Raw genomic sequence first — 41,573 nt, forward strand, 5'->3', positions numbered from 1 at the left:
TGCGCCGCGTATTTTTTATAGTAAAATTGAAAAATAGACGTGTCTACAATGCTGTCCAAATAAAAAGAGCTTGATCATAATTGCGTAATGAAAATATTTTTTCATATAAAGGCTTTTCAGTTTTTTAAAAGGATGAATTTGTGTGGGGGGGCAGTATATGAGTGAAGCCGTTTATAGGGAGGAATGAATATGAGAAGTTATATTCGGAGGAGGAATCTTTATTTATGGTCATATAGATTCTCAGTATTTTGAAGAATAAATTGCTGTATGAGAGAAGTATTTTTAGATGTTTGGTTTAATTAAATAAAGTTGATGTTTGATATCATGCTGTTTAAAAGATAAAAGAGCAAAATCACAATTATGTTGTGTGAAAAGGGTACAAGAATACAAAAGGAAGCGGTAAAATGGGGAAAAAAGAATGTTGAAAAGAATTTGTATTTTATTAAGTACAGTAGGCTTTTTAAATGGAGCTATAGCGTCAGCATTTAGTGCTTCATCTAAAGATATATTGGTGATGGCATGGAATATTGATTCAATTAGTGGTTTTGATCCAGCGCAAACCGTTGAGGTTGTGACAAGTGAGTTGTTGACGAATATTTGCAGTGCGCTTGTGCAGTATGATGAGCAAGACCCTACAAAAATTCGTCCTGCTATGGCAAAGTCTTGGGACATTTTAGATAATGGCAAAAGAATAGTTTTTCATCTTCGTGATGATTTAAAGTTTGATGATGGAAGAGCTGCGACAGCGCAAGATCTGGTATGGTCGATGCGACGGATTATTAAATTAGGCTTGAGCTATGCTCAATCTTTAATGGATTATGGATTTAACAAAGAGAATATCGAAACAAATATTCAGGCTCTTGATGATAAGACTTTACAATTAAAATTAGACAAACCTTATCCTATTCAGCTGATATTGACTGTTATTGGACAATCTTATGCTTCTGCTTTGCTTGATCGCAAAACAATTGAAGCGCATAGTATTAATGGTGATATGGGAAATAAGTATTTAGCGACACATTCGGCTTGTGTTGGACCTTATAAATTGGCAAGCTGGTCGCCAGGGGATAAAGTTGTGTTAGAGGCTACACAGCATTATTGGGGGAATGTGCCTAAAATTAAGCAGATTGTTGTGCAGCACGTAGCAGATTCAGCAAGTCAAAGACTTCTTTTGGAAAAAGGGGATGTGGATATAGCCCGTGATCTTTCTTCAGAAGATATTTTAGATATTGAAAAAAAAGGTGGTCCGGTCAAAATTAGTCGTGTTTTGCGCCCGCAAATTATTTATCTATCGCTCAACAATAAAAATAAAATTTTTGCGAACGAAAAAGTCAGATTGGCACTTCGTTATTTGGTTGATTATGAAGGTCTTGGAAAAACTGTTTTGAAGGGGATTGCTATTCCTCGGGCAACTTATATGTCTTTGGGTGTTCCAGGTGCGTTGGATGAAAAAGAAGGCTTGCCTTTTAAGTTAGATTTGAAAAAAGCAAAACAGTTGATTACACAGGCTGGTTATCCTAATGGTTTTAAGGCTAATCTTTTAGTTGGAAGCCTTAGTTATATGTCCTCTGTTGCGCAGTCTATTCAAGCCAATGCGCGCAAAATTGGTGTTGAGCTAACACTTGAAAAAATGGCCCAAAATCAATTATTGAGCCGTGTTCGCGGTGGAAATTATGATACTGCTCTTATGGGATGGGGGAGTGCTGACCCTGATGGACATCCTGCTTCATTAAATCACGTGTTTAATCCTGATCCAACCTTTACAAAAAAGCACAATATGTACTTGGCTTGGCGCGCTGGATATTATGATGAAAATATTAATAAAATGGTGATGGATGCTTTGTTTGAGCAAGATCCTAAGAAGCGTATTATGCAATATCGTACTTTACAGCATTATGTGCTAGAGCATGGTCCTATGGTTTATTTATTTCAGACATATTATACCGTTGGTATGGGACCTGATGTTAAAAAATGGGTTTGGAACACTTACAGACTTTACTACAATGAAGCAGAAAAATAAAAAAGAAGCATGTTAGATTTTAGAACATGCTTAATAAGAGGTTGTTTCATTATATAAAAAGAGGTATTTGCTTTATGTTTTATCGCTACAGAGGGGATTTTTATAATGGTTTTGCCACTTTCAGAGACTGAAAGAGCTGTATCAGAAAAGCAGAAAAGATTATTTGTATGGGATTTTTTGTTCAAAGGATTAAAGCTGCTTATTTCAGTTTTTATTACATTGCTTGGGCTGGTGACGATTACTTTTTTTCTCGGTCATCTGCTTCCTCTCGATCCTGTTCTGTCTATTCTTGGTGATAATATTAGTCAGGAAGCTTATGATGCCATGTATTATAAGCTGGGTCTTGATAAGCCGTTGATTGTCCAATATTGGAAGTATCTTCATAATGTATTTTTATTTGATTTTGGAGATGCTTTAACGTCTGGGCGTCCTGTTTTAGCTGATATTATGCGCGTATTTCCTGCAACATTAGAGCTTGCAACTGTTGCTATTGTTATTGGTACCACTCTTGGAATTCCCTTTGGTGTTTTTGCTGCAATGTATCGCGATTCATTTATTGATTATGTTGTCCGTGTTTTTACACTTTTGAGTTATTCTACGCCGACATTTTGGCTTGGGCTCATGGCGTTGTTAATATTTTACGCCAAGCTTAGTTGGGTTGGTGGTCCAGGGCGACTTGATTTTCTTTATGAATATTCTTTTGAACCCAAAACAGGATTTTTTCTTTGGGATACCGCAACCCAAGGACAGTGGGAGGCTTTTGGCAATGCCTTTAGTCACATTATTATGCCTGCTTTGATCTTAGCTTTCGGTGCTATGGCTTATATTAGTCGGATGACTCGTGGGTTTATGATTGAGCAGCTTAATCAGGAATATATCATTACTGCACGTGTAAAGGGATTATCGTGGGCGCGAACGGTTTGGGGGCATGCCTTTCGCAATGCTGCTGTTCAAGTTATTACCGTTGTTGCACTTTCTTATGCTTTTTTATTAGAAGGGGCTGTTTTGACAGAGACGGTTTTTGCTTGGCCTGGTTTTGGACATTATTTGACAAATGCTCTTCTCGCTGGAGATATGAATGCCGTTGTCGGATGTACTTTACTTGTAGGCTTTATCTTTGTTGCCATTAATTTATTTTCTGATTTGCTTTATCGCATTTTTGATCCAAGGACACGTTGAATATGACAGCTCGTAATCATCATAAATCGCAATCATCATCTTCTTTGGGTTCTTGGTTAAACGACCCTGTTCCGCGGTCCATAATTCAAGCGAACCTACAAAGAATTTATCACGCACTGGTTAAATTTTTTCATAACTTTTCGGCTGTATTTGGTCTGCTTATTATTTGTATTATTATCATATGTGCACTTTTTGCGCCCTGGATTGCTACGCATGATTTTCTGAGCAATGATCTGGGACATCGGTTGCAGCCCCCCTCTATGGCGCATTATTTTGGGACCGATGAATTAGGGCGAGATATTTTTAGCCGTCTTGTTTTTGGTTCTCGTATTACGCTTTATGTTGTTTTTCTCACAACAGTTATTGTCGGTCCAATCGGGCTTATTGTTGGGACTGTCTCTGGTTATATGGGGGGATGGGTTGATACTGTGCTCATGCGCATTGTCGATATTTTTCTTGCTTTTCCAGGTTTGATTTTAGCGCTTGCCTTTTCAGCTGCATTGGGCCCTGGGATTGAAAATGCTGCTATTGCAATTTCAATTGCAGCATGGCCACCAATCGCACGTTTAGCGCGCGCTGAGACTTTGACAATCCGTTCTTCTGATTATGTTTCTGTGGTTCGCTTGCAAGGAGCTTCTGCTTGGCGAATTATTTTGTTTCATGTTGCTCCCATGTGTATTCCTTCAGTGATTGTACGATTAACTTTAGATATGTCCGGAATTATTTTAACAGCTGCTGGCCTTGGATTTTTGGGGTTGGGAGCACAACTTCCAAGTCCTGAATGGGGGGCAATGCTTTCCTCAGGGCGGGAATTTATGATGACAAATTGGTGGTTGGCGGCAATACCAGGCTGTGCAATATTATTTGCAAGCCTTGCTTTCAATCTTTTAGGTGATGGTCTTCGTGATGTATTGGATCCACGCAATGGGTAATAAATTATTAGAAGTAGAAGATTTACGTATTTCTTTTCCTACAACACGCGGACTTTCAGAAGTTGTGCGCGGTGTTAGCTTTTCTGTTGGAAAAGAAAAAATTGGAATTGTTGGTGAATCCGGATCTGGAAAATCGATGACTGGGCGCGCAATACTAAGGCTGAGTCCAAAATCAGCCATTGTTAAGGCTAAAAAAATGCGCTTTGAAGATGTCGATTTATTGCGTGCCAGTGAACCTCAGATGCGAAAAATCCGAGGAAAACGGATTTCAATGATTTTACAGGACCCCAAATATTCACTTAATCCACTCATCCGGATTGGGGAGCAGATTATGGAGGCTTACCGTATTCATTACCATGTTTCAAAAGCTGAAGCATGGGAGAGAACCATCTCTATGTTAGAATCTGTTCATATTCGTAATCCTGAGCGTGTGATGCGTCTCTTTCCGCATGAAATATCTGGGGGAATGGGGCAGCGTGTGATGATTGCAATGATGCTTATTCCAAAACCGGATTTAATCATTGCTGATGAGCCAACATCTGCACTTGATATTACGGTGAGACGACAAGTTTTATCTGTATTAGATGAACTTGTAACAAAGTCTGGAACCGGACTTATTTTCATTAGTCATGATTTGAATATGATTGCTGATTTTTGTGATCGTATCTTGGTGATGTATGCGGGCCGTGTGTTAGAAGAGTTGCCTGCTTCTGATTTGTCTCATGCTCGTCATCCTTATACGAAGGCTTTGCTGGCAAGTTTGCCACGGCTTGATAATCCTGTTGATGTTTTGGCTGTTCCTGAGCGTGATCCTGAGTGGTTATATAATCCTACGATTGTTAATGGTGTTGAGGAGGTTTCTCCATGACAAGCTGTGAGAATATTATTGATGTTTCTAACTTATCTGTAACTTTTGGGCATAGGCACAAGGCTGTAACTGTTGTTAAAAATGTTAATTTTCATATTAAGCGTGGTGAAGCTTATGGTTTGATTGGTGAGTCTGGATGTGGAAAATCAACTATTTTGAATACATTGGTAGGGCTTATTCCAGATTATAGTGGAACGTTTCTTTTTGATGGAAAAGAAGTCGAAAAAAAAAGAAGTAAGGATTTTTTACGCTGTGTTCAAATGGTTTTTCAAGATCCTTATGCTTCGCTTCATCCCAGAAAAATGGTTCATACGGTTCTTTCTGAATCGCTCAAAATCCATGGTATGGATAATCAAAAAGAAAAAGTGGAGGATGCTTTAGATGCCGTTGGCTTGGATTCTTCATTTCTTTATCGTTATCCTCATGAGTTGTCTGGAGGGCAGCGTCAACGTATTGCTCTTGCACGGGCTTTAATTATTGAGCCAGAGGTTTTGTTGCTTGATGAGCCAACATCTGCATTGGATGTATCAGTCCAGGCTGAAATTTTAAACTTATTAAAATCACTGCGCGAGAGAAAAAAGCTTACTTATTTGATGGTATCCCATGATCTTGCTGTTGTTGCACATATTTGTGAACGTGTTGGAATTATGCATAAAGGGATTATTCTTGAAGAACTTAGCAATGATGAATTGCGTAATCTACATGCGCAACATGATTATACAAAGGCATTTTTTGAAGCCAGTATTGAGCCTATCGCTCATCGAGAAGAAAGAGTGTGATCGATTTTACAGAAGAAAAAATGCAACTTTTTCTGTTTTAAAGTTTCTGGGGATGTTTGGCGGAATTGTTAAAAGGGAAGGCAGATAATAGGATTTTTTTCTTCATAAATTTGCTGGGCAGTATTTGGGTTATAATATTTAAAATCCTATTATGACCTCTTAAAACGACGGTTATGAAATATACGAGTGACTTATAACATCTATCCTTTGTCTGATTGTATTATCCTGTTTTTGGCTGATAATTTTATGTTCAGAAGTTTTATTTTGAAATTTTAAGCATTAAATTTTTGAGAAATAACAAAAGATAATAATGCTGTATGTTCCAGAAAAATTTCTCATCATTTTACAATAGTGTTTTGTTTTGTGTTGGTCTCTTTTTTACAGTTTTAGGCATTATTCATTGGAAAATGCTAAGCTTTATGCTTTATAAAAGAGAAGTTCTTGTAAAAATTTCCAATGATTAATGACAGTCTTCAAATATTTTGCTGTTTTCTATTTTTTTAAGTGTTTTAAAAAACAAATCATCATAAACTAAAAAAGGCAGCATATTATGCTGCCTTTTTTGTTTGATGAAGTGTATAGAATAACAATACACCTGTTGTTAAAGTTTTGCTTCAAAACTGATAGCGTATTCCGCCTGAAAAACTTGTTCCAGAGATACCCGTTTTTTGCAGCTTTTGTTGATAATTCACATCACCATGAAGGGAGAGGTTCGTGGACAATTGCGCGTTGATGCCAAGCCCTCCTTCAAGGGAAGTTCCTACAGGATCACGTTTATAATCCTTGTCAACATGGATTGCTTGATCATCCCCAAAAGTTTTAGTCAAGTTGACTTTTCCATAGAAAGACATAGGACGGTTGTTTTCAGTGGTAATGTTTTTGGTCAAACGCCCGCCAACACGGATTATCCATTGATGAGGATTTTGCATGTCAACGGTAAAATTATCAGCATCTGCAATGGTATCAAATGCCAAATGTTGATAAGCAACTTGTGCCTGCGGTTCGAATGTTACACCCTGAATTCCTGTTGCAAATTGTTTGCCAACGGTTGTGGAGATGTTCAACATTTTGGCATTCTTCAACTTTGCGGTTGTCCCAATGAGAGCATTGGTGATCTCTCCTTTTAGGAAGCCATAGGATAACAGCGTATCAAGATAAAAGCCATTGTCGTATTGTATGGTTCCATAGGCTGTGAGGGACCATTTATCAATGGTGTTTTTCCCAGCATCTCGCATATCTTTTGGCGTAAAGGAAAGCTGTCCATAGGTTCCCAAAAGACCCAAATGTGTTGTCGTGTTTTGTCCTTCTAATGTTGCAAAATTAACACCACCTTGTAAAGCAGCATAGCGAAGACTAGCACCGCTATAATCATATTGATATGGAGCATTTTGCGAGGATAATGTTCCTGTGCTGCCATAAGTGTATAAGAAGAAAGCGTTTTGTTTTTCTTGTTGTTTGCTTAAGATAGATGTTCTCATACTGGCTAACAGTGCATTTTGCTTAGCCATATCAGTTAATTCAGCGTAGAAAATCGCATTGGGCATGATCAAATAACTTGGCACTTGTGGAAGAACTGCTTTTATTCTTAAATGAGGATCTAGAAATTCGTTTTGTAAACGAAAGTCCCAAAAATCATCATTGCTTCCTAACAAGTTTTGGTTAGCATTTGCTTTGCCATAGTTTGCATCACTTCCATAAGCTTTAAGAATATATTTATAAGGCAAACCTTTTATTGCCATATAGTCATGCTCTAGTTTGAAGGCATTTTTATTCGCTTTTCCAGAAACTTGAACCAGCGAAATGCCAAGGGTATTTAAGGGGGCAGAATCGTCTGCTTGTATACTTCCTTTTTCTAAAGGATTTTGGAAATAAATGGTTGTGATACCTGATACGTCGCCTTGAATGAGAAGACGATCGGTTTTTTGTTTGCCTATTGCTGCGCCATCGCTCCATTCAGTATTGAAATAAATTTTCGCGCTTCCTGTTGCGTTGTAGACGGCAGAACTATCTTGTTTATCAGACCCTATATGAAGCGTTTGATATTGTGTTTCTGTTGGGGCATCAAAAGTGATAGAGCTATTATCAAGATTAAGCACAACAACATCAGAGTGTGATCTTTTGGTAATATCAAGTAGATTGCCATCAGCATCTTTTTCTTTTGTGCTGGTCTTTAAAAGCCATTTTGAGCCGTTGATGAGACTCAAAGATGCTTGATCGACTTTATCAGAGTCATTGGCTAAAACTCTTGCACCACCTTCTAAAATAGAGTTATCTGCAGTTACGTAAGATACTCCAGGTTTTTTTGTATCAACGGCGGCAACTAATAAAAGATCAGCAAAAACTTTTGAATTCTTTAGCATTATCTTTGATTGATTACCTTGCGTTTTCAGCGCATTTTCTTCAGTCTTTACGACAACATTTGCAAGATCAATCTGTCCACCGGCTTTTGTGTGTACCGCAGACTGTGTCCCCGTTGTAGTCAATGTTCCTCTTGTCATTGTGACTTTTGCGTCTTGTTCTTCTGCCAGAAGCCCATTTCCTTGAGCATTTATAGCAACATCTGTAAGGTCAATCTGTCCACCAGCTTTAGCATAGGCTGCAGATTGTTCACCAGCTGTTTCTAGTGTTTTTCCTTGCATTGTGACTTTAGAATCTTGTTCTTCTGCTAGAAGCCCACTCCCTTGAGCATTTATAGCAACATCTGTAAGGTCAATCTGTTCACCAGCTTTAGCATAGGCTGCAGATTGTGAGCCAGTTGTTTTTACAGCTCCTTTTGTCATCGTAATTGTTGATTTTTCTGCTTGTATCCCATTTTGAGCAGAGACAATTGTAACACCATCTTCCAAAATAAGATTGCTACCGTTTCCAGCGTATATTCCTAATTCGAGTTTGTCTCCTTTAAATGAACCGGCCGAGACTGTTATTTGAGAACCTTTATCCGCATAAAGACTTTTTTTGGCATCCTTCACGATTACGTCTTTTAAAGTGACTGTGCTGGCACTGGTTGTTATTCCATTTTCTCCGGAAGTAATCATCACATTTTTTAGCTTATTTTCTTCTCCTGCACTGTTCACAAAGGAAACAGCATTTTTAGAAGATGTTATGGAACCACCGACCATATCGAATACAGAGTTTGTTATTTCAGCTCCTAATCTATTTGTCACATCAACGGTGACATCATTGAGTTGAGCGGTACTCTGGTCACTTATTTTCATCCCAGCGGTTATTTGCCGACTCTGCTCTTTTCTTGCAGTAATGCTTCCACCATTGATGATGATTTCGCTATTTTCATTGATAACAAGCCCCTTTGCTACATTTTCAATTGTTACATTATCCAAACCAATGTGGCTATGCCCAGATGCTTCTGCACCGGTTCCGTCTACTCAAGAATAATGATAGAATAATGGTTCACCATCTGGACCCGTAAGTTGACCGCCTTTCCCATCTGGTATAGGCACCTCCTGTTTCTCTGTAGGTTCATAAATTATTAAATCTTTACCATCGATTATGCTGCTCCTTTTGCTTCAATTTTTTCATAGGTTGTGCCTGATATGCCAGTTATCTTTTGTTCATCTGTCGCTGAGAGAATGGAACCAGCATGGGCGTTGAAAGGGGCACTAGAAAGCATTACAATTGTAGCAACTGTGCATGATAAAATATGTTTTTTACACATAAGATTTATCCTTCTTATAAATTCCAAAAGTCCCCCGCTTATAAGAAGGATATTAAATGGATGATTATTTTTGGATCTGAATAGTTTATTTTTATCTTTATGTAGAGTATAATAATTATTATTCTAATAAAATACATAATATTTTTATAGTATAAATCTATTATAATATTACTTTAATATTTATATAAAACTATAGTTTATTTATTTATATTATGCCTTATTAGATGTTAACCTTCATGCGTTTAGGAAAAGGGGCCAGAAAATACAGAAGACTAAAAGATAGAAAAAAGAATAAGAAAGAATAGTCGTTTCATATAGAATGCTCCTTATGTTAAAAAATTTTGACGCTGTTATCTCAAAATCAATAAAGGGATAAATCTTTATTGTTACAATAAGCCTTCGGATAGGCTTTGTCGTGCCATGGGTAGTCGTTCTGTAAGTCTCGAGGGGCGCCCTGAAATCATGGCCGGTCAACCGCTTCTCCTGCAAGGGTTTCGAGGCGAAATCAATGGCACATGGAAAGCTGCTACCGTGACCCATCGCTATGAGAAAGCAAGTGGCTACACCACAGAAATGACCCTCGAAGCATCAAATCAAGGAAAGGAAACGGGAGAAAAGAAAACTTCATCAGAGTAGAAAATCAAAGGGTCAAGTTGATCTTTTGATTGGTCGTGATGCTTTTTGAGATCAACGTGCAATGTTTGCACTTTGGGTGGGAGAGAGCAATTGGATCAACATGACCGAATTCCTTTCGTTTAAGCAATAGGGTAATGTTTATCCGTTTCCTAGAAGTATCTTTTGTTTTTAATAATGTCTCAGAAATCTAAAAAGCTATTACGCAATTTATGCTAAAAGAAGACATGCCATTTTATGCAGGTTGCTTCTCAAGTAACGCGATTCCTATAATAGGATTCTGGCTGATGACTGATCATCAAAAATTGCGACCTTCAAGAGCAAAAAATAGAGACTCATTAAACAGTCTTTAAACGATCTTTGAAGGGGCTTTGAAGACCCTTTGAAAATCATTTGAGAAAAAATAAATTGGTACAAAATCTAGTGGAAAAATATACAAAACCCACTGGCAAGCTACACTACAGCTACATTGGCTGGGGAACTTGGATTCGAACCAAGATTGACGGAGTCAGAGTCCGCTGTTCTACCATTAAACTATTCCCCAATAAGTCTATTTTACTGTTTCTAGCAGATTCTAAAGTGCACGCAAGTGCAAAAAATCTTTTTAGATTATCGATAATAAAGAGCAATAGGGATATCATTGATCGTTTTTATTTGGATATCGACATCATAAATGTCTTTAAGAATTTCTGGCTGCATAATTTCTTTGGGAGTCCCATAATAGGCTGCTTTTCCATTTTTCAATGCGACGATCGTATCGGAATAAGATGAGGCAAAATTAATATCATGCATCACAATGAGAATGGTTTTTTTAAGTTCGTCAGCAGTGCGGCGTAACTGCTTCATCATAGAAACGGCATGTTTCATATCCAGATTGTTTAATGGTTCGTCTAAGAGAAGATAATCGGTATCTTGACAGATGACCATCGCGATAAATGCACGTTGGCGCTGCCCCCCAGACAGCTCATCTAAAAAACGGTCCTTTAAATCTTGTAAGCCGAGATAGTGTAGTGCACTGTCGATAAATTGTTTATCTTCTTTATTGTACCAGCCTTTTGAGTAAGGATAGCGTCCAAAACTTACTAAATCGTACACGGTTAAACGGAAGGATAAAGGATTATCTTGACGCAAAATTGAAAGCTTTTGAGCCAAAATGTCATGAGGCAATTTATCAATATCAAAATTATCGATATGAATAGTTCCTTTGTCGTGTGATAAAAGACGTCTTATCAGCATTAAAAGAGTTGATTTTCCCGAACCATTGGGCCCAATAAGAGAAATAATCCCTCCTTTAGGAAGATGAAGGCATAAGCTATCGATAATCAATCGTGCACCGTAAGCCTTGGAAAGATGATTGATTTCAATCATTTTAATTTTCCCTTCATCAGTAACATTAAGAAGACTGTCCCTCCACAGAACTCAATAATAAAACTTAAACGCCCTGCCATATGAAAAATTTGCTCTAAAATAAATTGTCCCCCCACCAAACAAATAACCGCTAATAATATTGCAATTGGCACAACAACACTGTGTTTTGCTTGAGGAGAAAATTCATAAGCAAGGTTGGCAACTAACAGTCCAAAAAAGGTGACGGGGCCTACCAATGCGGTGGAAATGGATACAAAAATGGAAACAAAAATAAGGATAGCTGTCGCGCTTTTATGGTAATTAACGCCGAGATTGAGGGCATTTTCACGCCCTAAAGCCAAAATATCAAGAAGATGGCGTGAGCGCCAACCAATCAAACTCACAATGAAAACAATGATGGTGGCAAAGCTTATGAGGGATGTATTAAATTTATTGAAATTTGCAAACATAATATCCGTTAAATTCATCATTTGGTCTGGATTGAGTTGCAATTGCATAAACATTCGTAAACTGAAAAAAAATCCCCCTAAAATAACACCAATCAAAAGCGTTAAATGAAGCCCTTTTAAGCTTCCTGAAAAGAGCCAACGAAAAAGGCTTGTTGAAAAAAAAATGAGAATGAGAGCTTCGAGAATGAGCTGTCCTTCTTCATTTAAAAAAGGCAAGGAAAGAGAGCCTACAAAATATATCAAAACAGTCTTTATTAAGATATAAAGCTGATCAAATCCCATAATAGAAGGAGTAAGAAGACGGTTATTAACGATTGTTTGAAATAAAACCGTAGAAACGCTTATTGCATAGGCAATAAGGAGCAAAGAGATGAGTTTTGTAAGACGAAAGCTCCATGTATAAACATTAATATTCCATGTCATGTAAAGACTGATGACAATACATGCTAGAATGATAAGCATTGTTAGGATACATACTGTTTTTTTTCTTCTATCCAAGACGCTTTCTCCAGCGTAAAAGCAGTATCATAAAAATAAAACTACCGATCACGCCCATCATGGTGCTAATGGGAACTTCAAAAGAAGGATGAATAATTCGTCCTAAAAGGTCACAAATCAAGACCAATCCTGCGCCACTGATGGCTACCCAAGGAGCACTATAGCGCATATTATCTCCCATGAAACTTGAAACAATATTTGGAATAATCAATCCGACAAAAGGAATACGACCGACAGTACAGACGACAACCGCGGTGATTGAGGCAACAATAAAAAGACCAAAAAACATGACAACACGATAATTTAATCCAAGATTATTGGTTAAATCTTCTCCCAAACTTGCAACCGTAAAGCGATCAGCAGTACAATAGGCAAGAATACACAAAGGAAGGGAGAGCCATAAAAGTTCGTATTTCCCTTCAAGAATCATGGCAAAACTGCCAAATAAGTAAGCTTGAAGAGAAGGAAGGAGCATTTCATAATCTGCAATGGCATTGGTTAATGAGCCGATAATATAGCTTAGCATAATCCCTGTAAGGGGAACAATGAGAGCAGATTTTAGAGGAATGCGACGTAATAAAAACATAAAAAGTAAAGTGCCCATCATGGCAAAAAGTGTTGCAACGACCATTTTTCCTAAAACAGGGATATTGGGCAGAAAAATCATAATAAAAAGAATGCCAAGGGAAGCCGATTCAACTGTTCCTGCGGTTGATGGTTCAACAAAGCGATTACGTGTCAACAGTTGCATAATCATGCCTGAAAGTGCAAGTGCTGCTCCTACTAAAAGAATTGCAATAGTGCGAGGAAGACGTGTTTGCCAAAAAATAAGCCAAGCATGGGGATCGGCGGCGAAGAGATCAGAAGGCGTAACATCAGAATAACCAACAAAAATGCTGAGGATAGACAGGGGAATTAGAAATGCTATGGTTATCCAGGAATTCTTCACGTTAAATCATTTTCTAACAAAACCTAATAGAAAAGCAAAGGTTGCTTAATAAACAACCTCTGCTTTTAAATTTTATTTATAGTGCAAGCAAGTTTTTTTGTATGCTTATTTGCTCTTTGTAAAGGCTTCATTGATTTGCTTGGCGGTTTCAAGGAGTCCGGTTAAACCACCGCTTGCACGATACCAACTCCAAGAGTCCAAATAAATAATCTGGTTTTGTTTGCTCGCTGTTGTACGGTGCACAAGCTCATTATTAAGCAGTTGTGCTGCGGATTGTCCTTCCCGTCCAATAGCCGCATCACGATCAATAACCAACAACCAATCAGGATTTGTCTCAAGAATAAACTCAGGAGAAATGAGTTGTCCATGTTTTTGTACAGTGAGCTTATCGGTTGCAGGAGCAATTCCAAAAGCGGAATGGAAAATATCAAAACGTGACTTTGGTCCCAAAGCACTTATTTTTCCGCCAGAGGTCATAAGGACGAGCCCAGTGCCTTTCCCTTGAGTATTTTGGCGGACTTCAACTAAAGTTTCATCAAGTTTTGCAATTTCTTTTTCTGCTTCTTGTTCTTTGCCAAAAATTTTGCCCAAGATAGACACATTCCGTTTAATATCGTCAAGAGAATTTTCGTTTCCTATTGTTAGATCAATCGTTGGAGCGATTTTGGATAAATCTTTATATTTTGCTTGCGTTCTGGAGGAAATAATAATCAAATCGGGTTGGAGAGTGGCAATTTTTTCATAATCCGGTTCAAAAATAGTCCCGATTTTTTCATATTTTGCATCATTAAATTGTTCTAAATAGGAAGGCTTGTGTCCTTCAGGAATACCGACAACTGCTTTAATCCCAAGGCGATTCATATTATCAAGCGTAGCAATATCAAACACCACAACCTTTTGCGGAGAAGAAGGAACAGAAGTTGTTCCTGAAACATGAGTAATTGTTACATTTTTACTACTGGTATTTGCAATACTGACCTGTGTCCATAAAATCATTGCAAAGCTGATTGTAACCAGTAAGACAGAAGTCACCCATTTCATATATTTTACCATTGTGATTTCATCCTTTTTATCACGTAATTACAAGAGTTTGTGCACTTAAAAACTTAACTTAGGCATTTTTATGCACAAAATGACGTAACAATAAATAACACTATGTTGTAAAGTTGACTAACATATGGTACAAATTGTTCACTTACCTCATTTTCACTTAATTCTAGTGTTTTTGCAACATTATTTAGAAAGTTTGACATATGATCAATGTATTTAAAAAGCGTACACATTTGTATGCACTGACAACAAGTATTTTTTTCTTTTCTTTACAATTACAAGGTGCGAATGCAATAGCGCGGTCGATTGGTGATTCATCGGGGCAAGGGATGAACGGGATTAATCCTGTACCTGTAGGTAGTTCAGTGGATGGAGTTAATTTTGATCTATCCGGTTTTTTTTCGTCGATGAAGAAGTCCGTTTCTGGAACTCAGGGGCAGCCCGTTTCTGGAACTCAAAAGAAGATTATTGGGGTTTTAGCTAAAGACCATCAGTTAGTTTTTGCCAATAAGATAAAAGTCTCCAATTCTCTTATAGGAGCTGCAGCTGTATCGCATTCGGTTATTATATTGACAGATTCAAGTATTATTACCCCAGTATTGGGATTGTACAGTGATAAATCTGACATACTGATGGCATCAGGAATAGTGAGTCTTGGTGACAGTGGTATAGGGGTTATGTTAGGAAATAATGCATCTGTTATTTTAAATCAAGTTAAGATTAAAACCACTGAAAGAGAAAACGCGCAAGAAGAAAACGCGCAAGATGTGAATGATGTGAATAATGGGGGGGGGGAAATTAAGAATATTGGCTTTCTAACACTTGGGGGGATTGTTTCCTTTAATCATGGGACCTATACTTGTGGTGGTCATTGTTCTGCTTTGTGGGTCAGTAAAGATAATCCTCTATCTAGTTCATTTAATCTCGCTTCATCTGATTCTAATTCATTTAATTCTAGAAGCTCTAAAACTGAAAGATCTAAAATAAGGGAAAGTTTGGTTGGTGAAGAAGATAAACTTTGGGCTAATGTTGCTGCAACTATTAGCTCTATGCAGCCTATTATAAATGAAAAGTATAATCATCCTTGGAAGATTAGTGCGAGTATGCATAGGTCAACTATTACCATGAAGGAGAAAAATTCTTATGGTATAGTTTTTAAAAATATTATTGGGGATGATGCAGAGCGTGATCAAAGCCAAAGCAGGGGCGCGCGCGTGGTTTTTTTGCAAAATACTCAGATCAATGTTGAGAAAGGTGTTGGTATTTATGGTGAGGATTTAAATGGTTATGTTATTTTAAAAGAAGGATCAAGGATTGCCGGTGATTTATTTTTGAAAGCTACATCAGCTTCTGAGGTATCTGTTTTTTCTCAGCAGTCAACGATTGTAGGAGGTGCACGTATTTATGACAATGCTGCTGCTAAATTTTATTTATCCGATAACTCACAATGGCTGTTATCAAAAAGTAAATTTTTCCCTTCTGAGAATAAACCTTCTTCTTCTGAGAATGTGGGTTGTGATTCATGTATTTCGTCTATAAATCTTAAAGATAGTTCTATTAAGTTTATGCGTCCGCAAGCTGAGCAAGATTATAAAACACTTTATATAGGAAGAAATAATGGCACGGTTTACAGTGCTACAGGAGAATCAGGGATTTACTTTAATGTACTTGTACTTCCTGTTGTAAGTGATAATAATGTAAATGATAATAGTGTATCTGACAAACTTTTTATTCATGGTAATGTTTCTGGACAAACTAAAGTATATGTGAATGCTTTTGTCAGCAGAGATTCAGGGCAGAATAATAATAGTATAATAGAAAATTCGAATAAATTTCAGAGTATTTCACTTATTCAAGTGTCGGGCGAGGCTCAACAGGATAGTTTTATTTTAGCAAATGATTATGTCACTCTAGGACGTTTACCTTATCAGTATAAGCTTCGCGCTTATAACAAAGACGGAATTTGGTATTTCTGCTTAGAAGATAAGGACTATATGAAGAATGGAGAGCCCGATTCAAGTGTTTTAGAAAAAGATAAAAATACTGTTGAAACAAGAAAGCCTATTTCTTCACCGGCTAATCTTGGCAGATCTGAAATATCTGGGGATGGTGAGCTTACTCCTGTACCCCTTCTGGATCCTACATCTGGAGCTTCAGATGAGATATCTGTTTCTTCATCTAGAAATAATTCATCTGTTAATCTTGGAAGATCTGATACAGGTGATGTTTCTGTAACTAACGTGCTTGCACCTCTAGAATCAGTTGCTACAGACAATGTAACGCTTAATAGTTCTGCAAAAAATGAGATTTCTACAAAGCCTGATGCAGTTTCTGCTGCTGTTGGTCGTATTCTTTTGCTTAGTCATTCTGATAATGGAAGTGTTTCTTCTGAAAAAACGCTTTCTTCTACATGTGATACTACACAGAATAATGGTGAAAAGGAATCGCAAACTTCTTATTCATGCAGTGATGGTAAAACATATACAGTGAAAGATCGTACACTGAAGGCTAATAGTGATACTGAGCATTCTATGCATGCAAAGAATAAGGATACAGTTATTAAGCTAGAGAATGTTACCATTAATGGTGCGGATGCTTCTGATTTAAAGAATGGTACCGGTTTGGCAGAGTCAAAGCTTGTTAGTGCTGTGCTTGCAGAAGAGGGCGCAGAGGTTATTTTGGATAAAGACTCAACAATTACATCTTCTGTAATTGGTCTTGAAGCTAAAAATGGTGGAAAGATTACGATGAGTAAAGGAAAGGTCGATGCGTATCATGTGGGCGCTTTGGCAGATTCTGGATCATCTGTTAACCTGAAAGGCACGACAATTAATGTGACGGGGGATTTTGCAGCGGCTGGTTTGGAGAGTAAGGCTGGTAAAATAACCATGGACTCTGGGACTGTTAGTACGACAGGGGGCGTGGCAGTGAAGTCGAAATCTGGGGGTGGTGTTCAATTAGATAAAGTTCACATTACTGTGAAAAAAGAGAAAGGGAAGTTGGATTCTACAAGTATAGATGGTGCAGCTTTTATGTTGAGTGGTAATTCTTCTGTTGATTTTAAAAATGGAAATGTTGTTACTGATGGACATGCTTTGGTTATAAGAGCTAATGATAGTGATGCGGCTGAGACCGGTTCTTCTAGAAGAAAGAGATCCTCTGATGCTCGTCCTACTATGAATCATGCTAATATCGAATCTTCCACTGTTAAAGTGGAAGGTGATGGAACCTATGGTATATATTTTGATGGGCAAGGTGTAGGAAAACAAAATAGAAGTGGAAACTTAGAGGCAGTAGAGCGTTCTAGTGTTGTTAAACGGAGTGCTGAATCCAAACAGGAAAAAACACCCATAAGCATAACAGGGACAGTTTCATTGAAAAAGACGAAGTTCGAAGTCGCCAAGGGTGTTGCTATTTATGGTAACACTTCTGTAGGTCTTGTTTCATTAAAAGATAAAACAAACCTTTCTGGTGACTTATTGTTGAAGGCTGAGAATGATTCCAATATATTGGTTTCGGTTAATGACTCTACTATGATAGGTGGTGCACATATTGATAAAAGTTCTTATGTCAGCTTAATTTTGACCAATGGATCAGAGTGGATTCTCAAAAGAAGTAAACATAAGGATTGGAGAACTCTGAATTCAGAGTGTGTGGATTCATGCGTTTCTTCTGTAAGTCTTATAAATAGTGCTATTAATTTTAAATCTTCGGAATCTGAAGGGAAATATCAAACTCTTTATATTGGAAATGGAAAAGGCACAGTTTATGAGGCGCAGGGTAATGCTATAATTCATCTCAATGCGCGTTTAAATCCGCATGATCCAAGTGATCAGCAAGTCACAGATCGGCTTGTCATTCATGGTGATGTTTCTGGAAAAACAAAAATACATGTACGAGGTGATGCGGGTAGTATAGGAAACGCTAAAGCGAATGCCAAGGTTGCGCATAGTGTTTCAATTATTCAGGTTTATGGTCAAGCGAAGAAAGATTCTTTCCAACTTGATGGCGATTATGTTGCACTGATAGATTCACCTTACAAATACACTCTTCGTGCTTATGGTCCAGGAGTAACTTCAAAGCAGGAGCATGTTCAACAGAAATTTGTTAGGGATGGTGGAGCGTTTTGGAATTTCCGTTTAGAAAATCAATATGTGAAGTCTGTAGGGTCTGCTTCCCTTTCTGAGCAGTTTGTCAGGTCTGTCGTTCCACAGGTTCCAACTTATCTTGTCTTGCCTAATAGCATATTCCATGCTGGTTTGATGGATATTAACAATCAAAATAAGCAGTTGGAGACATTACGGATGACGCCTAAAGGAATGGTAGATGTTCGTGAGAATCCTGCTTTGTATTTGCGTGGCTATGGTGGAAGTTTCCGTTATGCTTCAGATTTATCTGCACTTGAATATGGTTATGGCAGCGATCTTAACTATCATGGTGTAGAGGCTGGTGTTTTGTTGCAAACGATTGAAAATGCTGACAGTGCTATATCATTGGGTGTTATGGGAACTTATGGAAAGCTTTCTCTACAACCTTTGAATGTTGAGCAAAGTCAGAAGAGTGCGTTTGATAAGTGGACTGCTATAGCCTATGGTAGTATGCAGCATGATGTTGGCTTCTATGTCGATGGTCTTTTGTCTTATGGTTTGTTAAAAGGTGATGTTCTCACCCTTGCACGCGGTAAGACAGCAACATTGAAAGGTAATCCTTTGAGTGTCTCCTTGATGAGTGGTCAGACAATTACCACAGGATATAAGGGCTTTGTCTTTGATCCGCAGGTTCAGGTTGTTTATCAACATCTCCAATTTAATAAGGCTCGTGATATCGACAATTTTGATATTGAAATGGGTAACCTTGATCAATGGGTGGCACGTGTCGGTGGACGCTTAACCAAGAATCCTGCAGGTTCTGAAGGTGTAGATGCTGTTGCTTTCTATGGTAAGCTTTATCTTGCTCATGGTTTGGGAGGAAAACAGTCTGTGCATTTCAGTGATGCTTTCAAGTTAGGGGCATTTGGTTCTTCACTAGAGGCTGGATTGGGCTTTAATGCCAAATTGTTGCCACAGTTTTCTCTGCATGCTGATGTTCTCTACCAACATAAGCTTAATAAAGCTGGTTTTTCTGGAGCAAGTTTCTCCGGAGGAGTGCGTTATCAGTTCTAATATGAGGTACAGTATGTACTTTTAAAAAAGGCAGCACAGTGTGCTGCCTTTTTTATATCAACTTGTGTTGTTTTTAAAAAATTCTCGGCTTCTTGGTGAAGCAAAAAAGATGGTGTGTTGTACGCATAAGCACGTTTTTCTAAGCTAAAGCGGATTTTCTTAAAATCTTTACGGCTGATATTGTAGAGTGACTCACTTCTATGAGGACTTTTAAAGAATTCAGGAGTCCAGTATGCGTTACATTATCCTTTTGACACTGTATTTATACGATCTAAGTATAATATTGGGTGTTTTCTAAAGCTCGTTTTTGAGAGTTTGTTTTCCACTGATTTAAATTATTTTTTCATTCGTCTCTCTGTGGATTCATTTTTAAAATTCACAATATTAGATTGTGTTTTTAATTAATTGCACGCATTGGTTTTATTTTTTCTTTACACGAAATACAGAATGCATTATACACCTATAAAGTGTGATTTGTTGTTATTCTCTTATAAATGGTTTGTACGTAGAGTTTTTGCCAAGTTTATAGGGATGATTCATTACACGGTTCAAATGAGCATGAGGCATGTCTTTTTTGTTACACCTTTCGTTTTGAGGTGCATAGCGACATGTTTTTCAAGTGCTTTTGTTTTCAATGAGAGGGGAAGAAAAGTTTCGAGGGAACTATGATTAAAGTGTTTAGAGATCATGTATGTTTATGTATTTGTACGACAGCTATTCTTTCTTTTCTCCAAAATGGAATAGCGATCGCTGTGAATGGAGGGGGAAGTGAGGGTGCAGTGTATACAATCACTGTGCACCCGATTAGTATCAGTAGAAGTGGTAGTGCTCTTAGCGGGAATAATGGAGGGCGCCTACTTGGTGGAGCGGAGGGGGGAAGGCTTAATGGGGGAAGGTCTTATGTAATCTCTGTTCCTAGTAGCGGTGAGGGTGCAGGGGGAGGGAGCATCAGTGGTAGTAATTCTATTAGTGGAAGTAATGCTGGACGCCCTCTTAGTGGAGAGGGTGGAGATAAGGAAGATGGTAAGTATCTTTATAAATATGACAATAATAGCGGAAAGTTGGTGCTCTATAATGGGTTATATTATTTGTGCGATAATTGTGGAGAGGACACAATTGATAATAAATCTTATAAGATTACAAAAGCTAATGCTTCTCGGTATCCCTCCACAGTTGCTATAACGGTAAAAGGGAAAAATGCAAAAGTGAACGGGGAAAATATCACTGTTGGGAGTGAAGATTCTGATAAATCCTTGACTCGTGGTGTGTCTGTATCAGAGGGCGGTCAAATTATTTTGAAGAATTTTACTTTCCAGAATAATGCAACAATTCAAGAGGGAAAGCCAGTAGCTCTTCATGCGAGTAATGGAGAGATTAAAGTGGATCGTGGGATTATTAATGGAGGTGCTGTGGCTGTTCAAGCAATAGGACAGCCAACGTATGTTATGTTGAAAGATACGGAAATTAAAACGAATGGTGGGAAGGCAAGCCTTTATAATTATGGTGGTGCAAAAATTGAAATGTTAGGTGGATCCATTAATTTTATGAATAGTCATGGGGTTTCTTCGACATTAGGTGGAAAGATTATCCTCGATGATGTTAAAATTACTGGAAAGGGTAGCGAAGGTGAAAATTATGCGGTTTTTCTCATGGATTTCGGTGGTTCTGTTAATTTTAAGGGAATTGTCGAGGGTGAAAATGTGCATGGCATATTATCAGAGAATACGGTCCGTACTTCAAATTCAATTCTAGAAGATGGAAGCCCAGTTCTAGATGAGAATTTAATTCCGTTATCTGAGAATTTGTCTAAACATGACCGTATGACAGTGGTTAATCTTAAAGATTCTTCTGTTACAGTGAATGGAGATCAATCTTATGGTATATATTTTAAAGGTGAAAAGCCGTTGGCAGGATACAACCTTCAAGAAGAGTTTTCATCAGAGCGGGAAAAAAAGCTTGGTAAATTGAGAGTTGTTAATTTGATGAGAACGATTCTTTCTGTTCCCGAAAGTATGGCTATTTATAGTAAAGATGCCGCTTTTGGTGTTATTAGTTTAATGCAAGGCAGTATTTCAGGGAGGACATTGTTAAAAGCTGAAAAAGGTGCATCTGTGATGGTTTTGGCTGATGCTTCTACGCTTAAAGGCGGCTCTGATGTTGATAAAAACTCTAACGCTGAACTTTATTTAGGAGGTGCATCTAAGTGGATTTTACAGCAAAATCCGCAGAGAGATCAACATGAGGGTGCAAAGGATTCTTCTATTTCACTCGTCAGTCTTATGGGTGAGAGCTCTATTGATTTTAAAAGACATGAAACTTCTTCTGTTGATGGTTATCAAACCCTTCGTATTGGAAAGGGGGGAAAGGGTGAAGTTTATAAGGCGCAAGATGGAGCGCATATTTATCTTAACACATATTTGAATAAGGGTGGTGAGCTTGATCAGCAAAAGACGGATCGTGTTTTAATTCATGGGGATGTTGCGGGAAAAACGATGGTTCATGTACGTGCTGTTTCAGATAGTCCAGGAGAACACACGGGCAGTGGTGGAAATAATCAAGGTATTTCAATCATTCAGGTTTCGGGAACCGCAGAGAAAGATTCTTTTCAGTTAGATGGTGGTTATGTGGCATTGGGGCATACACCTTATCAGTATAAACTTTATGCTTATGGTCCAGGGTCTGATTTAGGAAAAGCAAGTACAAATCAAAGATTAGTTGAAGGAAGCGAAGAGTTTTGGGATTTTCGTCTCGAAAGCCGGTTTATGGATGATGTTAAACCTGAACCAAGTCCTGAGCCTGGGCCAACGCCTTCTCCAGGACCGGATCCTAAGCCGGAAGTTAAGGCTGTTGTTCCGCAGGTTCCGACTTATCTGCTTTTGCCTAATGCTTTACTTCATCTTGGTTTGATAAATGTTAGCAATCAAAATAAGCGGTTAGAATCTTTGCGAATTGCAACTGGTGGTTTATTAGAAAGTCATGAAAATCCTTTCTTTTTTGTGCGCGGTTATGGCGGTAATCATCGTTATACTTCAAATCTTTCTGCGCTTGAATATGGTTATGGCGGCGAGCTTAATTATAATGCTGTAGAGGCAGGTATTTTGCTAAAAGCAATTGAGAATATCTATGGGACCACTTCTTTTGGGATTATCGGGTCTTACGAGAAATTTTCTTTGCAACCTTTAAATGTTGAACAGAGTCAAAAAAGTACCTTTGATAAATGGTCGGTTGCAGCATATGGCGGTATGCAGCATGATGCAGGTTTTTACGTTGATGGTCTTGTGTCTTATGGTTTATTTAAGGGTGATGTTTTGACAACAGCACGGGGTAAAACGGCAACATTAAAGGGAAATCCTTTAAGTGCTTCATTGACGGCTGGTAAAACATTTATGGTGGGAGAGGACGGTTTTGTTTTTGATCCGCAAGTTCAGGTTGTTTATCAATATCTGCAATTTGATAAGGTGCATGATGTGGACGGCTTTGATATTGAGTTGGGAAAACTCCATCAGTGGGTAGGGCGTATTGGAGGGCGTTTAACAAAGATGCTGGTTGCCACGGATGAAGCTCAAGTTGTTTCTTTCCATGGCAAACTTCATCTTACTCATGGTTTTGAAGGAAAACAATTTGTGCATTTTAAAGATGCTTTTCAGTTGGGGGCTTTTGGTTCTTCGTTAGAAACTGGATTAGGTTTTAATGCTCAATTGTCTCAACGATTTGCGCTTCACGGTGATTTTGTTTATCAGCACAAGCTAACGAAAGCTGGTTTTTCTGGGACCAGTTTTTCTGGTGGATTGCGGTATCATTTCTAGTGTCGTTATTGTTTTTGTTTAATTTTTTAAAAAGCCACAAGTTATGCTTGTGGTTTTTTTGTTCTCTATTCGGTTTGTTGTTATAGTTTTTTATAGAGTATGATTTTGCATTTTTTTAATATGTTTTGGGGTTGTTTTTTATTTTCCTTGAAAAATTGAATAATTTTGTACGTTATCGTTTCAAAGCATGTATTTCAGAGCGATTGTTATATTGTTTATAATGCGCCAATTAATAAAGATATTTTTTAATTTAGAAGGCGAAAAATATTTTTAATATTCTTGAAACCACAAAAAGCATTCCTTTGCATGGGGAGGATTGGCAGGAAGATACCGTTTTAAGAAAGACTGCAATATGATTTTATGAATTGTGTTAAGAGGAAAGGGGTAACACCATTAGAAATTGGCAAAGAAAATGATGTCTCTTAAGGGGAATAAAAGCTGTATCCGATGATACTTTATATTATATGTGCTGCTGTTGTGAAATAGGGATGGAAGAAATGAGACATATCTGAAAAGACTGGTGAATAAGAAAGATAATATGGTTTTTTAGGAAATGTCTTTTCTAAGAATGTGCTCAATAATAAGATGAAGTCATGCGTAATCTTTACTTTTTAAAGATACGGCTCTGAGGGCTGTTGAATGATGTAAAGTCGAATAAGAAGATGGTAAAAATAGGAATTGATTTTGATTGCTACACGCTCCTATTCTAAATTAGGCTCGTTTGCTATAAAGATTGCCTAAAAGCAAACGTGTTTCCTCCTTGTTTCCCAATTTGTGTCTATATTTGTTTGTAGGGTATCCATTGTTTCAATAAAATATTGATCGCAAGGATGTTGACTATATTGGTTCTGGCGTTAATTGGGCATCATTTAAAGAAGGCATTTTAATGCATGTAAACGAACTCAAGCTGTTTTTGCATAACAGCTTGAGAGATAATTTTTCTCTCGTTTTCAGTTCTATTTCGATAAAGTCTTTGTAAAATTATAAATCGAAATCGTATTTTGGGATAAATTTTTATTTACATAAAATACAAAAAAGACTAATTATTTCCACAAATTTAAATCAAAATGTACTAAAACTTTCTTTCTGATTAAGGTTTTTAATACGTTATGAATTTATCCTAATAAAGGAAAAATTATGGTGGAATTATGGTCAAGATATTAAAAAATCATCTCTCCTTATGTACTTTCACGACAGCACTTCTTTTTTTTGTGCAAAGTGTTGATGCTAAGGTTCAGACTAGTGCTGTTGCTAATGTTGGGGTACAAACTCATTCTAATGCTAATGGTAAAATACAAAATAATTTTCAGCCATTTTCATGTCTTATTAGTACATCATTTTATCGGTGTAATGATGGTAGAAGTCATCAGATTGAAAAGAAAAATTATCAAAAAACTGATAAAAATACGAATGAAATTGCTGCTATACAAGCGTCTGGAAGAAACACGTTTCTCTTAGGGCGTGATATAACTGTTAAGGATGCTGCAAGTACTGATAATTCGGAAGGAAGTTTTTGGAAATATGGTGTTGTTGCGAGTGAAAAGGGAGAGGTTAGGATAGAAAAAGGGGAGATTGACTTTACAAATGGTATCGGCGTTAAAACAGCAACAGGAGGGAAAGTTGTTTTAAAGAGCTTTTCCATTACCGAAAAAGGTAGTCAGGCGATGAAGAGAGATGGACATAGTGAAAATTCAGCTTTTCATATGTTCTCAGGTGTTGGGATTATCCATTTGGAGAAAGTTGAAGTTAATTTAGCTAGAGCCCATGGTGTTTCAACGGAGGGAGATAATACCCATTCGAATATGCGGTATATGACTATTGTGGATTCTGATATTAAAGTAGAGAGTAGTACATCTTATGGTGTGCGTTTTTGGGAGGGACAAGGGGATAGAAGTGAGGAACTAAAAGATCACGAGAATCCTCGTGATTTTTATATTTTTCCTGGGGAGAAAGAGATGTTCGGAAGTTCCCCAAAAACAAACTTACCTGTACGAGGGCATGTCGAATTGACAAAAACCTCTTTTACTGTTCCCAATAGTGCAGCTATCTATAGCAGGAAATCTGGTGGTACTGTTATGCTTTTAAATAATTCCACACTTTCTGGAGATTTATTATTGAAGGTTGTGGATGGCTCTTTTGTAAAAGTTTCAGTTGATGCTTCTACTCTTATGGGGGGGACAGATGTTGATAAAGATTCTTTTGCTGAGGTTCGGTTGAGAGCTGGTTCAAAGTGGACTTTATCAAGATCAAAAAATGAAAGTTTGTTGGGTTCTAACGCTATCGGTGTTTCAACAATTTCATTGATACATCTTATTGATAGTTCTCTTGTTTTTGAAAAACCAGAAGCTAACATAGCTGATGGCTATCAAACGCTTCGTGTTGGAAGAGGAGTAGGTGAGGTTTATAAGGCGCAAGGCAATGCGCGTCTTTATTTAAATACTTATTTAAATAAGGGGGGGGCTCTTAAAAATCAAAAAACGGATAGACTTTTAATTCATGGTGATGTTGATGGAAAAACGATAGTCCATGTGCAAAGTGTTTCAGGAAGTCCAGGGGGGGGGACTGGGTTTGAAGGAAGTAATAAGGGTATTTCACTTATTCAAGTGTCTGGAAGAGCAGAGGAGGATTCTTTTAAGTTAGAGGGTGATTATATTACATTGAATGGTTTACCGTATCAGTATAGGCTTGGTGCTTATGGTCCAGGGTCTCATTTAGGAAAGGCTAGTCCTTCTCAAAGACTGGTTGAAGGTGGGGGAGAATTTTGGGATTTTCGCCTCGAAAATGGATTTATTGATTCTGATTATGCATTTAGCGTAACTCAGGGTTCTGAGCTTGTGCCGGCTTTTCATTCTAAAACTAACTCAGCACAGGGTTCTGAGCTTGTGCCGGCTTCTCATCGTGAACTTAATTTGTATGGTAAACATCACTCTAGCCAAAGTGTAAGGTCTGTTGTTCCGCAAGTTCCAACTTATCTCATCTTGCCGAATAGTTTGTTCCATACTGGTTTGATGGATATCAGCAATCAAAATAAGCAGTTGGAAATACGACGTGCTCATTCTCGTAGAGTGTTGGAAATTCATGAAAATCCCGCTTCATTTTTGCGTGGCTATGGGGGGAGTTCCCGTTATACTTCAGATTTGTCTGCGCTTGAATATGGTTATGGAGGTGATCTAGGATACTATGCCCTAGAGACAGGTATTTTGCTACAGAGCATTGAAAATGTTGATAGTGTCCTATCCTTTGGGGTGATGGGGTCTTATGGAAAGCTTACTCTGCAACCTTTGGATGTTGCTCAAAGTCAAAAAAGTACATTTGATAAATGGACAACTACAGTTTATGGTAGTATGCAGCATGATGCAGGGTTTTATGTTGATGGTCTTTTATCCTACGGTCTGTTTAAAGGAGATGTTCTCACTTTAGCACGGGGGAAGACTGCCACATTAAAGGGCAATCCTTTGAGTGTTTCATTGATGGGTGGTCAGAAAGTTGCCACAGGATATGAAGGCGTTATTTTTGACCCACAGGCTCAGATTGTTTATCAACATCTTCAGTTTTATGAGGCGCGTGATATTGATAATTTCAATATTGAGATGGGTAAACTTGATCAATGGGTGGTACGTCTTGGAGGTCGTTTGACGAAAACGCTTACTGCCTCTGAAAAGGGCCGTGATGTTTCTTTCTATGGTAAAATTCATTTTTCTCATGATTTTGGCAAAGAAAAATCTGTACACTTTAAAGATTCTTTCAAATTAGGGGCTTTTGGTTCTTCTCTAGAGGCTGGATTGGGGCTTAATGCTCGCTTATCTGAAAAATTCTCGTTTCATGGGGATTTGGTTTATCAGCATAAGTTGAGTAAAGGTGGTTTTTCTGGCATCAGTTTTTCTGGCGGATTGCGCTACCGCTTTTAGGATGATCGTCTTTGGGGTTAATTTTTAAAAAAAAGCCACAGGCATTGCTTGTGGCTTTTTTATGATTGTTTTATTTACAACGTTAAAAATAAGCTTTTTTTAAAAAATGTTTTTTGCATGAGCCGTTTTTTCTTTTTAAAAACAAGATAAGGTTTTTTTAGTTTCCAGTCGTTGCTTTTTATGTTGTTTTTTCTCTTATGGGCAAGATACTGATTTATAATAATTAATCATTTTTTTATATGAAATGAAAAACACGAATATCGTAGGATTTTTTCATTTCAAATCTGTTCCACGTTGAATTAATCAAAACCATTCGTTTATATGTTAAAATTGGAGAGATCCATGGAGATAAAAACTGGATAGAAGGGCATTAAAATGCCTCTTATGAGCATTTTCAAGTGTTAGAGGTTGTCAGACACATTTTAGGGTTGGAAAAGTGGGGGATGGTTTTGCTTTACTTATTCGTAAGTGTAAAATTGGGATGCTTAATGAATTTATCATTATATTATGCATGGGCGCACTCGTGAAATGGGGTTAAGTGTGTTGAGAGGTGCGTGTCTTTAAAATAAGCACGTGAATTAATAATATGCCGATATTCTGTTTAGGGTGTTTTATTTTACGTGATGGTTGTGACTCTCCTAAAGAACGCGATAAACATAAAGTGTGAGTCGATGTGTCATCTCCTTTTGTATAAGCTTATAAATTCTCTGGATATTACAACTTTGGGGTATGGGATATTTATTATCTCTATTTTGCACGTTTTTATATAAAAAAAGCAACTTTAAGTTGTGTCATTTTTATATTTTATCTTCACACGCAAGCTTTAGTGGATATATAAAAATACAAAAATGTATTTTAAATTATTACACGCAATCAACTTTATTCAACAGAACGCGTATTTTCTTGTTTTTAGAGGGGGGGGGAGAAAGTTTGTAGAAAATTATGCTTAAAAATCATTTCTCTTTATGTCATTTTACAACGGTTGTTTTTTTGTACATCATGTTGATGCTGGTGAAATTTTTTCTCAGAAGAAGCAATATTCATGGAGTGAAAGTGCTTCATTTTATCATTGTAATGATGGCCAAACATATGAAATTTCTCGGAAAATTTATCAACTCACGGGTGAACGTTTGGATGCAGCCTTAGAGGCATCAGGGGAGGATACAGTCATTGAGGGAAGCGCTATAATCATTAACGGTGTTTCGAATGTAAATAGCCATTCAGAAAAAAACGCTTGGACGACGGGTGTAAAAGTTTCAAAGGGGGGGAGGTGTTGCTCTCTTTTATTCCATGTTAACGACGTGTCGATAGGGGCCGAGATTGATGAGGATGGTGCTTTTGAGATGCAGGATGGGGTGATTAAAGCAACCAGAATGGGGATCAGTGTTTCGAGTGAGAAGTCGTTTGTATCTTTGACCAAGACAGAGATTAGGATACCGGCTGATGGGATAACTCTTTTGAGTCATAGTGGAGCTAAAACGCATATGAAAGGCGGAAAAATTGATTTTACTGAGGGTATTGCTGTCCAAACAGGAGGAGATGGAAAAATTAATTTAGAGGGTATTTTTATTACCGGAAAGGGGAAAAAGGCGACAAATACAGATAATTATCGTGAAGATTCAGCTTTTAGTATGCTTCAGGGGAAAGGTATGATTAATTTTCAGAAGGGCAACGTTAATGTTAACAATGCTCATGGCATTGTCGTGCAGGGGAATAATCATAATGCGGCTCATATCAAATATTCCAATGTTTTTATGAGAGGAAATGGATTTCATGGCATGCACTTTTTTTGGCAAGCTGCCTTGAATGATAAAAAACAATTATACCTGGGAAAGGGGCGGTTCAGTTGACCAAGACAACTTTTATGGCGCCAGGAAGTACGGTTATTTATAGCCGTGAATTTGAAAGTTCTGTTAAACTCTTACACGATTCGACAGTTTCTGGCGATTCACTCTTAGAAGCTGTTGAACGTTCCAATGTCACTATTGAAGCTGATGCTTCTACCTTACAAGGAAGCGCCTATGTTGATGAAAGCTCGATAGCCAAGATAGAATTAAAAAATGGTTCAAAGTGGATTTTATCGCGACCTAAATATGGGCAATTACAAAACTCTGCTGTTTCTGGTTCTAAGTTAAAAGATTATTCTTCGATTTCATCTCTCAAACTTACAGATAGTTCTCTTATTTTTGAAGAATTAAAATCCGAAACAACGCATCTTTATAAGATACTTTTCATCGGAAAAGGATCAGGGATCGTCTATAAAGCGCACGGTGATGCAAATCTTGATCTCAATACATATTTAGATAAAGGGGGAAAGCTTGAAGCACAAAAAACGGATAGACTTTTAATCAATGGTGATCTTGAAGGCAAAACAACAGTTTATGTGTATAAGGTTCCTGGAAGTCTAGGGGCATTGACGGAAGAGGGCGGTAATAACCAAGGGATTTCCATTATTCAGATTTATGGACAAGCTGCTGAAGATTCTTTTCAGTTAAAGGGGGGCTATGTCACACTTGATGCTTCCCCTATCAATGTCGTCTTAAGAGCTATGGTCCAGGCTCTGCTTTAGGGATGGCTGATTCCACTCAAAAAGTGCTTAAAAACACTGGAATATTTTGCGATTTTCGCCTTGAGAGTCAATTTGTTGATTCTTCCTCTCTTGATCCGGCTGAAATTATTCCTGTTATTGATGTTGCTTCTCCTGCTTCTGGTGACGTTCCTTCTTTTTCTGAAACTCAGCCTCATATTACTAGAGATAATGGAGGGTCTATCGATTCTAACTCTAGAGAAAAAATTCGGGAGCCCAGTCCTTCTTTTTCTGTAGATTCTTCGGATTCTCCTCTTCTGCCGCCATATAATGATTCTGATGTTTTTATGCGGGATGTTCCAAACCCTTTTCTTGTTTCTCTTCCACCCTCTCTTGAACCTATAAGGCCCACTATTCTTAAATCTCATCCCGTTGTGCCGACATCTGGCTCTTCTGTTTTCTCCCCTGTTTTTGAGCTTTTTTCTGCTCCACAGTTTTTTACCTATATTCTTGTACCAAAGACCTTATTTCATGCTGGGTTGATGGATATTAGTAATCAAAATAAGCAGATGCAAACACTGCGAACTTTTTCTCGTTGGTTGTTGAAAATCAATGAGAAAATCCCGCTTTGTTTTTGCGCGGTTACGGTGGATATTACCGTTATACTTCAAATTTGTCTGCACTTGAATATGGATCTGGAGGTGACCTTGATTATCATGCGCTAGAGGCAGGTATTTTACTCAAAAAAATCGAAAATCCATATAGTACAACATCTTTTGGGATTATGGGAAATTATGGCAAACTTTCTTTGCGTCCTCGAGAGGTGAAACAACGTCAAGAAAGTATATTTGATAAATGGTCCTTTACAGCCTATGGCAGCATGCAGCATGATATGGGTCTTTATATGGATGGTTTCTTCTCTTATGGTTTGTTTAATGGAAATGTTCTCATACGTGAGCGAGGTAAAACGACTGTATTAAGAGGAAAGCCCTTAAGTTTTTCCTTAACGGCTGGTAAAATATTTATGGTAGGCTGTCGATGTTTTATTTTTGAACCACAGGTCCAATTTGTTTATCAAAATCTCCAGTTTCATAAGACTCGTGATATTGATAATTTTAATATTGATATGCGAAGGCTAAAACATTGAGGAGTGCGTCTTGGTGGACATTTAACCAAAACACTGATATTGACGAAAGAGGCACAGCTTCTTTCGTTTTATGGTAAGCTTTATTTTATTCATAGTTTTAATGATAAACAATTTGTGTATTTTAAAGATACATTTCAGCTTGGTTCCTTTGGCTCTTCTTTAGAAGCTGGAATTGGCGTTTATTCGCAGTTATCTGCAAAAATTACTTTTCATAGCGATCTCATTTATCAGCACAAATTTACGAAGGCGGGCTTTTCTGGAACGCATTTTTCTGGTGGATTAAGCTATCATTTTTAGCTGTATTTCTCTTAAATATATTCTTTGTGAAAATAATAAGTACAAAACAAGACCTTATTGTGTTATTTCTCTGACTTTTATCTTTACATATAATACAAAACGAATTATTAGACGGCACATAATAGGAATAACCTGTAGATGCCCCAGATGTATCTTTTTGGTTTTCTGTGAAGATGAAATCAAGAAAGTTTAGAATAAATTATGATTAACGTATTAAAACGCCATGTATGTTTGTGTGCCCTTACGACCTCTGTTTTCCTTTTTGCGCATGATATAGATGTAAATGCCCAGGAGAAACCTTCGTGTAATTCCCGTTTTAAAGTTTATCCATGTGATGCTGTTAAGACTGGTCAAAATAACGATCAGTTGTATGTACCAGGATTGGATACGAGTGTTAAGAATATTGTTTCTATATCCCAATCTCAGAACACAGTTATTAAGTTAGAAAAAGGTGAGGCAAAGAGAGGCACTTCAGGAATTGATGGGACTTTGGAATTTAATAAATCTGAGAATATTACATCAGCTGTGATGGTGTCAAAAGGTGACAATACCGCTTTTAAGAAACTTTCTGTTACAAGTGATGGCGAAAAGAAAAAAGGTAAAAGTGGTCAAAATAAGTTATCTCAATCTGTGTTTGGTGTGAAGCAGGGCGGTTTTCTTTTCGTTGATGAGGGTAAAGTTCTTGTTACAGATGTCCATGGTGTAGCGATTGAAAGTGCAAATCCAGTTTTTCAAGAAAAGTCACTTGAGTTGCGGGATAATCTTATGTCTTTTGTTTCTTTTGAAAACTCAAAGATCATTCTTAAGGGACATGGAGCGCATGGTCTGCATTTTAGAGGAAGTTCTTCGCAATATGAATATCAAAAGGGTGAGCTTCTTACGAGTTTAGGGGAGGTTCGGTTTAAAAAGACAGAACTTCATATTCCCAATGGTACGGCTATTTATAGTGATGATGCGAGAAGGTATCCTTATATTACAGCATCAGAAGGCTCAAAGATCTTTGCAGATCAGTTATTAGATGTCAAAAATAATTCATTTATTGCGCTTGATGCTTATGCGTCTTTTTTGAGAGGGGGAGCACAGGTTGAGCAAGGTTCTTATGGTAGTATTGAGTTGTTCAATCAATCACAATGGACAGTAAAAGCAAGTAAAAATCTACTAAGCAGCAAACTTAAACAAGATTCATCTGTTGCGGATTCATCAATTTCATTTCTAGGGCTTATTGATAGTTCAATTTTCTTTAGTAAACCTCAAAATGGTTACTATCAGAGATTACATGTCGGAAGTGTAGAGGATCAATCTAGTGATTATGCTTATGTTGCAGGAGGTAATGCGCGCTTATATGTTAATGCAAATTTTGTTACAAACAGTGAAAACAAAAATGTAAAAGCTGATCAACTTGTGATCTATGGTGATGTTTATGGAAAAACCAAGGTGCATATTGTAAATCCTTCAGTGATTACAGGGAAAGGAAGGATTCTAGTCGCTAAGAAAGGAGATTGCCATGGTGCTTCAATTATTCAGGTTTATGGAAACGCAGCGGAAGATTCCTTTAAACTGGCAACGGATTATGTCGCTTTAAGAGGGGCACCTTATCGATACAGTCTGCGTGCTTATGGACCAAGCTCCTCTTTGGGACACGCCAAAGAGGAGAATAAATTAGTGAAAGGGACATCGGTAAAGAAGAATGGTGATTTTTGGGATTACCGACTTGAAGCTGAATATGTCAAGGGTTCTTCTAAAGTGAAGAAAGTTGTCTCTCATCGTCGTGTATCTCGTTCTATTGGATCTCAGGCATATCATGATAATATTTTAGCTGGTCATGATATTGCTCATTATTCTGAAGAGGGCGTTAAAGCTGTCGTTCCACAAGTTCCAACTTATCTGTTGATGCCGAATGCTTTGTTTCAGGTTGGTTTGATGGAGATGAACAATCACAACAAACAGCTGGAAACATTGCGTAGTACTGCTGGAACTTTCGGAGAAAATGGTAGAAATCCTGCCCTTTTTGCGCAAGGTTATGGTGGAAATTATCGCTATGTTTCTGATCTATCTGCGCTTGAATATGGTTATGGTGGCGATTTGAATTATAGCGCACTAAAGGCTGGTATGTTGCTCAATACGATTGAGGATACACAGCATACTTTAAGCTTTGGGATAATGGGAAATTATGGAAAAATTTCTTTACAACCTCAAGATGTTGAAGAAAGCAAGAAAAGTGCCTTTGATAAATGGTCTCTTACAGCCTATGGCAGCATGCAGCATGATACAGGACTTTATATCGATGGCCTTTTTTCCTTTGGGTTATTTAAAGGGGATGTTCTCACACGTGAGCGAGGTAAAACAGCAACATTGAAGGGAACACCTTTGAGTGCTTCATTGGTTGCAGGTAAGGCGTTTAAAACAGGATATAAGGGGCTTGTTTTTGATCCACAGGTTCAGGTCATTTATCAAAATATGCGGTTTGATAAGACGTTAGATATTGATGGCTTTGATATTGAAATGGGCAACCTTGATCAGTGGCTGATGCGTGTTGGTGGGCGTTTTAGCAAAACATTTGCTGCCTCTGAAGAAGGTTCTGTTATTTCTTTCAATGGAAAACTTCATCTTGCCAATAGCTTTGGAGGAAAACAACGTGTGCAGTTTGGGGATGAATTCCAATTAGGAGCTTTTGGTTCTTCTTTAGAAACCGGAGTAGGGCTGAATGCTCAGGTGTCTTCAAATTTTGTATTGCATGGAGAAGTAACCTATCAGCATCGTCTCAGAAAAGCTGGTTTTTCAGGGATGACTTTTTCAGGCGGGTTACGCTATCGTTTTTAGATGCTTATGAAATATAAGGCAAGTTTTTCATAAGTTATAGAGTATTGTTTGAAGTATAAAACGATCATTTTAGTTTTATACTTCTTACTTTTTGTAGGGTTAACTAAGCGTTATTTCAGCTCTCGTTTATTCTTAAATAAAAAAGGGGGGGAAGAAGGGCAAATTGGGAATAAAATTATGGTTAATATTTTAAAAAGGTATAGATTTTTATTTATCACAACGGCGATTGTTTCTTGTTTACCAATCGTGAGTGTTAATGCAAATTGTGATCCAAACGCTCAGTTTTACAAATGTAATGATGGTAAAAAACATACGCTTAAAAATAAAAGCTATCATTTAGAAAATTCTGGGGTAGTTTCTTCTCATTCCGATTCTATTTCAGCTCTATATGTAGAAAAACAGGGTACAGTTGTTGATGCTTCTCAGATAACTGTTACGGGTGATGACTCAGATGAACTATACGGTTATGGTGCATTAGCAAAAGAGGGTGCTCGTCTTAATTTAAAAGATTCAAATTTTAAGAATATACCTGCTCTTCATGCTGAAAGTGCGGTTATTCGCATGACAGATGGCACTATTATGGGGATTTCTCATGCTATTTCTGCATTGGGTAAAGGAACAGATATTGCTTTAGTGAGTGTCAAGATTGAAACGACATCAAAAGAAACGGCACCAAAAGAATTGAATGGTGTAGAAGAGATAGCGCTGATTAGCAGTTTGGGTTCAAAGATTAGGCTGTCAGGGAGTACCGTTATTTTTAATGGGAAAGGGTCATTTTCATCACTTTATGGGGGAGAGTATAGTTTTGATAGTTCTGTCATTAAGGGCAAAGGAAAACAGAAAACTGTTATCGTTGGTGAGAGAAGTGTCAATAAGTTACCAGAAGCCTTTGATATCTCTCAAGGTGGTTTTGTTCAATTAAATAATAGTTCTATTGAACTTAGTGATATGCATGGCTTTTTGATTAAAAATGCTTCAGGGAATGTGCATAATAAAGCTAGGTTGTTGAGGCAAGGATTTAATTTAGCTGATGTGTTTAAGAAGACGAATATTAAGATTGAAAAATCCAATATTTCTGTTCAGGGTAAGGGAACCTATGGTCTGTATTTTTATGGATTAGATTCCAATGATATATGGGGCAATCTGAGAAATCTGGGAGCACAAGGCGTTGCTCTGGAAAAGACATCTGTTCAATTATCAAAGACAACTTTTTCAGTTCCAGAGGGGATCGCCATTTATAGTACAGGAGATGCTGGTTATGGGGCTGATGCTACCCTTAAATTATCGGAAGATACAAAAATCTCTGGTGATTTGTTATTAAAAGCTGAAAATAATTCTTCTCTTCGTGTTCAAGCCTATTCTTCTACTCTTAAAGGGGGAGCACGCATTGAGGATACATCTCGTATTGATTTGCAGTTAAGAAACGGTTCAACATGGTATCTTACTAAGCGTAAATATCAAGGCTTACAAGAAGCGGATTTTACGGTTTCATCGCTTTCTACTTTAAGTCTTTTTGATAGTACCGTTGTTTTTGAGAAATATGTCTCTCAAGATTACCAAACATTGCATATTGGAAACAAAATAGACAATGAAGACGATATTCAAGCATTAGACAATATCGATAAAATAGCTGGTATGAATGAGCTGCCCAATAAAATATACAGTGCAGAAGGTAATGCTCAGATTAAGATGAGCACATTTCTGAATAAGGATGGTTTATTTGATCCTCAACAAACAGATCGCATTTTAATCTACGGGAATGTTTTGGGAACTACCCTTATTGGTATGGAGAAATTTTCCAAAACTTTAAATAAAGAAGCGGCCAGTAAAGGCAGTCAAAGTATTTCACTTATTCAAGTTGCAGGGACAGCAGAGGAGAGTTCTTTTAAGTTAGTCAATAGTTATACTGCGGTGAATGGTTTTCCTTATCAATATAAACTTCGTGGCTATGGTCCAAGTTCTTCTTTTGGAAATGCGGATCCAAAGAATAGATTGGTTGCAGGGAAAGGAGATTTTTGGGATTTTCGTCTCGAAAGTGTTTACATTGGTTCCACGTTAGATTCTTCTGAATCTGCTTCTAAGCCAACACCGACAGTTATCCCCCCTCAATCTGAAGAAGAAAAGATCCCTTCTGAGCGACCAACCGAAACTATTTCGCCTGAACAACCTTCTACTGTTGAACCTCCGCTTATACCATCTACACCTTCTTTGCCTGGAGGATCTGAGCCATCTGAAACATTGATCCCTACAGATTCTACGCTGATTCCTTCTAAACCTGTTTCACCTGAGCCTCCTGCTGTACCAACTGTTCCAGAGGATCCTTCTGCTGTACCGTTTGTTCCAGTTGAAACTTCTCCTGATGTGGTTATGCCCTCTAAGCCATCTGTTCCTGTCACTCCTTCGTCTACGGATTCTGTTATTCCTCCTTCTACAACTGTTGAACCAAAGCCTTCTGCGTCCTCTGATCCTTTGGATCCTTCCTCTCATTTTTCTATAGCATTTGATGTTCAGCCGGAATTAGAAATTAGAGCTGTTGTTCCGCAATTGCCAACCTATCTGCTTTTACCAAATGCTTTATTTCATGCCGGTTTGATGGAGATGACCACGCAAAATAAGAGGTTAGAAACCATGCGGGGTGCTTTTCGTCCTTTGGGGAAAGATGATGAAAACTCAGCCTTTTTCCTACATGCTTATGGGGGAAGCCATCATTATGCTTCCAATTTATCGGCTTTTGAATATGGTTATGGTGCTGAACTGGATTATAATGCGTTCCAAGCCGGTGTTTTATTAAACGAGATTGAGAGTTTATATAGTCGGACATTCTTTGGGGCTTTGGGAAATTATGGAAGTCTTTCTCTTGCTCCTCAGGATGTTGAACAAAGCAAAAAAAGCGCGTTTGATAAATGGTCTGTTGGTGCCTATGGAAGTCTGCAGCATGATACGGGTTTTTATATTGATGGGCTGTTATCCTATGGTCTTTTTAAGGGCGATGTTTTGACGCTTGCACGGGGCAAGGTTGTGGCATTAAAGGGAAAACAGTTTAGTGGTTCTTTAACGAGTGGCAGAACGTTTTCAATAGGCTCTAAAGGTGTTGTTTTTGATCCACAGGTTCAGGTTGTTTATCAACATCTTCAGTTTAATCCGGCATATGATATTGATCATATTGATGTTGATTTGGGAAAATTTCATCAATGGGTGGGGCGTGTTGGTGGACGTTTAAGTAAGACACTTCATGTTTCTGAAGAGGGACGTGTTGTTTCTTTTTATAGTAAGCTTTCTTATTTGCATAGTTTTGAAGAGAAGCAATTTGTTTCTTTTAAAGATGATTTCCAGTTAGGTTCTTTTGGTTCATCTGTGGAAGCAGGGCTTGGGTTTAATGCGCGTCTCTCATCAAAACTTTCCCTTCAAGGAGATGTTACTTATCAACATAGATTAAAGAAAGTTGGTTTTTCGGGAGTGAGTTTCTCTGCTGGATTACGTTGTCTTTTTTAAAAGAGATCCACGGTGTGTTTTTATATAAAAGGCAAAAAAATCTTTTGCCTTTTTAATCTCTTAAAATTTTATTTGCTTCATCAATGTGGTGATTACTTTGATATAAAAAGTTATAAGAAATGCTTTCTTTGATTTATGATTAAAAAATACTCAATCTGCTTTGTTGCTATGCGATAAGGAATTTTTCTACAATTTGTGATGTTACGATATGCGGATAGATTTCATTGTAAATATGAGAAACTTGAATGTTGAATTTGTAGCACTCTTTTTCAAAAAAGGAGATATTGGTGGTTGTTTGTGGCAATACTAAGCCTAGGATGAAGATTGGTTTTTAGGCGTTTTTTTAAGAGTTTTTTAAGTTATTTTTGTCCGTTTCTTTATTCATTTTTGTAGATCACACGTTTAAATTTTGTGGTCTTTATGCATTATTTTGAATTTTTTTTGAGATAGGAATGTAACGTTATATAAAATATAAACTGTATTTACATTTTTATCCGTTCATATGTTTATTGTCTTTTTTCCTTTTAGGATTTTTACTTAAGTATTTGGGATAAATAATTTTTTAGAAAATACAAAGAGAGTTTGAAGGTCAAATTATCATAAAAAGTAAAGGATGCTTTGTTATATTTTTACAATTGTTTTTCTCATTTGCCAATGAGAAATGCTAGAAGCTGTTGTGATGATATACAGTTATTATTTTATTGCTGTAATGAGTGGGTATCATCATTCTATTTCCCTGCTTCAATGTTTCAATATTGCGCAAAATTTAATACTCGAAAGTGTTTATAAGAAGTATTTTAGTTTTTTTTAAATTTTTTGTTTCTACATGGGCTCTTCTCTGTTTGTACATGTGCAAGAAAATGATTTGGATTGATTGAATATAAACAGATTTGAAATAAGAGATTTTTACGATTTTAGCGGCTTTTATTCGGCATGTAAAACGATGAGCACTCTTTATTAAAGCAATTTGATCTGTCTAGACAATAAACCGGATTGTTGGTCAGAGCTGACAGAGAACACTTTACTTTTTGTGGTATGGTGTGGTGGTCAAAAGATTTTTATTGAGAAAAATAGTGTTGATTTCCCTTTATCTGATCGTAGGAATAAATAAGCCTTTTCGATGATACTATAAGCTTTATTTTTCTGAGGTTGTGAAAAAGTGCCTTTATGGGAATATGCGGCTCATGGCATAGGTTATGATAGAAAGAGATGGTTTTGTAGGCGATGGGATATTCTGTCTTGGGGGTGTTGTTTTTATTCTTTATTATGGGATAATTTACTATTATTAATCAATATACTGCTGTTATAGTAAAGGGATAGGTGTGCTCTCATTCTATTTATGTTTTTGGCCTCTATCCTTCATTTTGGGGAACGTTTTTATCGCGTCAAGAGTGCGTTTTTACGGATTGCATTTTTTGTCTACAAAGATGCCATATTATCTTCCGTTTAGCCAAAGAATGCTTTCAATTGTGATATTGTTGTTCTTGAGTTTACTGCATTTTTTGCGGCTAAGTTTTCTTAAGCTATCGGCTGATTTGTTAATCCACGCTTGTGGCTCATGTATTGTAAAACGCCCTTCCAAAACTGATTTTGGGTATGTTTTTTCGTGTTTATCGCAAATAAATGTTTTATCACGCATAGGACCAATTTTAAGGGTTTGGGTTAGTTTTGGGAAAATAGGTAGAAAAATATCTGTTTTACATTGGCTTTTTTCTGTTTTGATATGATCTTTAACATTTTCTCAATCAAGGTGAACCGCATCACTATAATGCAAGCCCGTATACCAGAACATTAATTCAAACGTGTTTATGCGTCTTATGGTGCACCATCTTTGATCATATTTCTCAACATCTTTTTCTGTTTAAACAGGAAAGCTGCCTTTATTTTTGAGAGTTTTTTTGACACTTCAAGTTGGATTATGTTCCAAAAGACCTTGTCAATTTCCCCATTAAAAAGCCCATTAAGTCTTTTAAAAAAACTCTCGCGCCATTGCTGACGTTTCTTTACGCTGTTTAATACCAGCTGTAATATATTTCATTTCCAATGACTTACTATAGCAATGCTAAAAGGTCAAAAAACATATTTTTTAACCTTTTCTTGTCTAAAGGGGGATAGGAAAATGAAAGATTTCATGATTTATAAAGACTTTGGGGATTTTGGAAGGGGGAGGATTTTTTTGATTTCTGTGAGTTTTAGAGATGTGCGGGGGCGTGAGATGTCGTGGATATTTTTATCGGTGATAGTACTTGTTGGTGCTTGGCTTAATCAGGGATATTGATCATACCACATTCACCATTTTCGCTGCCGAAAGTGAGGTTGTGCCCTGTCTGATCCCAGTTGAGTGCTGAGATAGCGCTTTTTCCATATCCTTTGAGAAGAATTTCTTTTTCATCACGAAAATGTGCCGCTAAAATCATTCCATCATTAAAACCTATGGCGACAATTTCTTGGCTTGGGTGGCATGAAACGGTGCTAACGAGTGCATTTGCTCGTGTTCCAAGTTCTAGGGGGGCTTTTCCCATGGGGCCGTCTTTTGTATGAAAGGGCCAAACAATTGCGGCAGAGGCTCCTGATGTTGCGAGCCATTTTCCTTTTGCGCTCCAAGACCAGCTTTTGACTTTGCTTGGATAGCCACTCATCCGTAAGTGTTGATGATCACTAAGACGCCAGCCGTGCAAGGCGTTTTCTTGCATCGTGGAAATGACATAGCGGTTATCGGGGGAAAAGGTGACGCCACAATGCGCTCCTTTCCAGACCAATGTGGTGGGCGATGTTTGCGTTGAGAGCCAATGAAGTGTAACGCCATTGTAATGGGCAACGGCAAGTCGTAAACCCTTTGGAGCAAACGCTAGACCTTCTATACTGCGTTCATGTGTGAGTTCTTGTTGTTCTTTTCCCACATGTACAAATGCAAGACGTGCAGAAGAAAAAGCAAAAGCTTTTTGGGGGCCAAAAGCAACGTTGCTTATCCATTTGCGTTCTTTTTGACTAAGTAGTTCTGTGTGACCACCTTCTGTTGTTTGACAGACTTTTCCATCTTCTCCCCCGGTGATGATCGCGGTATTGTCATGGGAAAAATGACTTGAAATTATTCCTTGGTGAACTTCAAAAATTTGTGGGGTTGGGGTTAAAAAAACAATTAAACCTTCCACGGAAACAAAGGCTGGTTTATTGCCTATAAAACCACAAGAAAGGCAGTAACTTTGGAGATCATAATAGGTAATGTTTGGCATTGTCACTCATTTTATGCGTTATGCGCAATTTTCAAAATCAAATTTTAACTTTTCAGCATCAAGAGAGCGTCCGATAAAAACAAGGCGGCTTTCTCGTTTTTCATCTTCACGCCATGGGCGTTGGTGTTGTCCCTCAAGAAGCATATGAATGCCTTGAATGACATAACGATCATCATCCCCTTGAAAGGCAAGAATACCTTTAAGACGCAAGATATCAGGTCCTTGTTGCTGCGTAAGCTGTTGGATCCAAGGGAAAAACTTTTCTGGTTGTAGAGCCCCTGTTTTTAAACTTACAGAAGTAATGGTAATATCATGAATGGGGGAGGCATGATGATGATGATCATGATGGTCATGATGACAGTCGGGACCACAGACATGGTCGTCATGTTGGTCTGTATCTCCGTGATCAAGAAAATGGGGATCATGGTCGAGCGTTCGTTGGAGATCAAAGAAACCACGATTGAGAAGTTTATCAAGAGGGATATTGGTCCGCTGGGTTGTATAGAGTATAGCGCGAGGATTAATGGCCAGAATAAGAGATTCAGCATGGGCACGTTCTTGTGCGGTGCTAAGGTCAATCTTATTTAAAAGAACGATATCTGCAAAGGCAATTTGCTCTTCAACTTCACGACTTTTTTTCAGTTGAGAGGGTAAATGCTTTGCATCAACGACCGCTATGACACTGTCGAGAGCTGTTTTTTCATGGACAGTATCATCCATGAAAAAGGTTTGAGCAACTGGAACGGGATCAGCAAGTCCTGTTGTTTCTATAATAATCGCATC

General features: G+C 37.6%; 24 protein-coding genes, 1 tRNA gene and 1 pseudogene. 17 read left to right on the top strand and 9 right to left on the bottom strand.

Features of this window, described 5'->3' with window-relative positions:
* The first annotated feature begins 418 nt into the window (after positions 1 to 418).
* The 5 genes from FNZ60_RS07730 (at position 419) to FNZ60_RS07750 (ending at position 5,778) form a co-directional block, all read left to right on the top strand.
* Positions 419 to 2,020, top strand: a complete 1,602-nt coding sequence (locus FNZ60_RS07730; protein WP_142417028.1) for an ABC transporter substrate-binding protein — start codon at positions 419 to 421, stop codon at positions 2,018 to 2,020.
* Positions 2,021 to 2,125: 105 nt separating this feature from the next.
* The gene (locus FNZ60_RS07735; RefSeq protein ID WP_142417029.1) at positions 2,126 to 3,199 is read left to right on the top strand and encodes an ABC transporter permease; all 1,074 of its coding nucleotides are present in this window, start codon (positions 2,126 to 2,128) and stop codon (positions 3,197 to 3,199) included.
* Between the two features lie 2 nt (positions 3,200 to 3,201).
* Positions 3,202 to 4,131, top strand: a complete 930-nt coding sequence (locus FNZ60_RS07740; RefSeq protein WP_142417030.1) for an ABC transporter permease — start codon at positions 3,202 to 3,204, stop codon at positions 4,129 to 4,131.
* A complete protein-coding gene (locus tag FNZ60_RS07745) occupies positions 4,124 to 4,999 on the top strand; it encodes an ABC transporter ATP-binding protein (protein WP_142417031.1) in 876 nt (291 codons plus the stop codon). Before FNZ60_RS07740 ends, FNZ60_RS07745 begins: the two co-directional genes overlap by 8 nt.
* Entirely contained in the window at positions 4,996 to 5,778 is a 783-nt protein-coding gene (locus FNZ60_RS07750; protein WP_142417032.1) for an ABC transporter ATP-binding protein, read from the top strand. Before FNZ60_RS07745 ends, FNZ60_RS07750 begins: the two co-directional genes overlap by 4 nt.
* Positions 5,779 to 6,392: 614 nt before the next feature.
* Here FNZ60_RS07750 and FNZ60_RS07755 read toward each other — a convergent pair.
* Together FNZ60_RS07755 and FNZ60_RS10290 are read right to left on the bottom strand one after the other, a co-directional pair.
* Entirely contained in the window at positions 6,393 to 9,116 is a 2,724-nt protein-coding gene (locus FNZ60_RS07755; protein WP_246054757.1) for an autotransporter family protein, read from the bottom strand.
* A 167-nt stretch (positions 9,117 to 9,283) separates the two neighbouring features.
* A complete protein-coding gene (locus FNZ60_RS10290) occupies positions 9,284 to 9,451 on the bottom strand; it encodes a hypothetical protein (protein WP_246054759.1) in 168 nt (55 codons plus the stop codon).
* Between the two features lie 399 nt (positions 9,452 to 9,850).
* On the opposite strand from FNZ60_RS10290, the pseudogene FNZ60_RS07760 reads away from it, so the two are divergent.
* Positions 9,851 to 10,087, top strand: a pseudogene (locus FNZ60_RS07760) (late control protein); the annotation flags it as partial.
* Positions 10,088 to 10,554: 467 nt separating this feature from the next.
* Here FNZ60_RS07760 and FNZ60_RS07765 read toward each other — a convergent pair.
* The 5 genes from FNZ60_RS07765 to FNZ60_RS07785 form a co-directional block, all read right to left on the bottom strand.
* Positions 10,555 to 10,628, bottom strand: a tRNA-Gln gene (locus FNZ60_RS07765).
* Positions 10,629 to 10,693: 65 nt separating this feature from the next.
* A complete protein-coding gene (locus FNZ60_RS07770; protein ID WP_142417033.1) occupies positions 10,694 to 11,452 on the bottom strand; it encodes an iron ABC transporter ATP-binding protein in 759 nt (252 codons plus the stop codon).
* Positions 11,449 to 12,363, bottom strand: coding sequence for an iron chelate uptake ABC transporter family permease subunit (locus FNZ60_RS07775; RefSeq protein WP_425456844.1), 915 nt, complete (start codon positions 12,361 to 12,363; stop codon positions 11,449 to 11,451). The genes FNZ60_RS07770 and FNZ60_RS07775 overlap by 4 nt, the downstream gene beginning before the upstream one ends.
* A 28-nt stretch (positions 12,364 to 12,391) precedes the next feature.
* Positions 12,392 to 13,348 carry an ABC transporter permease gene (locus FNZ60_RS07780; RefSeq protein WP_142417035.1) on the bottom strand — a complete coding sequence of 319 codons (957 nt, stop codon included), beginning with the start codon at positions 13,346 to 13,348 and terminating at the stop codon, positions 12,392 to 12,394.
* A 105-nt stretch (positions 13,349 to 13,453) separates the two neighbouring features.
* Entirely contained in the window at positions 13,454 to 14,401 is a 948-nt protein-coding gene (locus tag FNZ60_RS07785; RefSeq protein ID WP_142417036.1) for a siderophore ABC transporter substrate-binding protein, read from the bottom strand.
* A 200-nt stretch (positions 14,402 to 14,601) separates the two neighbouring features.
* Here FNZ60_RS07785 and FNZ60_RS07790 point away from each other — a divergent pair, with 200 nt between their 5' ends.
* The 11 genes from FNZ60_RS07790 to FNZ60_RS09755 all read left to right on the top strand — a co-directional run bounded on the left by FNZ60_RS07790 (position 14,602) and on the right by FNZ60_RS09755 (position 39,835).
* Positions 14,602 to 19,560 (top strand): autotransporter outer membrane beta-barrel domain-containing protein, encoded by a 4,959-nt coding sequence (locus FNZ60_RS07790; protein ID WP_142417037.1) that lies wholly within the window; start codon positions 14,602 to 14,604, stop codon positions 19,558 to 19,560.
* Positions 19,561 to 20,225: 665 nt separating this feature from the next.
* Positions 20,226 to 23,366: an autotransporter family protein gene (locus tag FNZ60_RS07795; RefSeq protein ID WP_142417038.1), complete on the top strand. Its 3,141-nt coding sequence runs from the start codon at positions 20,226 to 20,228 to the stop codon at positions 23,364 to 23,366.
* 1,148 nt (positions 23,367 to 24,514) lie between these two features.
* Entirely contained in the window at positions 24,515 to 27,274 is a 2,760-nt protein-coding gene (locus FNZ60_RS07800; protein ID WP_142417039.1) for an autotransporter outer membrane beta-barrel domain-containing protein, read from the top strand.
* A gap of 965 nt (positions 27,275 to 28,239) precedes the next feature.
* On the top strand, positions 28,240 to 29,124 hold the full coding sequence (locus FNZ60_RS10635) for a hypothetical protein (RefSeq protein WP_142417040.1): 885 nt from the start codon (positions 28,240 to 28,242) through the stop codon (positions 29,122 to 29,124).
* Positions 29,121 to 29,843, top strand: a complete 723-nt coding sequence (locus FNZ60_RS10640; RefSeq protein ID WP_142417041.1) for an autotransporter outer membrane beta-barrel domain-containing protein — start codon at positions 29,121 to 29,123, stop codon at positions 29,841 to 29,843. The genes FNZ60_RS10635 and FNZ60_RS10640 overlap by 4 nt, the downstream gene beginning before the upstream one ends.
* 2 nt (positions 29,844 to 29,845) lie before the next feature.
* Positions 29,846 to 30,526 (top strand): hypothetical protein, encoded by a 681-nt coding sequence (locus FNZ60_RS10645; RefSeq protein WP_425456841.1) that lies wholly within the window; start codon positions 29,846 to 29,848, stop codon positions 30,524 to 30,526.
* A complete protein-coding gene (locus FNZ60_RS10650) occupies positions 30,475 to 30,948 on the top strand; it encodes an autotransporter outer membrane beta-barrel domain-containing protein (protein WP_425456842.1) in 474 nt (157 codons plus the stop codon). Before FNZ60_RS10645 ends, FNZ60_RS10650 begins: the two co-directional genes overlap by 52 nt.
* Before the next feature lie 3 nt (positions 30,949 to 30,951).
* The gene (locus FNZ60_RS10655) at positions 30,952 to 31,245 is read left to right on the top strand and encodes a hypothetical protein (RefSeq protein WP_425456843.1); all 294 of its coding nucleotides are present in this window, start codon (positions 30,952 to 30,954) and stop codon (positions 31,243 to 31,245) included.
* A gap of 201 nt (positions 31,246 to 31,446) precedes the next feature.
* Entirely contained in the window at positions 31,447 to 34,065 is a 2,619-nt protein-coding gene (locus FNZ60_RS07820) for an autotransporter outer membrane beta-barrel domain-containing protein (RefSeq protein ID WP_142417042.1), read from the top strand.
* A 177-nt stretch (positions 34,066 to 34,242) separates the two neighbouring features.
* A complete protein-coding gene (locus FNZ60_RS07825) occupies positions 34,243 to 37,557 on the top strand; it encodes an autotransporter outer membrane beta-barrel domain-containing protein (protein WP_142417043.1) in 3,315 nt (1,104 codons plus the stop codon).
* 2,119 nt (positions 37,558 to 39,676) lie between these two features.
* Positions 39,677 to 39,835, top strand: a complete 159-nt coding sequence (locus tag FNZ60_RS09755) for a hypothetical protein (RefSeq protein WP_185913536.1) — start codon at positions 39,677 to 39,679, stop codon at positions 39,833 to 39,835.
* On the opposite strand, the gene FNZ60_RS07830 is transcribed toward FNZ60_RS09755, so the two are convergent.
* Both FNZ60_RS07830 and FNZ60_RS07835 read right to left on the bottom strand, forming a co-directional pair.
* Positions 39,819 to 40,790 (bottom strand): WD40 repeat domain-containing protein, encoded by a 972-nt coding sequence (locus FNZ60_RS07830; RefSeq protein WP_142417044.1) that lies wholly within the window; start codon positions 40,788 to 40,790, stop codon positions 39,819 to 39,821. The genes FNZ60_RS09755 and FNZ60_RS07830 overlap by 17 nt on opposite strands.
* 18 nt (positions 40,791 to 40,808) lie before the next feature.
* A partial coding sequence (locus FNZ60_RS07835; protein ID WP_142417045.1) for a CobW family GTP-binding protein occupies positions 40,809 to 41,573 on the bottom strand: 765 nt, incomplete at its 5' end.

Source organism: Bartonella massiliensis, assembly GCF_902150025.1.
Classification (GTDB): Bacteria; Pseudomonadota; Alphaproteobacteria; order Rhizobiales; family Rhizobiaceae; genus Bartonella; species Bartonella massiliensis.

Excerpts from the sequence above, each read along its gene's own strand:
- FNZ60_RS10635 (WP_142417040.1), top strand. The coding sequence starts at position 28,240 with ATGTCATTTTACAACGGTTGTTTTTTTGTACATCATGTTGATGCTGGT.
- FNZ60_RS07830 (WP_142417044.1), bottom strand. The coding sequence starts at position 40,790 with ATGCCAAACATTACCTATTATGATCTCCAAAGTTACTGCCTTTCTTGT.
- FNZ60_RS07735 (WP_142417029.1), top strand. The coding sequence starts at position 2,126 with ATGGTTTTGCCACTTTCAGAGACTGAAAGAGCTGTATCAGAAAAGCAG.
- FNZ60_RS07800 (WP_142417039.1), top strand. The coding sequence starts at position 24,515 with ATGGTCAAGATATTAAAAAATCATCTCTCCTTATGTACTTTCACGACA.
- FNZ60_RS07825 (WP_142417043.1), top strand. The coding sequence starts at position 34,243 with ATGGTTAATATTTTAAAAAGGTATAGATTTTTATTTATCACAACGGCG.
- FNZ60_RS07740 (WP_142417030.1), top strand. The coding sequence starts at position 3,202 with ATGACAGCTCGTAATCATCATAAATCGCAATCATCATCTTCTTTGGGT.
- FNZ60_RS07750 (WP_142417032.1), top strand. The coding sequence starts at position 4,996 with ATGACAAGCTGTGAGAATATTATTGATGTTTCTAACTTATCTGTAACT.
- FNZ60_RS07775 (WP_425456844.1), bottom strand. The coding sequence starts at position 12,363 with ATGCTTATCATTCTAGCATGTATTGTCATCAGTCTTTACATGACATGG.
- FNZ60_RS07745 (WP_142417031.1), top strand. The coding sequence starts at position 4,124 with ATGGGTAATAAATTATTAGAAGTAGAAGATTTACGTATTTCTTTTCCT.
- FNZ60_RS07770 (WP_142417033.1), bottom strand. The coding sequence starts at position 11,452 with ATGATTGAAATCAATCATCTTTCCAAGGCTTACGGTGCACGATTGATT.
- FNZ60_RS07730 (WP_142417028.1), top strand. The coding sequence starts at position 419 with ATGTTGAAAAGAATTTGTATTTTATTAAGTACAGTAGGCTTTTTAAAT.
- FNZ60_RS07790 (WP_142417037.1), top strand. The coding sequence starts at position 14,602 with ATGATCAATGTATTTAAAAAGCGTACACATTTGTATGCACTGACAACA.
- FNZ60_RS09755 (WP_185913536.1), top strand. The coding sequence starts at position 39,677 with ATGAAAGATTTCATGATTTATAAAGACTTTGGGGATTTTGGAAGGGGG.
- FNZ60_RS07795 (WP_142417038.1), top strand. The coding sequence starts at position 20,226 with ATGATTAAAGTGTTTAGAGATCATGTATGTTTATGTATTTGTACGACA.
- FNZ60_RS07785 (WP_142417036.1), bottom strand. The coding sequence starts at position 14,401 with ATGGTAAAATATATGAAATGGGTGACTTCTGTCTTACTGGTTACAATC.
- FNZ60_RS10645 (WP_425456841.1), top strand. The coding sequence starts at position 29,846 with ATGGCTGATTCCACTCAAAAAGTGCTTAAAAACACTGGAATATTTTGC.
- FNZ60_RS07820 (WP_142417042.1), top strand. The coding sequence starts at position 31,447 with ATGATTAACGTATTAAAACGCCATGTATGTTTGTGTGCCCTTACGACC.
- FNZ60_RS10290 (WP_246054759.1), bottom strand. The coding sequence starts at position 9,451 with ATGTGTAAAAAACATATTTTATCATGCACAGTTGCTACAATTGTAATG.